Below are 53,584 nucleotides of genomic sequence, written 5' to 3'. Positions count from 1 at the left end.
GCTACAGCCGATACGAATCATCCCTGCCGGGCGCGTTTTGAGTTGCGTGACGTCATCGACCAGATGCTGATAGCCCGCAAGAATAGCCTGCGCATGTTCATAACAACGTTGACCACTCTCCGTGAGTGTCACGCCGCGCGCGGAGCGGCTTAGCAGCGTCGTCCCCAGCGTGGACTCAAGGATCTGAATGCGTTTCGTCACAAACGCGGGCGTTTGTCCGAGCGCCGCGGCGGCGGCACTGAAGCTGCCGCTATGAACAATTTCAACCAGGACCTGCAGGTCTTTCGCGAGGGGATACGTGTTCAGCATGATCGGTATATCCGTAAAGTTGTTAACCGCAGTGTAATTCCCTCATGCGTATTAAACCCTGCCTTTGCGCAATTTTTATTGCTTATCTGAACATCATTCACGATCTGTTAATTGGATATTCACAGTGGCAAATAATATAAAACCACATTTTTAGTGATAGTTTGTGGCGGAGAATTTATTTCCAGATAAATAAAAGAACTGGAGTTAGCAAGATGAGCAATCAAAATAACCAAAATGCGATAACTACGCTGACAAACATTGTCGCCGATTTTACCGCCATGATTTCTACCCGCATGCCTGACGACGTCGTAGATAAATTAAAACAGCTGCGTGAAGGCGAAACTTCGCCGATGGGTAAAATCATCTACCACACCATGTTTGACAACATGCAGAAAGCTATCGACCTGAACCGTCCGGCCTGTCAGGACACCGGCGAGATTATGTTCTTTGTGAAGGTCGGCTCCCGTTTTCCGCTGCTGGGCGAACTGCAAAGCATCCTGAAACAGGCCGTTGAAGACGCCACGGTAAAAGCGCCGCTGCGCCATAACGCGGTCGAGATTTTTGACGAAGTGAATACCGGCAAAAATACCGGTACCGGTGTGCCGTGGGTCACCTGGGACATCATCCCTGATAACGACGACGCGGAAATCGAAGTCTACATGGCAGGCGGCGGTTGTACGCTGCCGGGACGTTCAAAAGTGTTAATGCCTTCTGAAGGCTACGAGGGCGTGGTGAAATTTGTCTTCGAAAATATCTCCACGTTGGCAGTCAACGCTTGCCCGCCGGTGCTGGTGGGCGTAGGTATTGCCACCTCCGTGGAAACCGCCGCCGTCCTTTCTCGTAAAGCGGTGCTACGTCCTATCGGATCACGTCATCCGAATCCAAAAGCGGCCGAACTGGAACTGCGTCTTGAAGAAGGGCTGAACCGTCTGGGCATTGGCCCGCAAGGGTTGACCGGGAATAGCTCGGTGATGGGCGTGCATATCGAATCCGCCGCACGCCATCCGTCGACTATCGGCGTTGCCGTTTCTACCGGCTGCTGGGCACACCGTCGCGGCACGCTGTTGGTTCATGCTGACCTCTCCTTCGAAAACCTGTCTCACACCCGGAGCGCGTTATGAAAAAGATCCTCACAACCCCGATCAAAGCCGAAGATCTGGCCGACATTCGCGTTGGCGATGTCATCTACCTGACCGGTACGCTGGTGACCTGTCGTGACGTGTGTCACCGCCGCCTGATCGAACTGAAGCGCCCGATTCCTTATGACCTGAACGGCAAAGCCATTTTCCACGCGGGGCCCATCGTACGTAAGAACGGTGAAAAATGGGAGATGGTCTCCGTTGGCCCAACCACCAGCATGCGTATGGAAGCGTTTGAGAAAGACTTTATCGAGCAGACGGGCGTCAAACTGGTGGTCGGCAAGGGCGGCATGGGACCGCTAACGGAAGCAGGCTGCAAACAGTTTAAAGCGCTGCACGTAATCTTCCCGGCAGGTTGTGCGGTCGTGGCGGCAACCCAGGTTGAAGAGATCGAAGAGGTACACTGGACCGAACTTGGCATGCCGGAGTCCCTGTGGGTATGTCGGGTTAAAGAGTTCGGCCCGCTGATCGTTTCCATCGACACCCACGGCAATAACCTGATCGCCGAAAACAAAAAGCTGTTCGCTGAACGTCGCGATCCTATCGTCGATGAAATCTGCGAGCACGTGCACTACATCAAATAACCCTCCCGGAGAGGCGCTGCGCCTCTCCCTTTTCGTAGGGATACAACAATGGCACCTTTAGCTGGTTGGTGGCGATACCTGGCTCCGCTGGTGGTCATCGCCATTATTGCTGTACTGCCCGTCCCCAACGGTCTTGAGAACCACACCTGGCTCTATTTTGCCGTCTTTACCGGTGTGATTGTGGGCCTTATTCTGGAACCTGTACCGGGCGCGGTGGTAGCGATGATTGGCATTTCGATCATCGCCGTCCTTTCACCGTGGCTGCTGTTCAGCCCGGAGCAACTCGCGCAGGACGGTTTTAAATTTACCGCCAAATCGCTGTCATGGGCGGTATCAGGTTTTTCAAACTCGGTAATCTGGCTTATCTTCGCGGCCTTTATGTTTGGTACCGGCTATGAGAAAACCGGGCTCGGTCGACGTATCGCGCTGATGCTGGTGAAAAAGATGGGGCACCGGACGCTGTTTCTCGGCTATGCGGTGATGTTCTCTGAACTTATCCTCGCTCCCGTCACGCCGTCCAACTCCGCGCGCGGGGCCGGAATAATCTACCCGATTATCCGCAACCTGCCGCCGCTGTATAACTCGCAGCCCAATAGCGCCAGTTCTCGCTCCATTGGCTCGTACATTATGTGGATGGGCATTGTCGCCGACTGCGTCACCAGCGCCATTTTCTTAACGGCGATGGCGCCGAACCTGCTGTTAATCGGCCTGATGAAAGGCGCGTCCCACACGGCGCTGAGCTGGGGCGACTGGTTCTTAGGCATGCTGCCGCTGAGTATTTTACTGGTGCTGATTGTGCCCTGGCTGGCGTACGTGTTGTATCCACCGGTACTGAAATCCGGCGATCAGGTTCCGCGCTGGGCGGATACAGAGCTAAAAGCAATGGGACCGCTCTGCGCACGCGAGAAAAAGATGTTGGTGCTGATGGTCGGCGCACTGGTGCTGTGGATTTTCGGCGGCGATTACATTGACGCCGCGATGGTCGGATACAGCGTAGTGGCGTTGATGCTGGTACTGCGCATCATTAGCTGGGATGACATCGTCAGTAATAAAGCCGCGTGGAACGTCTTTTTCTGGCTGGCCTCGCTGATAACGCTGGCGACCGGGCTCAATAACACCGGTTTTATTACCTGGTTCGGCAAGCTGCTGGCAAACGGGTTGAGCGGCTATTCGCCGATGATGGTGATGGTGGCGCTCATTGTGGTGTTCTATTTGCTGCGCTACTTCTTTGCCAGCGCCACGGCGTATACCTCCGCCCTGGCACCGATGATGATTGCCGCCGCACTGGCAATGCCGGAAATCCCACTCCCGGTCTTCTGCCTGATGGTCGGCGCAGCCATTGGTCTCGGCAGCATTCTGACTCCGTATGCCACCGGTCCTAGCCCTATCTACTACGGCAGCGGCTATTTGCCGACGGTGGATTACTGGCGACTCGGTGCTATTTTTGGCCTGATTTTCCTTGTGCTGCTGGTGATTACCGGTCTGGTCTGGATGCCCCTCGTTTTACTGTAAAACCCCATTGGGGCGGCATATTGTCGCCCCTTCATCCATAAGCTTCTCATATGATCGATTTCCCGATGCGCTGAGGCATACTTTTTTGTATGCAAACACCCTCATGCTGATAAGGGAAACGCTCTGGACACGGTTGCGCACGAGACACTCACACGGGGCTGGCAGGCCGAACTGGATCTGCATTTCACCCGCACTGGGCACAACACGGTGCTCGCCTCGGCGCGTCATCAGGGTCCATTGACGGTTCAGCGCCCGTTTTACCCGGAAGAGGACGTCTGCCACCTCTATTTGCTTCATCCACCCGCGGGGATCGTCGGCGGGGATGAACTACACATTGCCGTAACTCTCAACGAAAACAGCCATGCGTTAATCACCCAGCCCGGCGCGGGAAAGTTTTATCGCAGCGGTGGGCCGCAGGCGTTGCTGCGCCAACATTTCACGCTCGCCCCGCACGCCACGCTGGAGTGGCTCCCCCAGGATACGATCCTCTTTCTCGGTGCCAACGCCACTATCCAGTCCGTCTTTCACATCGCGTCGGAGAGTCGACTGCTGGCCTGGGATCTGCTGTGCCTCGGGCGACCGGTTATGCAGGAGTCCTTCAGCCACGGCACGCTGCAAAACCGTCTGGAAGTGTGGCGAAATGGGCAGCCGCTGCTGATAGAGCGCTTGCAGTTACAGAAGGGGGAGCTGAGCGGCGTCGCGCACCATCCCTGGGTCGGCACGTTGCTGTGTTATCCGGCCACTGAAAACATGCTGGAAGGCACGCGCGAGCGGCTGACGCCGCTTGGCGATTACGCCGGGGCAACGCTTAACGACTCACTGCTGACGATCCGCTTTCTTGCCAACGACAACCTGATTGTTCAGCGCGTTATGCGTGACATCTGGCAATTTCTGCGCCCGCTTTTGACACACAAACCGCCCGTACTACCGCGAATCTGGCAAACCTAAGAGACCCCGTATGGAACTGACCCCCAGAGAAAAAGACAAGCTGTTGCTGTTTACCGCCGCGCTGGTGGCAGAACGTCGCCTGGCCCGCGGGCTGAAGCTGAACTATCCGGAATCGGTGGCGCTAATTAGCGCTTTCATCATGGAAGGGGCACGCGATGGTCAAACCGTGGCCTCGCTGATGGAAGACGGGCGTCACGTCCTGCGCCGCGATCAGGTGATGGAAGGCGTTCCGGAGATGATCCCAGATATTCAGGTTGAAGCGACGTTTCCGGACGGATCAAAGCTGGTCACCGTCCACAACCCGATCGTTTAAGGAGCGGCAATGATCCCAGGTGAATATCAGATAGCCAAAGGCAATATCGCGCTCAATCAGGGGCGGGAAACCTGTACGATCGTGGTGGAAAATCATGGCGACAGACCCATCCAGGTGGGATCGCACTATCACTTTTCCGAGGTGAACCCGGCGCTGCGCTTTGACAGGCGGGCTGCACGCGGCTTTCGTCTAAACATTCCTGCGGGCACGGCGGTACGTTTTGAGCCGGGACAAAAACGCGAAGTCGAACTGGTGCGCGTCGCTGGCGCACAAAGGATCGTGGGTTTTCGCAGCGAAGTGATGGGCGCGCTGGAGGCAAATGATGAGTGAAATTTCACGGCAGGCGTACGCCGACATGTTTGGCCCAACCACCGGCGATAAGGTACGTCTGGCGGATACCGACCTGTGGATTGAGGTGGAAAAAGACTTCACCACCTACGGCGAAGAGGTCAAATTCGGCGGCGGGAAAGTGATCCGCGACGGCATGGGTCAGGGACAAATGCGCGCGCAAGCGTGTGTGGATCTGGTGATAACCAACGCCCTGATCGTCGATCACTGGGGGATCGTGAAAGCGGATATCGGCATCAAGGACGCCAGGATCTTCGCCATCGGCAAAGCGGGTAATCCTGATATTCAGCCCGACGTCACGATCCCGATAGGTGTGGGAACTGAAGTCATCGCCGGGGAAGGCAAGATCGTCACCGCGGGCGGTGTGGATACGCATATTCACTGGATCTGCCCACAGCAGGCACAGGAGGCGCTGGTTTCCGGCGTAACGACGATGATCGGCGGCGGCACCGGCCCGGCAGCAGGAACTAACGCCACCACCTGCACGCCGGGTCCGTGGTACATCGCGCGCATGCTGCAGGCGGCAGACGCCTTGCCGGTTAACATCGGTTTGCTCGGCAAAGGCAACGGCTCAAACCCTGACGCCCTGCGCGAGCAAATCACCGCGGGCGCCATTGGCCTGAAAATCCATGAAGATTGGGGCGCTACGCCAGCCGCCATCAACTGTTCCCTGGAAGTAGCAGAGGAGATGGATATCCAGGTGGCGCTGCACAGCGATACGCTCAATGAGTCCGGTTTCGTTGAAGATACGCTGGCGGCGATTGGCGATCGCACCATTCATACTTTCCACACCGAAGGCGCGGGCGGCGGCCATGCGCCAGATATCATCACCGCCTGCGCGCATCCGAATATTCTGCCCTCCTCCACTAACCCGACGCTGCCCTATACCGTCAACACCATCGACGAGCATCTCGACATGCTGATGGTTTGCCACCACCTCGATCCGGATATCGCCGAAGACGTGGCTTTTGCCGAATCACGCATTCGCCGGGAAACGATCGCTGCCGAAGATGTGCTGCATGACATTGGCGCGTTTTCCCTGACCTCGTCCGATTCACAGGCGATGGGGCGCGTGGGCGAAGTGATCCTGCGCACCTGGCAGGTGGCGCACCGCATGAAGGTTCAGCGTGGTCCGCTGGCAGAAGAAACAGGAGACAACGACAACCAGCGCGTTAAACGCTACGTCGCCAAATACACCATCAACCCGGCGCTAACCCACGGCATCGCCCACGAAGTTGGCTCCGTTGAGCCTGGCAAACTGGCCGATCTGGTGCTGTGGTCCCCAGCCTTTTTTGGCGTAAAACCAGCGACGATCGTAAAGGGCGGGATGATCGCCTGTGCGCCGATGGGCGATATCAACGCCTCGATCCCCACCCCGCAGCCGGTGCATTACCGCATGATGTTCGGCGCACTTGGCGCGGCGCGGCATCGTACTCGGCTGACCTTTATTTCGCAGGCCGCTAACGCGCAAAACATCCCGCAGCAGCTCAATTTGCAAAGCGCCATCGCCGTCGTCAAAGGCTGTCGGACGGTGAAAAAGGCCGACATGATCCACAACGGCCTGCAACCCAATATCACCGTCGATGCTCAGACTTATGAGGTGCGCATTGATGGCGAACTTATCACCAGCGAACCGGCAGACGTTTTGCCGATGGCGCAACGCTATTTCCTGTTTTGAGGAGTGACGATGATCTACCTGACCCAACGCCTTGACCACGCCCACCGCGTCACCACAAGCGTCACGCTACCCATTGATATTCGAGTAAAAAGCCGTGCCAGAGTGACGTTGAACGACGGTCGCGAAGCCGGGCTAATGCTTCCGCGCGGTTTGCTGTTACGCAGTGGTGATCTGCTGACCACCGAAGATGGTAGCGAGGTTATCGAAGTGATCGCCGCGCCGGAGTCGGTTTCCGTGGTGCGCTGCGCCGATCCTTTCCTGCTCGCCAAAGCCTGTTATCACCTCGGCAATCGCCACGTTCCGCTGCAAATTCTGCCGGATGAGTTGCGCTACCATCACGATCATGTGCTGGACGCCATGTTGCGCCAGTTCAGCCTGGAGGTGACGTTCGCTCAACTACCGTTTGAACCGGAAGCAGGCGCTTATGCCAGTGAATCACACGGGCATCATCACGCCCATGCGCACTGATGCATAACATCCAACAGCTGCGTCTGATGCAGCTCGCCAGCAGCGCTCTCCCGGTGGGGTCGTTTACCTGGTCCCAGGGTCTGGAGTGGGCGGTTGAAATCGGCTGGGTGAAAAGCGCCGATGACTTCTCTGACTGGCAAATCCAGCAGATGGAGCAGAACTTCTTTACCGTCGACCTACCGCTACTGGCGAGACTGTATCGCGCCTGCGAGCAGGACGATCTGGCTGCAGCACGCCGCTGGAGCGCTTACCTGTTGGCCTGTCGGGAAACCCGCGAACTACGGGATGAAGAACGCAGTCGGGGCGCGGCGTTTACGCGGCTGGTCACCGACTGGGAAGCGGATTGCTCGCGGGAGTGGCGCGCGCTCTTTGTCGACAGCCAACTCTGCGGTATGGCCTGGCTGGGCGTGCGCTGGAAAATCCCCCTGACGGAGCTGGCGTTAAGCCTCGGCTACGGCTGGATTGAGAGCGCAGTGATGGCTGGCGTCAAACTGGTTCCATTTGGGCAGCAGGCGGCCCAGCGTTTGATCATTGCGCTCTGCAATCGGTATGCGCAAGGTCTGGCACAGGCGCTGGCGTGTCCTGACGCCAGCCTCGGCTCCGCAACGCCGTTGGCGGCCATCGCATCTGCCCGGCATGAAACCCAATATTCCCGATTATTCCGCTCCTGAGGAGAAAAAATGAGTAACAACAAGCATCCCCTGCGCGTGGGCGTTGGCGGCCCGGTTGGCTCCGGCAAAACGGCGCTGCTGGAAGCGTTATGCAAAGCCATGCGCAGCAGCTATCAACTGGCGGTGGTAACCAACGATATCTATACCAAAGAAGATCAGCGCATTCTCACCGAGGCTGGCGCACTGGAGCCAGACAGGATCGTCGGCGTGGAAACCGGCGGTTGCCCGCACACCGCTATCCGTGAAGATGCGTCGATGAATCTGGCCGCCGTAGAGGCGCTGAGCGAGAAATTCGGCAATCTGGATCTGATTTTTGTGGAAAGCGGCGGCGATAACCTGAGCGCCACCTTCAGCCCGGAATTAGCGGATCTGACGATCTATGTGATCGACGTTGCCGAAGGTGAGAAGATCCCGCGTAAAGGTGGCCCGGGGATCACCAAATCTGATTTTCTGGTGATCAATAAAACCGATCTGGCCCCTTACGTGGGCGCCTCGCTGGAGGTGATGGAGCGCGATACCCTACGCATGCGCGGCGAGCGTCCGTGGACGTTTAGTAATTTAAAATCCGGAGAGGGTCTGGAAAAAATTATCGCGTTTCTGGAAGAGAAAGGGATGCTGCGGGAGTAGAGTATTGCCCGGTGGCGCTACGCTTACCGGGCCTACAATATTATGTGCTTATGCCGCCGGTAATTCCGCCAGCGGCCAGCGAGGACGCACGGTCACGCCAAGATCCGCCGTTGCACCCGCTTTAAAACGCACCATGCCCGCGTAGGCGATCATCGCCCCGTTATCGGTGCAAAATTCCGGACGCGCGTAAAACACTTCGCCACGACGCTTTTGCATCATCTCGGCCAGTTTTGCGCGCAGCGTACGGTTAGCGCTCACGCCCCCCGCCATCACCAGACGTTTAAAACCGGTTTGATCCAGCGCGCGTTTACACTTGATCATCAGCGTATCAACCACAGCATCTTCAAACGCACGAGCGATATCTGCACGCGTCTGATCGTCATTTTCGTTATTACGAATGGTATTCGCGGCGAAGGTTTTCAGGCCGGAGAAACTGAAATCCAGACCCGGACGGTCGGTCATCGGGCGCGGGAAGACAAAGCGTTTTTCAACGCCTTGCGATGCAAGCTTTGACAGCATTGGGCCGCCAGGATAATCCAGCCCCAGCAGCTTGGCCGTTTTATCGAACGCTTCACCAGCGGCATCATCTATCGATTCACCCAGCAATTCATACTGCCCAATACCGGTGACGCTAATCAGCTGCGTGTGACCGCCGGAAACCAGCAGCGCAACGAATGGGAAAGCAGGGGGATTATCTTCCAGCATCGGCGCCAGCAGATGCCCTTCCATATGGTGCACAGGAATTGCCGGTACGCCCCAGGCGAACGCCAGCGAACGTCCTACGGTTGCGCCGACCAGCAGCGCGCCAACCAGACCAGGACCTGCGGTATACGCCACCGCATCAATCTCTTTTGCCGTCAGTCCCGCTTCTTTCAGCGCGGCCTGGATCAGCGGTACGGTTTTACGTACGTGATCGCGCGAGGCCAGTTCTGGCACTACGCCGCCGTAGTCAGCGTGTAATTTCACCTGACTATACAATTGGTTGGCTAAAAGACCTTTTTCATCGTCGTAAATGGCGATGCCGGTTTCATCGCAGGATGTTTCAATACCCAGTACACGCATGACTTGTTTTACCTCGCTCTATTACCGCGCAGTGTAGGACCAATGCGGGTTGATGTAAAACTTTGTTCGCCCCAGGAGTTCCGCTCGTGTATACTCCTTATCCTTATAAAAGTCCCTTTCAAAATCGCGTCGGTGCTTTACAAAGCAGCAGCAATTGCAGTAAAATTCCGCACCATTTTGAAATAAGCTGGCGTTGATGCCAGCGGCAAACCGAATTTATAAAGGTGAGAGTTACATGCCGGTAATTAAAGTACGTGAAAACGAGCCGTTCGACGTAGCACTGCGTCGCTTCAAGCGTTCATGCGAAAAAGCAGGTGTTCTGGCGGAAGTTCGTCGTCGTGAGTTCTATGAAAAACCGACTACTGAACGTAAGCGCGCTAAAGCTTCTGCTGTGAAACGTCACGCGAAGAAACTGGCTCGCGAAAACGCACGCCGTACTCGTCTGTACTAATCCATTGAGAGCCAAGGCTCTCAATTCAGACAGAGTTGTAGTTGTAAGGCCGTGCTTCCGGAAGGAATGCGCGGCTTGTTTTCGTTTATACGCGTCATCATTCAAGCTGCCTCTGCGTTGGCTGCAGTCGTTCCCTCCAGTCACGTACTGATGTACGCTCCTGAGGATTCGCTCCCTTGCCGTCTTGAAGCATCTTGAATGATTTTGTGTATATAAGTCATAAAAAATAAACGGGGCATATGGCTGGACGAATTCCACGCGTATTTATAAATGACCTGCTGGCAAGAACCGACATTGTCGATCTCATCGACGCGCGGGTAAAGCTGAAGAAGCAGGGCAAAAATTATCACGCGTGCTGTCCGTTCCATAACGAAAAAACCCCCTCTTTCACCGTAAACGGTGAGAAACAGTTTTATCACTGCTTTGGGTGTGGCGCACATGGCAACGCCGTCGACTTTCTCATGAACTACGACAAGCTCGAGTTTGTGGAAACCGTCGAAGAACTGGCCGCAATGCACAACCTTGAAGTGCCCTATGAAGCAGGCAGTGGCCCTAGTCAGATAGAGCGCCATCAACGGCAAAGCCTTTATCAATTGATGGACGGCCTGAACACTTTTTATCAACAGTCTTTGATGCAACCCGCCGCTACCCCCGCGCGCCAGTACCTGGAAAAGCGAGGATTAAGTAGCGACGTTATCACCCGTTTTGCTATTGGTTTTGCGCCCCCCGGCTGGGACAACGTCCTGAAACGGTTTGGCGGCAATGCTGAGAATCGTAAATCGCTGGTCGATGCGGGAATGTTGGTCACCAACGATCAGGGACGCAGTTACGATCGCTTCCGCGAACGGGTGATGTTCCCCATCCGCGACAAACGTGGTCGAGTCATTGGTTTTGGTGGACGCGTGCTGGGCGATGCCCTGCCGAAGTATCTCAACTCCCCGGAAACCGATATTTTCCATAAAGGTCGCCAGCTGTATGGCCTTTATGAAGCCCAGCAGGATAACGCCGATCCGCAGCGCCTGTTAGTGGTAGAAGGCTATATGGATGTGGTGGCGCTGGCGCAATACGGCATTAACTACGCTGTGGCATCCCTTGGGACGTCAACCACCGCCGATCACATCCAGTTGTTGTTCCGCGCGACGAACAACGTAATTTGCTGTTACGACGGTGACCGTGCCGGACGCGACGCAGCATGGCGCGCGCTGGAAACCGCACTGCCCTATATGACAGACGGACGCCAGCTACGCTTTATGTTTTTACCTGACGGCGAAGACCCCGATACGCTGGTGCGTAAAGAAGGGAAAGAGGCCTTTGAAGCCCGGATGGAGCAGGCGCTGCCACTCTCCGCGTTTTTATTTAACAGCCTGATGCCACAGGTGGATTTGAGTACCCCAGACGGACGCGCACAGCTCAGCACGCTGGCATTACCGCTGATTACTCAGGTACCAGGCGAAACGTTGCGCATTTATCTGCGACAGGAGTTGGGAAACAAGCTCGGCATTCTCGATGACAGCCAGCTTGAACGTTTAATGCCAAAACTGGCAGAAAATGGGGCTTCCCGCCCTGTTCCACAGCTAAAACGTACGACCATGCGTATACTTATAGGGTTGCTGGTACAGAACCCGGGGCTCGCCCCGCTGGTTCCACCGTTAGGCGCACTGGATAGCGATAAGCTGCCTGGACTTGGCTTATTCAGAGAACTGGTCAACACTTGTCTGGCTCAGCCAGGTCTGACCACCGGACAACTTTTAGAACACTATCGTGGCACAAATGATGCTGCGACCCTTGAAAAACTGTCGATGTGGGACGATATAGCAGATAAAGATATCGCAGAAAAAACCTTCACCGACTCACTCAACCATATGTTTGATTCGATGCTTGAGCTGCGCCAGGAAGAGTTGATAGCTCGTGAGCGCACACACGGTTTAAGCAGCGAAGAACGCCGGGAACTCTGGACGCTGAACCAGGAACTGGCCAAGAAATAACAGAAAGACAAAAGTATTTAACGGCTTAACTGCCGAATATCGCTCGGGAAGCCCCCGACAGCCGCACGGAGAGGCAGCGGCAAAATATAAGTATGCCCTCGTTTTGCCGTTGGCGGTTTTACCGCCCAACACCAATCAAACGAATTAAGTGTGGATACCGTCTTATGGAGCAAAACCCGCAGTCACAGCTGAAGCTACTTGTCCAACGTGGTAAGGAGCAAGGCTATCTGACCTATGCCGAGGTCAATGACCATCTGCCGGAAGATATCGTCGATTCAGATCAAATCGAAGACATCATCCAAATGATCAATGACATGGGTATTCAGGTGATGGAAGAAGCACCTGATGCCGATGATCTGCTGCTTGCTGAAACCTCCAACAGCACCGATGAAGACGCGGAAGAAGCGGCTGCCCAGGTTCTGTCCAGCGTTGAGTCCGAAATCGGCCGTACAACTGACCCGGTCCGCATGTACATGCGTGAAATGGGTACCGTTGAACTGTTAACCCGTGAAGGCGAAATCGACATCGCTAAACGCATCGAAGACGGGATTAACCAGGTTCAATGCTCCGTTGCCGAATACCCGGAAGCCATCACCTACTTGCTTGAGCAATACGATCGTGTAGAAGCTGAAGAAGCGCGTCTTTCCGATCTGATCACCGGCTTTGTCGATCCGAACGCGGAAGAAGACATGGCGCCAACGGCGACACACGTCGGTTCTGAGCTCTCTCAGGAAGAGATGGATGACGATGCAGACGAAGACGAAGAAGATGACGACGACAGCAGCGATGACGACAACAGCATCGACCCTGAATTAGCGCGTGAAAAATTCGGTGAACTGCGTACTCAGTACGAAATAACTCGCGACACCATCAAAGCGAAAGGCCGCAGCCATGCTGCCGCGCAGGAAGAAATTCAGAAGCTGTCTGAAGTGTTCAAACAGTTCCGCCTGGTGCCGAAGCAGTTCGACTACCTGGTAAACAGCATGCGCGTCATGATGGACCGCGTGCGTACTCAGGAACGTCTGATCATGAAGCTCTGCGTTGAGCAGTGCAAAATGCCGAAGAAAAACTTCATCACCCTGTTCACTGGCAACGAAACCAGCGAAACCTGGTTCAACGCGGCAATCGCGATGAACAAACCGTGGTCTGAAAAACTGCACGACGTGGCAGATGATGTTCACCGCGGACTACAGAAACTGCAGCAGATTGAAGAAGAAACCGGCCTGACCATCGAGCAGGTTAAAGACATCAACCGTCGCATGTCCATCGGTGAAGCGAAAGCCCGCCGTGCGAAAAAAGAGATGGTTGAAGCGAACTTACGTCTGGTTATCTCTATCGCCAAGAAATACACCAACCGTGGTCTGCAGTTCCTGGATTTGATTCAGGAAGGTAACATCGGTCTGATGAAAGCGGTTGATAAGTTTGAATACCGTCGTGGTTACAAGTTCTCTACCTATGCAACCTGGTGGATCCGTCAGGCGATCACCCGCTCGATCGCGGATCAGGCACGTACCATCCGTATCCCGGTACATATGATTGAGACCATCAACAAGCTCAACCGTATCTCCCGTCAGATGCTGCAAGAGATGGGCCGCGAGCCGACGCCGGAAGAGCTGGCTGAACGCATGCTGATGCCGGAAGACAAGATCCGTAAAGTGCTGAAGATCGCTAAAGAGCCTATCTCCATGGAAACGCCGATCGGCGACGATGAAGATTCGCATCTGGGTGATTTCATCGAGGATACCACCCTCGAGCTGCCGCTGGATTCTGCTACCACCGAGAGCCTGCGTGCCGCAACGCACGACGTTCTGGCTGGCCTGACCGCCCGTGAAGCGAAAGTTCTGCGTATGCGTTTCGGTATCGATATGAATACCGACCACACGCTGGAAGAAGTCGGTAAACAGTTCGACGTTACCCGCGAACGTATCCGTCAGATCGAAGCGAAAGCGCTGCGTAAACTGCGCCACCCGAGCCGCTCTGAAGTGCTGCGTAGCTTCCTCGACGATTAATCTCGCCGCATAAGCATAAACGCCACCGCAAGGTGGCGTTTTTCTTTATAGTCCCCGCCTGGCCAGGGCGTCATTCACTTCCCGATACGCCTCCACCAGTTTATCCAACGTAATCCGGCTTAACCCGCTGGGATTCGGCAAAACCCATATTTGCGTCGCGCCAATAGTCAGCGTTTGTTTTCCCCACTGCGCCCCACGCTGGCTGAGGCCCTGCTCAAATGCCTGCTTCCCAAGGATTGCGAGTCCGGCGGGCTGATACTCTTCTATTTTCTCAATGAGCTTAAGACCGCCGTTGCGCATCTCCTGTAACTTCACTTCATTGGCTTGCACCGTCGGTCTGTCGACAAATTTAGTCACGCCGCAACGGAAGTCCAGCAAGTGTTGTGCCTCTTCGGGTTTGAGCTGGCGATCGGTAAATCCCGCCTGATGGATGACCTTCCAGAAGCGATTAGCGGGATGTGCAAAGGGGAATCCTGTACCTGCGGAAGACAACCCCGGATTGATGCCGCAAAACACCACCCGCAGCCCCGGCGCCAGTATGTCCTTAACCATAATTACTCCCATCAATACATCAGAGGAACAAGTATAACGGACTGAAAATACATTGTTTATAAAAACAGCATCCGTACGCTTATGTCTGGATTGCAACGCGGAGTTACTTTATAATCTACCGCCACGGCCCCTTAGCTCAGTGGTTAGAGCAGGCGACTCATAATCGCTTGGTCGCTGGTTCAAGTCCAGCAGGGGCCACCAAATTTTAGCTTTAAAATCATATAATTAAGCCACTCGAAAGAGTGGCTTTTTTATTTAATAGAACCTCATTGGCAGCAAAATGGCAGCAGAATTTTTACTGCCTCCAATAAAAAACCCGCCGAGGCGGGTTTCTTGTTAGAAATTCATGTGGCCTTGACCACTGTTTAATGGGTGTGGCGGAGCGTGATCGATTAGTCCAGGGGTGACAATAAAGCGCACCACTGTTTCATGTGTGACAAAGGTGGTGCCACAATTAATATTCTGGCACTGGCAGTAACGCTCCTTAGTGTTATCAGATACCCGAAAGCTGCTACGAGTATGCGCCGCATGTCCACATTTCGGACAATTCATCATATCCGTTTCCCCCACCAATTCCTGCAATCACATAATGATACACTACACATCCATTTTGTGAACAAATTCATTCCATTTCTAAATCATCAATCTTTACTTCAAGCTCTATGCTGGTCGTAAATCCATTATCCGGGCTGACAGAATGCGTCAGGGTGGTAATGGTCCATTCTGCATCATCGATTGGCTGCTTAAACCCTGTAACCTTCACCGGCATTTCCGTATAGAGATCAGCCCGCCCCTCAGCGAGCTGCAGGGAAAATGAAGCAACCCCACGCTGCAGACGTTCCCACTGCATTTTTGCTGCGCGCTCTGCATTGCTCCGGTTGGCGTAGGTACGATTAAGAACCAGCACATTTTCATCCGTTCCCACCAGATAATCGCCCTGTTTTGCTTCCGGCTCTTTGGGTGTGGTGGTTTTCTTTCGACGACGCTTAACACTGGTTGTCTCTTTTTTCCTGGGTTCACGCGTATGCAACCAGCTGGCAATAACACCGGTATAGGCACCACGATCAGCAAGGGTGAACCGATGACCGTCACCGGCTTTGCGCGTTATGGTGATAACCGGCAGCGGCTTGCCGCTCGCCGTTCTTCCCTGTCCCTGCCGGATAAACAGCAGATTCCCGTCCTTAACGGAAGCAATCGCCCCATACTGTCTCGCCAGTTTCATCAGAAAACTTGCATCGCTTTCATTGGTCTGGTCCAGATGATCCAGCGCCTTATCCGTCAGGTCTTTACCCAGCGCCACTTTGAGGTTATGCCGGGCGGCGATTTCCTTTACCACCTCCCCCACCGTTGTCTGATGCCATGATTTTTCGCGCCGTGTATTGAGGGTTTCACGGAAATCTGCGCTACGCGCCCGGATGGTCAGCCGGTCAGGGGCTCCGCTGTGTTCAATTTCATCCACGGTAAAAGCCCCTTTAGGGAAAAGCGGCTGGCCTTTCCAGCCCAGCGCCAGCTGAATCACTGCCCCACGTCGCGGCAGAGCAATCAGACCGTCGGCGTCGTCCAGCTCCAGATCAAGCTGGTCCGCTTCAAAGCCCCGGTTATCCGTCAGCGTCAGACTCATCAGGCGGGTATCCAACACGGTCGTCACGTCCTTACCTTCAATGACGACACTGAATGCCGGGCTTTTACTGTTCAGATTCAGGAGATCAGAATTAACGTTCACTGCAGCAATCCTCCAACCGTGTTTTTAATCCCCTCAATAGCAGAAGCTGCAGAGTCCTGCAGGTTGCTGAGCTGGTCACTCAGACTCCCGAACATGTCAGACAGCGACTCATCAACCCGTTTGAGGGTGATCGTAAACTCAATGCGCCTGGGCATTCCGCTTGCAAAAAACTCCGTCTTTGTCTGGCTCAGACTTTCAATAACAAACATGCCGTAAATGGTTCCGCTGCCTTCAATCAAAGGCCAGGCTTTGCCCTGCTCTGCCATCAACTCCAGCGCCAGCAATGACAACCTGCCTCCGGTCACTTCCGGCAGCAGAACCCCGGACAGTGTCAGTGAATCATTATCCGGGCCAAGAAACTGCGTTGACGGGCGGCGATTCACCCGGCTGTTGGCTGCATGTCGCCAGCTACGCTGATACTGAAGCTCCTGATAAGGGACAGTGCGCAACATAAATACATATAAACCCAGCACCATCATCATGATTCATACCCCCCCTGATCGCTGAAATTGCTCCGCGCTTTTACCCTGGCCCTACGTTCCCGCTCATCAAGCTGGCGTGCCACTTCACGGGCAATATCCTGCGCACTCTGTCCCGGCTGCGCGACAATATGAATAGGCGCATTTATCTCATAACGAATAACTGACGGCGGGCTGTCATCCTTAACTGGCTGCGTCTGGTATGCCCTAGCAGGCAGACTGAACGGATGAAGCGGAGCCGCTTCTGCAGGTGTAGCAGCTACCCCCATCACGCCTGCAACGACAGAGGCCAGCGCAGCAGTACGCCGCCTGCTGGTGACATTTGCCGGTCCGTTCACAATTTCAGGGCCATTTTCTCCAACAATGCCAAACTGCCCGCGTGGAATGCTCCCGCCCGTGTCGTACATCCCCGCGTAAGCCGGGAACCCGCCGGGCGGTAACATCACGCTGCCGTTACCGCCTACCGTGGCAGGCGTCTGATTTGGCAACCGGGCGCTGGCTGCCTCCTTATTGACCAGGCCCAGCTTTTCAAGCAACCAGACCACGCCGGATTTCAGAGACTCCAGCGGATGCAGCGCCATGTCCAGCCCTTCTGCCAGCATCTCCCCGAACAACCGCCCCATTGATGCCGCATTCTGCAGCTCTGCCGCCGTCGATTTGACCGGCGTCAGCAGATTAGTGAACCACCCCCATAGCTCCCGGACCTTATCCCCTACCCATTGAAAGATGGGCATTAATGGTGCAAATGCTGTCAGAATTGGCGCAGCTGCCGCTTTAAACCCTTCCACCACGCCACCCAGAAAGGCGCTGATAGGCTGCCAGTATTTCCAGACCACCAGTGCCACCCCAGCCAGCGCCGCCACAACCAGGCCGATCGGACTCAGCAGCGCCCCAAGCAAACTCCCCACTGTGAACAGCGCCACACGGAGTAACGCCAGCGGGCCAGAAACCAGTAAACGCAGCACGCCGCCGGTGCGGGTCGTCGCTGCAGCGGCAGAAGGTAACGCCTTAACCGCCAGCATCGACAACGCGAACCGAATCACCGCAATCGGCCCCAGCACTGCAGCCACCGCCACCGCAAGCGTGCCCAGCCCAACAGTTATCGCTGCCGTGGCTGCAACCACTTTCATCAGCGTGCCAGCCAGCACAGGATTCTGTTCAACCCAGCGCCGCAGCGCCCCGGTCACGTTCTTAACCATGGACATAATGTCCATCAGTGGCTGCCGCAGGGTTTCCCCCAGGCTACTGAAAGCATTCTGTGCGCCCGTCTTAACCAGCAACCACTGCGCGGACAATGAATCCTTGTTGATGTCGGATTCTTTCTGCATGGAGCCATTAGCACCACTGCCTGATGTGAGTTCAAGCTGGCGCTGCAGCTCCGGCAGGTTGTTAGCCAGCTTTGCCGCATCATCCCCAAACTCCTTACCAAAAATCATCGTCATTGCAGACAGCCGTTTGTCTTTCGGCAGGCTGTTAACCTTCTGCAGCACATGCTGAATAGTGCCCATGGCATCTTTGGTCATCTGCTTTTCAATCACTTCCGGATCGAGTTTCAGCAGGTCCATACCTTCAAAGAAGCGCTTACTTTGCATGGTGGCAATGGACAGTTCGCGCACCATGGCATTGGAAGCGCTGGCGGCAATTTCAGGCGCAGCGCCCAGAGAAAGGAAGGTTGAACCCAGCGCCGCCGCTTTGCGGAAGTCGAGGCGGTCAGCTACGCCCCCCATGCGCTGCAGGACGTTGATAATGTCGCCGCCCTTTGACATGGCGTTATCGTCCAGGTAGTTCAGCGCATCGCCCAGCTGCTCAATATTGCGCGTCGGCACTTTATACAACTGCGCAATTTTCCCCAGCCCCTCCGCCAGTTCATCGGCGGGCAGTTCAAAAGCGGTTGCCGCTTTCGCTGCCGTTGAGGCAAAGGCCAGTAAATCGCGCTTCTGGTCCTCAAACGGATCATCCTGATTGGTCACGCCCATGCGGGCGCCACCCTCAACCAGTGCTGCGTAGTCAATCGCGCCATTCTCCATCGGCAACTGTTCACTGGCAGCTTTGATGGCGTCCTGCATTTCATAAAACTGCTTTGTGCGGTTGCCGTTGTCGTCCCGCAGGCCATTGACCTGTTTTGCCACGCCTTTCATGGCATCTTCCATGCTGGCATAGCTCCTGACCGCCGCCACAACCGGCGCACCCATCGCAGCACCGGCGGCTGCCGTGGTCGCCCCAGCGCCCGCAATGCGATCACGAACCTCAAGACGGCGGGAATACTGCTCACGGACAGCATTCATTTTCGCCTGCTGTTCGCCCAGACGTTTCAGGGATTTCTGCTGACGCTCCAGAGCCTGCCTTGTTTCATCTGCATTTTTCCGCAGCTCCCGCTGTGCGCTACTTAACTGTTTAGTATCGATCCCAGATTCTTTCAGCGCCTGCCGCTGTCTTTGTACCGAACCCAACAGACCGTTGTATGTCTGCTGCAGTTCCTGTACGCGGGTTTTCGCCTGGCTAAATAACTTGGCCTGCGCAGCGGTTGGGCGGTTTGTTGCAGCAAACTGAGTAGCAAGTTTTGCGGCTTCTTCGCGTGCGGCGTTGAGATTTTTTGCAGTAATAGCAAGCTGAGACCTGGTTTTACGGAATTCATCAATACGCCCGGCCTGTTTATTCAGTTCTTTCAGGCTGTTCCGGGTGGTTTGAAGCACAGCAGCCAGCTCCCTTGAGCTGGCCTGCGCGGATCGAAATGGGCGGGTGAGCTTGTCAACCGCATTCAGAATCACCTGCAGACGCAGGTTATTGTCACTCATCGCTGGCCCCGCTTCTCTGAATCGCTTTGTGCCGCCACTCCAGCACCTCAGTCAGCGGCATAACGTCAGTGATGGACGGCGACCAGTGAAAGATGGTGGCGATATCCGCCACCAGGTCATCAACCGTCAGGCTGTCGGTAAACCGGCAAGTACCGACTTCTTCAACAAAAAAGTGACCACCTCTACCGACAGCGAGGTGAGATCGGCGGGGTCCAGTTCTGCCATTTCCTGTGCGGTCAGCGTCGGGGTGGAGATACGCGGGATCACTGTCATCATAGCCCCCACGTCCATATCCATAATGGCCTGCAGACGGGTGCCACGCAGTGCGCCGGACTGCGGCTTGCGTAGCACAATTTCGGTAATTTCAGTTTTACCGCGCATGATGGGGGTATCCAGTTTTACGGTCTTTTCAGTCAGTTTGTCGCTCATGTTCGTTTCCTGTTAATAAACTACTGGCGCGGCTGCCCGCGCCGTTAAGTTAAATCAGAGGCCAAGGGCGTTACGGTGTGCTTCCATCAGGTCCACGCCGTCAACGATTTCAATCATGTTGACCAGATCAACCTCATAGAGCACTTCGCCGTTAATGGTCAGCTTCGCGTAACTGTTGGTGCTGCTGACTTTGGTGGTGCTGCTCTCGCCGGTTTTCCACTCGCCGGAATCCACTTCTTTATGACGCCCGCGCACAACCAGCTCAATGGCCTGCACTTCGCCGGTATCATCACGCTGAATAGAGCCGGTGAAACGCAGTTGGATGCCGTCAACGGTTGCCTTGCCCATCTGCTTGAATAACAACAGTTCGGTGCCGCCGATTGAAAATTCCGTGTCCAGTGCGCCGTCATCCAGCCCCATATCCACATCCACCGCGCCCGGCATACCGCCGCCGCGATACTTCTCAAACTTGCGGGTGAATTTCGGCAGAGTCAGGGACTCAACGATCCCCTGCCAGTTGTTCCCGTCGTTGAACAGGTTCAGGTGTTTTAACTTGCGTGGTAATGCCATGTATCCCCCTTATGCGCTGACGCGGCTGGCAAAATCGACCAGGTAGCGATCGGTGATGCGCTGGCGCAGCATCAGATTTTCAAGCGGCGGCACAGGCGTGTAGTCGTAGTCGATGGTGAGCTTCCCGGCTTTCAGGGAGTCTTTATCGTTCACTGACTCATCCAGCCAGCAGTCAGCCCCGATGAGGTATCCCTGATTTACCAGGCTGCGTAATTTGGCGCGAATACCTTCGATAATGTCGCGGGCCAGTGACGGATTCAGTGGCTTATCCACCGCCCACATATGCCCCTCTGCAATCGTGTCAGCCAGCACCTGCGCCGTGCGGGTGTAGTTCTCAAACGCAAACAAGGGATCGTCACTGAGGCAGCGGGAACCCCAGAAGCGGAAGCCGTCTTTGCAGATCAACGTGGTGACGTCGTTCTGGTTCAGCAGTCCCGCGTCCGTTGCTGGGTCCTGCAGATCCCAGAACACATCAGCGGAAATGCCGGTAACGCCGTTCACACCCACGTTGGACAGGGTTTTGTGCCATCCGGTCTGTTCGTCGATTTTGGCGCGCAAACCGAGCGCACGGGCGGAGGCGTAAGCCGTCGCATCGGCTTTCAGAACGGTGTCAAAGTTGATGAAATCAGGCCATATCAGCATCCCCTCTCGCTGGCTGAAATTGTCCCGGTAAGCAATGGCTTCCTCCACCGTCTTACAACCATAGGCGGACAGGTAAGCAAACCCGCGCAGGCTCTGCGCCACACTCATCAGCTCAGTCGCAACCGCCTGCGTGTCGTGCCCAGGCACGCCGAGAATACGCGGCTTAACTTTCAGCTGCGACTGCGCAGAAAGCAGCGCTTTCATACCCGTTTTTTTACCGTCAGACGTGACACCACCGATAATATTGGAGGTGGTTTCCGCTTCGGTTTCGCCCTGCGCCACGCGCACAACAACGGTCACGGGTTTAGCCTGGTCTGCAATCGCATCCAGCGAACGGGCCAGCGTGCCGGACTCACCCGCTTTGCCGCTGGCGGTCAGCACATCGGTCAGAAGAACCGGCTTATTGAGAGGAAACACGGACGCATCAGCATCATCGCCGGTGCAGACCATGCCCACGATAGCGGTGCTCACCGTGGTGATAGATCGGGTGCCCTCGTTGACTTCAACAACGCGCACCCCGTGGTGGTAATCCTGAGCCATAAGGCATTATCTCCGGTTGACAGGGATGCCTTATGTTCTGGTTGATACGCACACGGCGCACGTGTTTCTGCCTGTACCATCACTGACACAATAACAGGGTTTTCAGCCTGGTTGGCTGGCGGGAAATTTCTTATACAGCGTGGAAATACCCACATCGAAAAGCAGAGCCACGCGCTGACGTGTTTCACCTGCAGCCAGTAGCCGCCCTGCCTGCGCCCATTGTTCCGGCGACAACTTTGGACGGCGCCCACCGATTCTCCCCTGCGCCCTTGCTGCAGCCAATCCCGCACGGGTTCTTTCCACAATCAGTTCACGTTCCATTTCAGCCAGGGCGCCCATGATGTGGAAAAAAAATCGCCCCATGGGTGTCGAGGTATCAATGCTATCCGTCAAACTGCGGAAATTAACAGCCCGCTGCCGCAGCTCCTCAACGAGAACCACCAGATGCCGCATACTGCGCCCAAGTCGATCAAGCTTCCAGACAACCAGCGTGTCCCCCGGCGACAGGGTTTTAAGCAGCTTTTTTAACCCTGGACGTTCTGACGTTTTACCGCTCATTTTATCTTCAAAAATCAGCTCACATCCTGACCGTTCCAGCGCGTCACGCTGCAGCGCCGTGTTTTGCTCATTTGTTGATACACGCACATACCCAACCAGCATTCACTTTCCCTAATGCAAAAGCCCAAATGATGCCAGTCAGACTGTAAAACTGCATTTTCTTAAACGTTCAATTGGGAGAAGCGGCAAAACGGGATGTGGGGACCGGGGAAAACCAGATACCTGATATGTCTTCTTTCGTCTTCTCTGTATCCGGTGGGGTCAATATTTACCGATTCCCGAACAGGATGTGTATCCAATGGGGGAACAGCAATACCGATGCAAATGGCGGTGCCATTGTCTCTCTTCCCGTCGCAATGTCAGCGTATGTCCCTGTGGTGATTGAAGGGCTATCGGGAAACTGGGCGGGGAATGGAGGGGTGTATGACTTCTTCACGGTATATGGTGCACAAGTTTCCACAGCGTCTTCATTTCTCGCTAAATCATCTTCATATCGTGGCAGTGACGGTAAATTTGTCGCTCAGTCTACTAACTTTAACTGGGTTGTGGTGGGGACTATCTGATGCACACTTTCGTTTATAGCTCAGAACAGAACGCATTCTGGTTCGCTGATAGCACGTCAGCACCTGCTGATGTGGTTTCTGTTGAGAAATCTGTTTTTGAAGAGTTTTGTGTTACGCCTCTGGATGGAAAGCGTCGGGTTGCCGGTGATGATGGCCTCCCGTCCTGGGAAGAGATTCCACCACCAACGGCAGAAGAAATTAAAGCCTCGGCAATTGCAGCGGCTGAGCAACAAAAATCCCAGCTTCTCGCTGAAGCATCAGAAGTTACCCGGGGATGGCAGACTGACCTGCTGCTTGGCACCATTAGTGATGTAGACAAGGCAAAACTCATTGAGTGGCGAGCTTATGTTAAAAAACTGGAGGCGGTGGATACCTCCAGCGCGCCAGAGATTAACTGGCCTGTTCCCCCGGAGGTGTAGGCCATTCGATACCGGGTGCGGCGCTGGTATCTATTGCTGTCACCGCATCGATATAGTCCATCCAGGCGTTAAGGCTGGCGGATTCATCATCCGTTAGCTTACGCCCCATCAGTAGCTTGGTTTGCCAGACGGTAATCTTCTGCCTGGACTCCTCCAGCAAGAATTGTTTATGCGCCTCAGCCTGAGCAATATATTGTTCTCTCGTCGGTTCTGGCACAGGAATGACAGAAACAATTCCGGAGTCATCGACTGAAAATGTGGAGCCGGGTGCGCGGCCCATTGCTTTTCTGTACTCATCCTCTGATACGTCTATCGCGCCAGTAGGTATTGACTCATAGCTGCCATCTTCAGGATAAAACAGCCCTTCAAAATATTTATATTTCATTTTAGTTCACCTTATTAGCAGCCAATTGCCCACCAAAAACAGTTCTCCGGTACACCACCTGGTGCATAGTTCTGTATTCTTATTTGTTGAGTGCCCTCCGGGCTCACCCCCATTCCGGCATTTGAGCCTGGAGCGCCCCGGCCGCCACTGGCCCACAAAATTTCATTTGGAAACGCTTCATTGACGTTATATGCAGCATTACTGCCCGGAGCAGTAGCAGTTATGCCCCACTGAAATACCAGTTTCTGTTTGCCTCCCCCGACACCGATAACATCTATCTTAAAAACCCCGTTGGGTAGCACAGTAGCCCGAAAGCTGGCCATGTCCGGAATGCCATTAATTAGCCCTGCATCAACATTCCGTTTTGCCGCTGTTCCCAAACCAAGGTTTTTGAGAAACTCTGAAACATCAGCAATGTCTTTTCCATTGGCTGCCTTGTCCATCTTTCCGGCAAGCGCATTTGTCATGGTGGTGGCAAAATTAGGATCGTTTCCCAGCGCCGCCGCCAGTTCGTTAAGCGTATCGAGTGCAGCTGGAGAAGATGCCACCAGTGCAGCAATTGCCGCCTGCACAAAAGCCGTGTTAGCAAGTTGCATGGAATTATTGCCTGCCGCTGCCGTCGGTGCTTTTGGCGTACCAATGAATGTCGGACTGGCTTTTGGCGCATATTGCGTATGCGGATCTGCAGCAGCAAGATGTTTTGCCATCAGATCATCCACATACACCTTAAGCTCCAGCACCTTGTCATCCACATATTTGCGGGTTGCCAGAACCACAGCAGGGTCAATTTTCAGGATGATGTTATCTGTGCTGCTGGTAATCAGCACCATGCGTACGGTCTGCGTGCGTCCGCTGCCCTCAACGAGCTGCGGCTTATAGCTTTCCGGGCAATTCCCGACGGCAATCAGTGCGCCGTTTTCATCAAACAGGCCGACTTCACGAATCCACCACCCGCCCTCATTTTCCGGGATCACCTGCTCAGCAATAATCTGGCTGCTGTTCTGTGGGTCGATATACAGCATATTCAGCGCTGCGCGGCGTTCCTCAGCCACTAACGCGGTCTGTTGCGCGTTGGGTGTGGGCAGCACACCGCCACCGCTGCCCACCGCCATATGGGTAATTTTTAGTGGGACACCGAGCGCGGCGGCGCTTGCCAGTTTCGCCGCGCCGATATCCGTCAGCAGGGTATAAAATTTTGCGCTCATGGGTTCACTCTCATTGTGTCGATAACATGGACGGCGCCGCCCTCGTAGGCAGTGCCACCGGAAATGATGGTTTCGTTGATATACGGGTAGATCGTGATTTCTTCGCCGGTATAAGTGGCTGCACCCACAAAATACGGGCCGCCTGTCTGCAGGTTGATGGACATGCCAACCAGATGACGGCTGCACGGTTTGGCATCACCGATCAGACGCTCCAGCTCCAGATAGGTTTCTTCTGTTATGCCCTGGTCCTGCACGCCAATATCCAGACGGAACGTCCCCGGCGTTTCGCCAGTCTGCCACCACTCAATGATGCGGATCAGAAAGCCGAACGGCTCCACCACGCGCCGCACGGCGCTGGTTGTCCCCTTGTGCTGATGGATATAAAACGCGTCCTGCACAACGCGGCGCTTGACGCTTTCTGTCCAGCTTTCATCCCAGCGGTCAACAGAAAACGCCCAGGCCAGATAGGGCAGGAATCTGATCGGACAGGTTGCCGGATTCCACAAATCACGCAGCGATACCTGCAGATCGGAAATCCCGCTGCAGGTCTGCGCCAGTCGGCGCTCAAGCGGCGACGAACCCGGCGGCAACAGACTATTCATCCGTGCCCCCGTTGGTAACGCTCCATTCGGTACAGGATGCCGCCTGCGTCTTATCCAGCACCACATCCTCCAGAGGGGACGCCAGTTCCACACGCTGGACACCCTCCACGTGCAACGCGGCATAAATGGCGCTGCGGCGGATATCACGTCCCAGCCGTGTCTGACTGGCGATGTATTTCTGCAGGCTGGCTTTTGCCTCTGCCATCACCGGCTCAGCCTCCGGCCCCGGATAAAGGAATATCGTCGCATCCACGTTGTACGGAATAATTTCAGCGCTGCGCACCGTCAGGCGGTCTGCCACCGGACGCACCTTTTCACTGTTAAGCGCCTGCTCAACCACCGCCAGCAGGTCAGCCCCTGCCGTACCGTCACCCTCACGGCTCAGCACGGTAAGCACCACCTCTGCCGGTGCCGGACTGGTTGCGCTGGCATCAGCCACCCGCCCGTCGGCACTTCTGGCGTGGAACTCATAGGCTCCCGTCGGCCCTGCAACGGACAGCCCCTCAAATGCTGCAGGAATGCGCTGGCGTAATGCTTCATCACTTTCCATCACTGCGGCGACCGGCGGCACCGCGTCATTATCTGCAGGGACTACCGTCAGGCGCTTCACGTTGCAGTTGCCTGCCAGTTGTTCAAGGTCATTTCCCATGGAATAGGCCACCATGACCGCCTGCGCAGCCTCATTAATTCGCTGACGCAGCAGGATTTCGCGGTAAGTATTTTCCTGCAGCAATTTGGTGACAGGTTCTGACTCCAGCGCTAACGTGCGCATAACAGCCTCCTGTTCATCAGCCGGATGGAGGGCCACAAAGGCGGCCTTGCGTTCTGCCAGCAATGCCTCAAAGTCCGGCACGTCCACAATCTGCGGCGGCGGTAGCCGGGAAAGGTCAATGACTGCCATTGTCTGCTCCTGTTGATACGGAAAGGGAAACCGGTGCGCCGTTATTGCCGTGTCCGGTAAGTTCAACCACCATAGAGCCGTCAAAATTGCCGTTGATGGTGATGGAGTCCAGCGTAAGTCGCGGCTCCCAACGGTTCAGCGCCACATAGACCGCAGACATAATCTGCAGGCGCAGCGCCGGGTTCTGCGGCTGGTCAATCAGGGCAGACAGCAGGGAGCCATATTCCCGGCGTGCAAGACGGCTGCCCTGCGGCGTCAGCAGAATATCCCGCACCGACTGGCGCAGATGGTCTGTATCTGCAATGGTCTGCCCGTCATTCCTGCTCATACCGATATACAACGTCATACCGGCCCCCCCGTGTTGTCGCCACCTTTCAGAACGCCAGTATGCTCATGGTCATCAACTACGATCCCGTTAGAACTCATTGCGCCGCCGCCCTGAGTGACGCCGCCGTTGATCACCACCTCGCTGTTAATGCGCGTGGTGTCAGCCTCCACCACAAACTCACCGGTTTTGTAGGTGACACTGTCTGATGCCTCGATCACCATGGATTTGATGCCCCTGACATGCCACCGTCCGGTGGCGGGTTCATACTCAAACCATCCCCCGTCCGGGTACTCCGTCACGCAGCCGTCCACGGAATCCGACGGTGGCGGAAACTGATTGGAGTAGATAGCGGGCAGCACAAAAGCGGTTTCCAGATTGCCGCCCATGCTCAGCACCACCACCTGCTCATCCGGCGACGGACACCACCATGTACGGGCACCACCGGCGCGCAGCGTCAGCCAGTTAATCCAGTTAGTTTCAAGCTCGCCCACTTTCACCCGACACAGCCACTTTTTCCGGTCCACTTCGGTCACAGTGCCGGTGCGGATCAGATTGGTGATAAGGCGCATAATTTCGGTCAGTTGTGCATTCATAACGAAAGGTTGCCATCAGAGGGAAAAGGGAGGCAGCGCTGGCGCTTGTACCAGCGGTGGCACAAAGATCACCCCGCCAGCCAGCGCAGCAGGGTGTCACGGGTGACGGTTTCCACTTCTTCATTCACGCCCAGCAGGCGGCGCTCTGCGTAGCGGACCTCCGGGCCTTTTCGGCTGACGCGATCCCGCAGGCCGTAATGGTGAACACGGGCAATGCGCTGCACCTTGCCATCAAACTGCACGCTGGCGGAGTCCGCACTGGCGGTGGTTTTCAGGTATTTTGTGGTGCGAAGCTTTGCAAACATCTGGCGTTTGATGCGTCCCTTCTTGCTGCGGGCAGTCACCCGGCGCGGCTCATAGCCGCTACCGTCAGGATTACGCTGCAGCCTGATGTTCTGCTGCTGCGTCCGGCGCAGCTGTTGCGCCAGTTGCCGCATCATACGGCTGCGCGCGGCAGGCTCCAGATTCGCCAGTAGCGCCGTCAGCCAGTCATCCACCCTCTGCAGTTCATCCACGTTTCACCGTCCACATTTCTTCGGGTTCGTCCGGCTCCGGCACCGCTTCAACGCTTGACACGCTGCCGTTAGTGCTGACCAGCACGCGCTCCGTCAGTTGCAGGTTCAGGCTGATATCGCACACATCGTTGCGCAGAATATCCACTTCAAAGGTGAACAGTTTTTCGCGCAGCTCCGGGTTATTGATAGCATCCGGCTGGTTGTCACTTAGCCACAGCAGCACAGGAGCCATCAGCAGATTCTGGTCGCCGCTGAAATCCTCGATCACCACGTTCAGGGTGTAGCGGTATTCCCATGACATGGAGCTGGCACCGGTTGCCACCATTGAGCCGTTATCAACGAAAAGGTGCAGCTTGTCCGGGTTGTCGCGGACATAAGCAACCGCTTTATTCAGGGCGCTGCGTAAGGACTGCGGTTTGTTCACTGTCTCGCTCCTGACACGCAATAATCGTGTCCACTTTGTCAGCACAGACCGCCCAGGCGGCCTCGGTTTCATCCAGCACCGCGTTCAGATCGCCGTTACTGCGCGGCGCTGACCTTTCCAGACGGCACTGCGTCACTCTGGGACAGCCACTCACGGTAAGCTGCACCTCCGGCGAGGGCCGGACGCTCCCGCAGCCGGATAATGTCAGCAGGCAAAGGAGTATCAGCCCAGCGGCGCAAATCCTCATTTTCACGTTTCAGTTCCTCGATCCGGTGCTGGCGGCTGCGCAGAAGTGCGGTGGTCTGTTCCGCTGCCGCATAAAGCCGCGCCTGCTCCCGGCTGTTGGTTTCGGCCAGAATGGACAGGCCGATCAGCTGGCTGTTTTTCTTCGTCAGCTCCTGCGTTTTGCTTTTCAGCACCGCGCCCTGCGTCTCGATGGTGTGGCTGGCATTGTTAAGCCGCCACGACTGCCAGCCCAGCGCCGCAAGTGCCAGCGCCAGAACCACTGCCAGTAAACGATTCATTCCCGCAATGCCTTTAGCTCATCTTTAATTGCTAAGCTCATGGCAACTGTAAAAACACAAACCATCCCCGTGAGCTTCCATCCGGCAAGCAACATGACAAAGGCAAGAACGAGGCGCTGATACCAGGCGAGAGGCACTTTTTCCATTAGCCCCAGCACCCTGCTCAGCAACTGACGGACGCGTAGCCGGTCACTCCCTGTCAGCGTGCAGGAGTACAACCCAGCAAAACAGACCAGTGAAAATGCGGCATACTCAAACCACATAATCAGCGCCAGTGGAAAAAGCGCATGAGATGTGGGGAAATTCACATCAACCATTACAAGAAGCGCCAGAACCGAAAGCGGCAGCCAGTAACTTTTTAACCATTTCATTTCGCTATACTCCTTTTAAGCACCAGGCCATTTCCCGCGCGCGGCGGTTGTCCAGCCCCTGATTAAACACACCTTTGACATACACCCAGCGCGGCAGCTGATGGCAGGCATCTGCCCAGCGCCGCTGGTTCAGCAACTTAACCAGCGTGGAGCTGCAGGCGTTGCCGGTGCCCACGTTGAAAGTAAACGACACCACCGCGTCATAGACCTTTTGCGGCATCGGCTGCACCACACATTTATCCAGCGCCCTCTCTACACGCAGCACATTGGTGATAAGTCCCTGCGCCGCCTGCCGTTCCGTGATGGTTTTTCCCGGCACCACACCGGACGTATTGCCGATCCCGTCAGTCCACACGCCCGCGCTGCACTGATAAGGCTGCAGGCGGCATCCCTCGTAGTCGGCTATCAGTTTCAGCCCCTCAACGGAGGTATGAAGCGACTGGAAACCGGGCAGCGTGGCGGCGATAGCCAGCACCGCCCCAACAAGGCAGCGCTTAACGATTGAAGGATTCATATTCCCCCCGCGAAATTTTGCCGCCACGTAACAATTTGAAAGACTGGTGTTTGTAGTACCAGTTGATAGCCAGCATCAGCACACCAATCAGTACGCCACCAACCGTTGACGCATCCTTGAGCGACAGATCGCCCAGCCATGCCAGCAGCACGGCGATGCAGTAAGTGATAAAGGCGCTGATTCGTTCAAGCGTCATAATTCAGTCCCATAGCTGGACGGTCTGCGCCGTGGTTGACGCCGTAATGTCCGGCAGCTCCACCTGCAGCCCGTGCGGTAAAAATGGGCCGTACTCAGCCAGCCCCGGATTTGCCTGCAGAACCTGCTCAGTGACACCCTGCGTGCGCCCGTAATGACGCCAGCAAAGCGCGTCCACCGTGTCATACTGATGCGCACGCACTTTCATCAGATAAGCTCCACCGTACAGTGCGGCGCATCCTGCACCCGGCTGATAGCCCAGCGGGCATCACGCCACAGATCGCCGCTAGCCTCCGCCAGCTCCTCCCCTCGCTTCACGCCTGACGCCGTGGCGTCATAGTCCTGATAACGCTCATTGAGCACAGCACGCGCCCAGCAAAAAACGGCGTTGTGGTAGTGCCGGATACGCTCGCTTTTGCCGTCCAGCATATCCGCCGGAACCTCAGCCAGTGCCCGGTAGCCCAGCAACTGCTGGCGGTTGCGGAAGTCGTACAGCTCAGCGTTAACCTCAGAAATAGCCGTCAGCACAACCTGCTTTAAACGCGGCTGCGTCACCGTGCCGTCAGTTCGCATCACACTGCGAAATTCCGACAGGTCCACATCAGGCCAGAACGGCGTATTTTTGATGACCTCCGCCTGTTCCGGCACCTGTTCGGGCGCAACAAACTTCATGCGGCTTTCTCCTGAATAAGTGGGCGGTGGACGGAATTTTGATGTGGCAGTGCCTTTCGCCATCCCGTGCCGCCCGTGCGCGGGGCACGTTCTTTAGCGGCTGTCATTGCGCAGTCTGCGCTCCAGCTGCTGCTTTTCTTTTTTCACACCGCAGCGGGGATCAAGCTGCAGCGCATGGGTAAGGTGATTCAGGGCAGACGCCGGGTTGCTTTCGCTCAGTACAGCGCCGATGGCTTTATGCAGGCGCGCCCGCGACTGGTCCGGCATATCCAGATCGGTTGTCAGGTCCAGCGTCTGCAGAAGCAGACCGGCATCAAAACCGGCAGCAGCAAGCAGAGCGCTTTGCGCCGCGTCTGCCATTTCTTCTGCCAGCACGGTCTGCACGTTACGGTTGCCCAGCGGCATAACCCAGCCATGGCGCAGCGCATGACGCCCGATTTCCAGCGCACCGGCATAATCACCGGCGTCGATACGCCACAGCATCACGTACATCAGCACGTCATCCTGCTGCGCGCCTTCGGCAGCCAGCACGCCCTCTGCCCAGGCAGAATATTTCGGCAGCAGCTCCACCTTGATTTCCGCCTTTTTCACCGTGGACTGGATGCCTTTAAGCCTGCGGCGATCTTCTGCCAGCTGCAGCAGCATCAGGTCATAACCCGACGCATGGCGAACACTGCCGCCCTCACGGGCGGCCTGTTCGGCCTGAATGCGCAGGCGGTGCTGCCGTGCGGGACTCAGGCTCATGCGTTACTCTCCGTTTCCTGTTTCTGCTGCAGGCGGGGTGAAATCACCGATTTCGATGTTTTCCACCAGTGCCGCGCAGCGGTAGTCCTCGACCACATACGCCTCGTTGACGGATTCAAAGTTTTCAATCCGGTCGCGTTTCGGGTTGTCGATAACTGAACGGCGGCGGGTGTCTTCCTGCCAGTAGATGGACAGGTTATCCAGACGGGTGATCAGCAGGGCATTTGCCGGGAAGAAAGGCGCGCGCACAGCCTGCAGGCCGCCCATGCGTTTCTGGCTGATGATCAGATCGGCGGCGATTTTCTCGCTGTTGTCCTGCTCTTTGTTGACCAGCGGGAAATACTTGTCAGACAGCAGTTCACGTCCGCAGACAACAACCAGTTCGTCATCATCCTGATACTCCACATCGATCAGCTCGTTGACGGTATCCATCACCACCGCGTCAAGATTTACATACTTACCACCCGGACCTACTTTTACCGGTTCTGCAGTAGTGGTGCCGTCTTCTGCGGTTTTGCTGCCCATGACGTGATCCGGCGCGTCTTCGCGGATTTTCTGCAGCCAGCCTTTATTGACGTCCTGCAGCAGCGGGTTTTCAGCACGGTTGGAGGTTTTGGCGCGCTTCACGCCGTTAAAACCGATCATGATGCGGTCCAGCGCCTGACGCTTGACGATGGCGTTGCGAATACGCACCTGGAAGTCCTGGAATTTCGCCCACAGGTCCAGTTTTGCGTAGGTCAGCACCGTATCAAAGTTGGTCTGCTCGCATTTGTATTCCACGTCTTCCATCAGCGTCGGATCGGTAGGCTCACGCTCTTTGGTGGTGGTATCGGTGGTTCCGGCAATGGTGCTGCCCACGCCCAGCCCCAGCAACTGTCCTGACTGCTCAGTGACCGGCGTGATGTTAATCAGCGTCAGGAAAGCGGCGGACTGCTGGATCTGGTCTTCCAGCGTCTGCTGCACGGACGGCTCCACGGTAAACTTGCTGGACAGTTCTTCAACTTCCACACCGTTCAGGCGCGCCAGTTGCTGCAGGTAAGCGTTAAAGGCAAAGCGGGTTTTCTTTTTCATCGGGTTTTATGCTCCATCAGCAATTGGTCAGGGTGCCTGCCGGTGCGTCACCGCCCGGCGCGCGCTGGCGGTAATCTTTGCGGCTGTCTTCACGGCTCAGCTGCTGCTGTAACTCGGCAAAGGCGGTCTGCTGCTCCTGCAGGGAGGACTCCAGCTCAGAAAGGCGCTGGTCCTGATCGGACAGGGATTTATCAGTGCGCTCGCTCAGGATCTGCTGCTCAGTAGCGACCAGCTCCACGGCTTTATGCACATCAGAGAATCGCGCATCGTCGGTCTGCTCTTTTTTGGTGAACAGCGCGGTGACGCGGGCAAAGAGGGACGGCTTTTCGTCCAGGGCTTCTTCCAGTTCAATCAGCGTTTCAACCGCTTCCGAAAACAGGTTTTCAGGGTTCAGCTTACGGTTTGCCAGCGGGTTATGTGCTGCACTGGCGCTGAAAGCCAGCATTTCGGTGCCCAGGCTCGCAGGATCGTCCGTCGCACCCAGCCCCACAAGATAGGCTTTGCCAGTGTCGGCAAACTTCGTGCTGACCTCCATGGAGGTGAAAAGCTTCTGGCCTTTCTTCACCAGTTCCACCAGGGCGTCCGTGGGTTCGATATCGGCATAAAGCGCCATCTTGCCCGCCAGCGGGCCGTCCTTGATTTCTTCTGCAACCAGCCCCGTCACCCTGCCGTAGCGGTTAAAGGTGCTCTCCGGCAGATAAGACTTGATGTGCTCAAGGTTAATCAGCGCGGTATAGACCGTCGGGTTGTAGCTGGCAGCCATCTGTACCAGCCATTCACGCTGGATCTCGCGCCCGTCAGTGGTGGCACCTTCCACCCCGATACGGAAACGCTTTGCTTTCACTGTCATGAGCCGTGCTCCGTTAGAAATAACTTACTGGAGCCTTATGTTTGCGGTGATGGGGGGAGTGAGACAACGCGCTGTATTTGTACGGTAAACCACACAAACCGCAGCCGGGGAAAGCCTCCATCCAAGGCCGTATGTTTGGGCCATGAACACGACACTGACCCCCGCAGACCTCGATCCCCGTCGGCAGGCCATGCTGCTGTACTTTCAGGGATACCGCGTAGCCCGCATTGCTGAAATGCTGGGCGAGAAAGTTGCAACCGTTCACAGCTGGAAGAAGCGCGACAAGTGGGGCGACTATGGGCCGCTGGATCAGATGCAGCTCACCACCGCCGCACGTTACTGCCAGCTCATTATGAAGGAGCAGAAAGAAGGGAAAGACTTCAAGGAAATTGACCTGCTGGCGCGCCAGTCAGAGCGCCACGCCCGGATCGGTAAATTTAACGATGGCGGCAACGAAGCAGACTTAAACCCGAAAGTTGCCAACCGTAACAAAGGGCCGCGCCGCCAGCCCGAAAAGAATGTTTTCACCGATGAACAGACCGAAAAGCTGGAAGAAATCTTCCGCAACGGCATGTTTGAATATCAGCGCCACTGGTGGCAGGCAGGCGTAAAACACCGCATTCGCAACCTGCTTAAATCACGTCAGATTGGGGCAACATACTTTTTTGCCCGCGAAGCGCTGATTGATGCCATCACCACCGGGCGCAACCAGATCTTCCTCTCAGCCAGTAAGGCGCAGGCGCACGTCTTTAAGCAGTACATCATCGACTTTGCAAAAGAGGTGGATGTTGAGCTGAAAGGCGACCCGATGACGCTCAGCAACGGCGCGTGCCTGTACTTCCTCGGCACCAACGCCCGCACGGCGCAGAGCTACCACGGCAATCTGTACCTTGATGAATATTTCTGGATACCGAAATTCCAGGAGCTGCGCAAGGTTGCCTCCGGTATGGCCATTCACAAGAAATGGCGACAAACCTACTTCTCCACGCCGTCCAGCCTGACCCACAGTGCCTATCCGTTCTGGTCCGGCGCGCTGTTTAACCGGGGCCGTGCCAAAGCGGACAAAGTGGATATTGACCTGACCCACAGCAACCTTGCGCGCGGCCTGCTCTGCCCTGACGGACAGTACCGCCAGATCGTCACCGTGGAGGATGCGGTGCGCGGCGGCTGTAACCTGTTCGACCTCGACCAGCTGCGCATGGAGTACAGCCCGGACGAATACCAGAACCTGCTGATGTGTGAATTTATTGACGATCTGGCGTCAGTATTCCCGCTCAGCGAACTGCAGGCGTGCATGGTGGACAGCTGGGAAGTCTGGACCGATTTTCAGGCGCTGGCGCTGCGCCCGTTTGGCTGGCGCGAAGTCTGGATCGGATACGACCCGGCGAAAGGCACGCAGAACGGTGACAGCGCCGGGTGCGTGGTGGTGGCACCGCCAACCGTGCCGGGCGGCAAGTTCCGCATTCTGGAGCGACACCAGTGGCGCGGGATGGACTTCCGCGCCCAGGCTGACGCCATTAAAAAACTGACGCAGCAGTACAACGTGACCTATATCGGCATCGACTCGACCGGCGTCGGTCACGGTGTCTACGAGAACGTGAAAGCGTTCTTTCCTGCCGTGCGGGAGTTTGTCTACAACCCCAACGTCAAAAACGCCCTGGTGCTCAAGGCCTACGACATCATCAGCCACCGCCGTCTGGAGTTTGATGCCGGACACACTGACATTGCGCAGTCCTTTATGGCTATCCGCCGGGCCACCACCGCCAGCGGCAACCGCCCTACCTACGAAGCCAGCCGCAGCGAAGAAGCCAGCCACGCAGATTTGGCCTGGGCAACGATGCACGCACTGTTTAACGAACCGCTGCAGGGCGAATCCGCCAATACCAGCAATATTGTGGAGATTTTTTGATGAGTGAACCCGAAGCCTTAACCAGCTCAACGCCAACAGAAGCTACGGCGCCTAAAAACGCAGGCGTAACTGCCGAGGCTTTCAGCTTTGGCGATCCGATCCCGGTGCTGGACCGCCGCGAGCTGCTGGATTATGTGGAATGCGTACAGATGGACAGATGGTATGAGCCGCCAGTAAGCTTTGACGGGCTGGCGCGAACCTACCGCGCCGCTGTGCATCACAGCTCACCGATAGCGGTTAAACGTGACATTCTCAGCAGTACGTACATCCCGCACCGCCTGCTCAGCCAGCAGGCTTTTGCCCGTTTCGTCCAGGATTATCTGGTATTCGGTAACGCCTATCTGGAAAAGCGCACCAACCGGCTCGGCGGCGTTCTCTCACTGGAGCCAGCACTGGCGAAGTACACACGCCGTGGCGTGGACCTCGACACCTACTGGTTTGTGCAGTACGGCCTGACCACGCAGCCCTATGAATTTACTCAGGGCAACATTTTTCACCTTATGGAGCCGGATATTAACCAGGAGATTTACGGGCTGCCCGGCTATCTCTCCGCCATTCCGTCAACCTTGCTCAACGAGTCCGCAACGCTGTTCCGCCGGAAATATTACATCAACGGCAGCCACGCGGGTTTCATCATGTACATGACCGACGCAGCACAGAACCAGGAGGATGTGAACAATATCCGCCAGGCAATGAAAAGCGCCAAAGGACCGGGTAACTTCCGCAACCTGTTTATGTATTCACCCAACGGTAAAAAGGACGGCATCCAGATCATCCCGTTATCGGAGGTTGCTGCAAAGGATGAGTTTCTTAACATCAAGAACGTTAGCCGCGATGACATGATGGCAGCGCACCGCGTGCCACCGCAGATGATGGGAATTATGCCGAGCAACGTTGGTGGGTTTGGAGACGTGGAAAAAGCTAGTCGAGTATTCGTTCGTAATGAATTGATTCCACTTCAAAAAAGATTAATGGAATTAAATGAATGGCTTAATGACGAAATTATTCGTTTTGACGAATATAAATTAGGCGATGCTTGATTAAAGCCTGTTTAAACTGGCTGTCGAAACAGTCAGTTTAAACACCGGCACCAATGAAATCGCCATATGAATCTTCTTCAAGGCTGATGTATTCCACCCTCCATTGATCCATCCGCCTCAATGCATACAGGGAGAAATGAGTATCGGCAACAGCAATGCACGTATTCAATTCTATAAGCTCTGAATGTCCCAAGATTGGATCACCATAAAACTTATAAAACAATGCCTTTAGATCAGAACAGGTTTGTTCAGCCGCCCCTCTGGCATCGGGGCCACCTTCAGTTGCATCATAAACAACATTGATAGAAAGCTCATATGGTATGCCTTCCTCAAGATCGTTAAATCTTTCTTCGCCCAAATCGAAAAAAACTCCGATCAAATGCTCTGCGTTTGTGGCGATAATGTCCGCAACTTCTTTTTCGAAAATAAATTTTTTATCCTCGTCGTAAGCCCGCAAGCGCTCTTCAAACGAGTTAGGAAACGCAGGACGACCATACTTAGCTGCTAACCATTGCTTAAGAGCTTGTTTCTCTTCTGTACTAATGGTGAATGCCGGATCGTTTTCCTCACAATGGAAAGCTTCTTTAGGAATGATGGCTTTTCTTTCATGCCGAAGCTCTACTGCGTTCTTCTTAGCACTTTCTGGGTTTTCAAAACATAGATCGAGGATTCTCGGATGCTTAGCTCTTTTCATCTTGCTTGACCCCTTTTTCAAGGGGCCAAACATAAGTTCCACGTTTTTTTCTGAATTACTCTGTAAATCACAATCATGCGTTATAACTACAACTTTATGGTTCGTTTCATCAGGCTTCAGAAGTCCAAGTGAAACGGCATCATCATGTTTAAGAACATGCCCCTGACGCCATGATGTTCCTCGTACCAACATAAATGTGATTTATTCCTCTACTGTTCCAGGAATTGAAATAGATGACTTCCAATCATCTGTCGGTTTCGCCTTGCTTGCTAAGTAATTGGCCGATTCAGCTGCTGCATTCATCGCTTTAGCTTCATCAATCAATACCTGAACTGGCTTGTTCCAAGACTCACCTTCTTTTACCAAGTCCATCAACGACTTACCATTGAATGCTTTCATTTTCACCAATAGCTTCGCATCATTGAGTCCAGCTTTGGAAAAAGAGTCAGCAACATTACTGAGGTTGGTAATGAATTGCACTTTTGAAGCATCATCAGGCTGGTTCTCCCCTGACAACCATTTATAGAGAGCCTGCCGAGTTATCCCCAAATCCTTAGCCAGTTCTGACATTGATGGAGACAGCACTTCTCGAATATTAGCCAAATGTTGGGCAACATTCCTGACATCAACCTCAGGAGAAATTGCAGGCGTGTACGTTGACTCTGTAGAATCAAATGCAAACTGAACCCTTGGCTGAACATACTGACGCCATTGCTTATAAGCATTTACAGGGTATGAAGCCCCCGTACCAACTAATAGTAAAGATGCGGCGACAGCAACAACACCTGATACACATGAGCTTGACTGCGAATCTGGAGTATACCGATCTACAGAGCCTATGCTTCCGGTAGGAATTGCATACATTTTAGTCACCTCCGTTGTTTCAGTGCCATTTAGCACGGGCAAAATCTGAAACCATGCCTTCAAATGCTTCTTTAACTTTACTATGCAACGAAAGAATCTGTTTTTCAATTAACTGCAAATCAGTTGACATGTTGCCTTCAACATAATGATCTGTATCAATTATTGCGTGCATACGAAACTCTGTGTTACTAAATCTCGGCAGCGGCAGTAAACCATTAGGAATCATATCTGGCGGAAAACCTAGCTGACCATTCATCTTATGTATGCGTGAAACCATAAATCCATTAGAGATCAATGGCTCAACACATGTCTGATATACAGACTCTTGTATGGACTGTATTGGCGTCCATCCGAAATCAACACCATGAAGTTCCTTTACAAGATACTGCTCAATTGTTTCGCTTTTCTCAGGAAACACAGCATCCAAATATCGAAGCCCAATCCGGCTTACCAACGATGGCTTAGCAAATTCAAGAACTTTGCTCAGACCAAGTATCAATGATGAAATGAAAGGTACATGGTTATCATAATCTGTTGTATGGAACGTAATGAAATCGTTGCCTAAAACAAAACCAGACTTTCTATCCGCATCAATCATCAACCAACTTGTCACAGGTTCAAATGAATGTACCGGTGGCTCATTGGGGTTTTTAATTTCAAATTTCAGCTGAGTTGTATTGGAAACTTCAAATAAAGGAAATCCTTCAACTCTTAGCGCATCTTGTATGTCTGGAACATACTTACTCATTGCAGCTACTGGAGTAAACTTTACTTGCACCAATGCGTAGTAAACGGGCGCATTGGACATACGTTCGCTGTTAGTACTCATGCCGCCCTCCTTGAAGTTGTTTCATCTCATATCTCTCTATCTCACTAACTGTAGTTTACACATAGGTTGACACTTTCTCCATCATTAAGTTCACTATGACATCAATAGCCAAAACTGTTACATAATCGCTTCGGCGCGCGCTCGTATCCCCGCCACGCCTGCCCGCTTTATGTAGTGGTTTTCATGCACCTGCATGAGACAGGCAAAAGCCCGCCAGTTCTGGCGGGCCTCAGCATAAACGATCCTTAAACGATCATGCGTTTTCATGCGGCATAGTCATGCACTACGATGAAATCAGTCAAACAGAGAATAATTTGCATCAAATTCATGACTTGTGGCTTCGACTTTCGTAATAACTATCAAGTAACCAAGTCCATCAGATAAAGACACCGGATACTCCAGCTCAAGCCAGAAACAGTCATCATAAGTTCTTCCCATCCAGTATCCGCCGCCGCACTCTTTTGGGCGTTGAAAGAAAACCCACTGACCGGGAATGATTGTTTCCAGCGTTTGACCGCGATATACAATTTGATACTTGTTGTCTTTAGACCCCATAGCTAACGCCTCGCATAGCTCGTTGTTCAACCTTGCGAGCGCCAGAACTACGTTCTGCCTCTCACAACGTTATCTAATGTAACCAACTGTCGTCCTCCCAGACCTGCTGCATAATTTCCATCACTCGCTTTTTGTCTTCATCCAGTTTTAACCCGCTCAGTTCAACACCATTGGCACTACCCTTACGGATACGAATTGCTGTTTTGGGATACAGAGGGCGCAAATTACGGTAAAGCTCGGATTCAAGGGCTTCCAGTGTGGCCTGGCTAATCTTCTGCTCTTTATCGATCATTATTTCAATGCGCATACAGATTCCCTTTAACTGGTAACGTCCATTGACCGGCTGTATTCATGGCTGCGAATTTTCGCCATCAACTCGTCTGTCAGTTCGGACACCCACTGGATAGCCAGCCGCTTTTCTTCGTCGCTGCACTCACTAGCCGCTACAAGCTTGATAAAAAAATCAATACGCTGGAGCTTTAATGACTCCAAAAGATAGTCCTGCATCTTCCCTCCTATCATTACACGGATACACAACAACTGTATATATACCCACTGTTTATATAAACAGTATAGTAGGAAAGAAAAAATGTAAAACTCTTTTTTGTCAGTTAATTGGATGTACTGATGTCGGTCAATAAAGCACGAAATGTTAAACAGCAGCCTTAGTACCATTGACGCCATTTGTCATCTTCCTGCAGCCTCTGGTTACGGTAAAAAATACGTAAACCGGCACCGGATGGAATGCTGCCGCCACGCAGAAGCAAATCAATCTCAGATGCACTACCTTCAAACCCTCTGGCAGTCAGTTCTGCCTCAAGCTGCAGGCGCTGCTGCTCCGAAATACTCTGTATGTATGCTTTTTTTCGCTTCGGTTTTACCAGTCTCAACCTGGCTGTCAGCTCCCGCCGTTCCTTCTGGCCCATGTTGTGGAGATATTCCTGCAGCTCCTTCTCATCCATGGTTTTAATATCGGGTAAATCACCCCCTGATTTGTTCAGATTTTCAACAGGGGGACAGTTATTGCCACGAGTCCAAGGGGCGCAAGCGCCCTGGTCGGCTGCCGCCTCCTGAACGTCAACGGCCTTACGAACCTTTTTCCACTTCACCGCGTGCGTGCAAATCTTGCCTTCTGCAATCGGGGACCAAATGCCATAGATACGGATACCGTGATCGCCGTAGGCGCTCGGCTCGTCGTTATGCTCATATGCCGTGCGGACAAGGTGATGTTTGCGGGGAACCAGCACACCGCCCTGCTTCATGATGTAGGTGGCAAAGCAGCCCGCATCAGCCGCCGCCAGTACCGCATCCAGACGCGGGTTATCCAGTACCGGCGCGCCCGCTTTGCGTCCACCCTGCACTCTCGCCGCCTGACCAGCCAGCAGGCGCAGTTCGCGGTATGCCTGACGCCCCGGAATACCAAAGAAACGGAACTGCTGGACACGATGCAGTGACGCCCAGGCGCTGACATGCTCGGCGCTGTCACGCAGTGATCTGCCGGTTTCTTTGCTGATTTCTTTAGCCAGCCCACGCCCGTCGATGTTCTTGCTGATGTATTTGGCGATGTAGCTGGTCGGCGTGCCCTTGCGCGGGTTGATTAGCTCGGACTTGAAGCGCGGCCCGGTGTTGATGCCCAGCTCCTCGCGGTCTTCACGGATGGCAAACTTGCGCAGCAGCGCGGTGATGGAGCGACGGTCTTTTTTGCGCATAAAACACAGAAGATGCCAGTGCACGGTGCCGTCATGGTGCGGCTCTGCAACGCGGACGCCGTACCAGCGCAGCCCGGCCTTGTGCATGGCCTTGCGGAAAGCGGCGAATGTATCAACCAGATAGTCACTGCTCTGCCGGACCGTGGCACTGGTCCATTTCGGATTTGGCCTGCCGTTGTTGAGGGTTGCGTGGAAGCGTGACGGGCAGGTGATGGTATAGAACACGGCGCAGTCTCCGCGCATTTCCGCGATCAGTTCCAGCCCTTTAACACAGGCCATCATTTCATTACGGCGGTGTGCCGGGTTGCTGTTGCTGGCGTTCACCACATCTTCCATGTCCAGCGTGTCACCGTCTTCGTTGACCAGCTCATGCGAGCGGAAGAACTCCAGCGATTTGCGGCGCTGCTCGCGTTTGTGGATCACCGCTTCATAGCTGACATACGGGGACGCTTTTTTGTTGACCAGGCAGACGGCGCGCAACTGTTCCTCCCGCCACTCGCAGCGTATCTGCCACAGTTTGCGATACCACCAGTCCGCACACAGCATGCGCGCCAGCGACGGTGGGATCAGTTCATAAGGCACCGGCTTACGTCGGCGCTTTTTGCGGCGTAACTGCTCAAACGCAGGCGGGATGACCTCAAGGCGCATGGCCTCTGCAGCAACCCTTTCCCATGCCTGACGAATTTCTTCTGGTTTAACATCGTCACAGACAAACAGATCACCGCAGGCCGCATCAAGACACATGCTCATATGAGCCGCAACCAGCGTGGAAAGACGCTTGACCTGATCCTGATTCATTTCAGGCAGTACCAGCAGCCCCTCCAGCCCGTCATGGCTCGCCATGAAGCGGAAAGATGCAGACACCTGGCTGTCACGCACGCGCTCCAGCCGCTCAAGACACGGCCTGATTGTTTCGCGCAGATAGCGGGAATAAGCTTTATCCCTGCCCAGGCTATGGAAGTATTTAATCCGCTCCAGCAGAGGCTTGCTGATATGGGCAGGCATGGCGCTTACATCTGCAATAATCACCAAATCGGGATTAACGCGCTGCTGTTCGCGGGCCATTCTGGCATGGCTAATCAGCCGATCCTGCTCTATTTCACGCTGGACAGGATCACGGGATTCATTGAAGAAATAACGTTCCCAAACCTGATCACTCAGCGCTTCACGGCGCAGATGCTCCTGCTCGTTATCCGCAGCGTACAGAGTGATCAGGTTTGAAAGCGCAGACGTAGTGGCCTGTGTATCTGTATTCAGATAGGGGTTAACTGCTTTCTTTTCGGCGTTCCAGAAATGGCGGTAATTGCTCATGCGATCTCCAGTTCGAGCTGGAAAGGCTGCAATCCTTTAGACACCCATTCAGAAATAGATGGAGGCTCTACGGCCTCAATAGCTCCTTTAAGAATGGCGCACCTGTTTTTTAAAATGGTTGCCTTAAGTTCCTTTGCGGAAAGCCCACGAGAATATTCCGCTTCACGGATCGCCCGGGTTAGTTCTGGATATTTGGAATTGAATTTCGGAACGTTACAGGCAAGATTTGTACTGTCGGCAGTGGCAAGTGGATAATTACCCAGCACACGCCCGTCTAACATGCGCAGGCCATGAATGCTGGTCTGGAAGTTATATTTACAATAGATAGTTTCAAAAGCATCCTGCATACGACGATGCCAGCGCGCTGTTCGAATTACAGCAAACTCACCGGATGAACCGAAACAGACTCTGGGCCATTCCCGGCAAAGCTCAACAAGTCGATCCAATGACTCATGTAGGTGCCAGACAGGCACCGCTTTATCATGAAACATTCTGGGAACAAGGCGGATCAGAGCGTCATTATCGCTTTCGCCCCCTTCCACTACGTCAGGGATAACAAAGAATGCTACTTTGGGATGGTGATAATAGTTAATTAGCCATTTATAAAAATTACGCCAGTCAATAACCAGTCCCCGCATCCAGGCAGAGAATGCTCCATTATCAATCCCTACCGCACTGGCATATTTGATTGATGCAGCAATTTGGTCTGGCCTTACATATGAGACGAAAGCGCCAGCACCGTTCACCGCTATGCGATGAACGTCACCAGCACTTCCCCAGACAGGTGTGCCATGAAAATGATGCACGCCGGGCTGCAACTTCGTCACGCCCGTACCTCATGCTTAACGCAGAAGCCAGGACCGCCTGCAGGGTCAAAACCAATCCAGTGATGGGGTTTAGAAGTAGCGATGATTTCTACTGCAGTTTTACTATCACCGGCAGCCACGCCCATGCTGCGCTTAGCGGTTATACGATGGCGAGTAAAATCACGATAAAGCGAACGGGTCAGAGACGTATCGCTGTTGGACACGATAACCGGATGACCTTCTGATGACCGGCGTTCAAGAATAGACGCCAGATGGTACTGATCATCCTCTGTAAAACCAGCTGTGTGATATCCGTTAAACGTGCCGTCATATGGTGGATCGCAATAGACAATATCACCCGTTTGCAGCAGTGCCAGTGTCTCGTCATAGCTGGCGCAGATAAACGTTGCGCGTTTTGCTTTTTCTGCAAATGCGCGTATTTCGTTTTCAGGGAAGTGCGGTTTTTTATAATTACCGTAAGGAACATTAAAATAGCCGTTCAAGTTATAGCGACACAGTCCGCGATAACCATAGCGATTTAAATATAAGAAATACAATGCGCGTTCAATTGCGCCACCATGGCGCAAGTTAAACTCCTGTCTCGTCTTATAATATGCCTCTGAATCATTACGGGCTTCAAAAAGATATCGGCCCTCTTCGATGAAGTATTCAACATCATTCTTAATCACCTGATAAAGATTAATCAGGTCTGGATTAATATCCGCGACAAGATAATGAGGATAGTCTGTCTCCATCATCACAGCGCACGACCCCGCGAAAGGCTCAACCAGTCGCGGGCCTGCTGGAAGGTGTTTTTTCAGTTCTGCCATGATGGAGGTTTTATTACCCGCCCATTTCAGGATAGTGCTCATACAGCCCCCCCTACGTAATGTTTGCCTTTCAGCTCTGCTATTTCCTGACAAGTGACGCAGCACTGCACGCCCGGAATGGCGCGGCGGCGAGCTGGCGAGATCGGCGCATCGCAATCAATGCAGAGCACACGGGAAACGCCCGGCGCTTTATTGCAGGCAGTGTGGATGTGCCGCTGGCGTTCTTCTTCAACGCGCTGCTGTACGAGGTCCATTGAATCAGCCATCAGTGGATCTCCTGCGCTTCGTTCTGAATCTTCACAGCTTCCTGACGCAGCAGCTCAGCCGCTTCCGTGTGGTTAAGCTGACGTGACACGATACGAGCAGCTAAAGAATCCAGACGCGCAGCCATCACATCTGCGCGTCCACGGCGTTCTTCTTTGCGTGCCTCAGTCAGCAGCAGGTTGAGCCCAGCATCATCTGGTCCGGTTTTAGTGGTACGGGTTTCAATATTTCGCATCGTTGTTTCTCCTGAATTTGGGTAATAAGAAGCCCGGCGGGTTTACGCCATTAATTTCTGTTGTGGATTAATTCGGCATGGTTAGCCGTTTGGGAAATAAGCTCACCACTGCACGAAAATGATTCATTGCTTTCACCAGTTCCCGCTTTTCGTCAGTAGTCAGATCACTAATATTGACGCCGTGACGTTCTGCCGGAATTTTTGCCATAAAAAAAATGGCTGCCAGTGCCCGCTCATTCTGTTTATTATTTACGTCGCGTGGGTCGCGCATATCTTTAATAAACCTTTCAAGCTCCGGCTCAATATTCAGACCAAACACTTTAGCCCTCAATTCCGCAATATGGTTCAGGCCATCCAGGCGTTCACCGGGGCTTAATGGAACAGTCGCCGTAGCGCCTTCAATAGCCATGATTTCCCCTGTTTGGTTGTGGACAGGTCAGCCAGCAGTTCATCCTGAGAGCGGCACGGGTGCCAGCGCTTGCCATCTTTCCCCATGATCCAGCCATGACCGTAGTGCATTGCCGGGCTTTGCTTTATGAGAAGTGACGCGAAAGATGGTTCTTTAGTCAGCATAACCACCTCAGATCAGACCGAACGAAGCACCGAGGCCCGTCACGGTATCCACCGCGCTTGCCATCGCCGGGTTAGCCTGCAAACGCGCCTGCATCGAAACGGCAGCCAGTGCCATCAGACGAGTAACAGAGTTAATGCTGCTGATAACATCGCGGCGGCCTGCGGTGGTTTTCACATCACCCGATACGGCACCGGCAGCAACACGTCCGATTTCAGCAGTAGCGCTCATGACGTAATGCGGCAGCTTCTCTTTTGCCACTTCGTTCATCGGTACGCATGGCAGGCAGTGAATCTGCGCCAGAAAACCGTCAACCAGCGTGGAGTCCTCAGTAAGATCGGTAAGCAGCCAGATTTCCGATGGAGTGAGCTGATGCGGTTGCTCCGGGTTCAGCTTGTTACGCAGCGTCTGGACGTTCATTCCCGCGCGTTCTGCCAGCTTCGCCATGTTGTGACGCAGCGCAAAAGCCCGGCAGGCTTCGTCAAAATGCGGATGTTTGGAAACACGATAATCAAACATGATGTAAATCCTTTTCTATCCCAAAATGGAACTATCAGGCTTGCATTGCGACTTCGCAGCCTTGGGCCGCTTCCATCGTCAACGCGAACATGTTGATTTCGATAAGGCTGTTAACTCCGGCTTTTTTCCTGATGGGCAGGCGGTTTTCCCGGATCATTTGACGGGCATAACTAGGCTTGTAACCAGTACGGCGACAGAACTCATCCAGTGTGATGAATGGCTCAGATACCACAAGGTTGATGCTGGGGCGCATTGAAAAATTGCTTTTCATGATGCACTATTCCTCAGTTTGTGTTTAAAAACTTCACTATTCGGAACTATTCGCAATCATTCCGAACACCACAAAACCGATGATAGGATCGCATTTTAAATATGTCAAACACAAAAGAGACCCCTCTCGCGATCTCAGAATACAATTTCCCATCTCAAAGTGGTGGGAAGGAAGCGATAACTCGTATTCTCCAGGCCTATGGATTCAGTACCAGACAGGCTTTGTGCGATCACCTTGGGGTATCCCAGAGCACTATGGCAAACCGTTGGATGCGCGATACTTTTCCGCATGACTGGCTCATTGCCTGCCATCTTGATACAGGTGCATCCATGCTTTGGTTAACTACAGGACAAGGCACTCCCACCACAAAAATAATCAATGACAATGGATTTCTTTTGCAATTAAAAGAAATCTCAAACGGGATTTACTCATCATCTGAACAGGTCCGTTATGACTCCTGCCTTATCCCCCCAGATACAACAGCTCCGTTCTTGGTGAAGTTTGAAAAGGCTTTCTATCTTGTGGATGAGTTCAGGGGAGAAATCAACGATGGAATCTGGTTGATTAAATTAGATGGTTTTCTGAGCATCAGGCAAGTTTATCGCCTTCCTGGCGGACGCTTACGTGTAGAGAATGGTCCCGCATCCTTTGAATGCACCCCATCGGATATTGAGGTTAACGGTAGGGTGATCAGCAAAACAGCATTTACAGAATGAGCGAATTCGACTTTATACGGAAATAAGTTAAGGCTACTAGCATGAAAAAATTAATGGCAATCGTTACGTTAGGTTTAGTGTTTTTGGCAACACAGCCATCATATGCACGCAATTACCCATGCTCTGGGAAAAAAGGTGGCGTCTCACACTGCACATCTGATGGCAAATTTGTTTGCAATGACGGCACTATCAGTAAATCAAAGCGAATTTGCTCTAAAAACTGATTATGGCTGTCTCAAAGTTAGCTAATGGTAAGTGGCAGGCTCAGGTCTTCCCCAACGGTAGGGATGGGCGGCGCATCCGTCGCCAATTCGCCACCAAGGGCGAAGCCATGGCCTTTGAGCGTCACATTAAGGATCAAGCGCAGGACAAGCCTTGGTTAGGAGAAAAAGCAGATAAGCGGCGAGTTACTGATCTTGTTGAAACCTGGTTCAACGCACATGGCGTTACACTCTCTGATGGCCTCAAGCGTAAAGGTGCAATGGAATTTGCCTGCTTTGCTATGGGAAACCCTCTCGCCACTGAATTTAACGCCAAACTTTTTGCAACCTACCGTGAACAGCGTTTAAGCGGGAAAATTACACGTTCAGATCGGGTAAAAGCAGTGACTCCCCGTACTGTCAATCTTGAGCTGGCGTATTTCCGCGCCATGTTCAACGAACTGAAAAGACTGGATGACTGGAGCGCGCCTAATCCGCTCGAAAACGTCCGGGAATTTAAAATAGACGAGGCAGAGCTGGCTTGGCTAACAGTCGAAGAAGTCAAGCAACTGCTGGCAGAGTGTGAGAAAAGCAAAGCGGTAGATTTAGTAACCATCGTAAAAATATGCCTTGCAACCGGAGCACGATGGGGCGAGGCGGAGTCACTGACAGGCAAGCAAATAAGCCCCGGCAAAATCACTTATATCAAAACCAAGGGCAAGAAAAACCGCGCCGTTCCAATAAGTGATGAGCTTTACGAAATACTCCCAAAAGTAAGAACATCAAAACCAGTCTTTACGGGGTGCTATTCTGCGTTTCGTGGGGCAATTAAGCGAGCGGGGATTGAGCTACCTGACGGGCAGCTGTCACACGTTCTACGGCACACATTTGCAAGCCACTTTATGATGCGCGGGGGTAACATTCTTGTACTGCAGCGTATCCTTGGACACACTGATATTAAGGTGACGATGCGCTATGCTCATTTCGCCCCAGACCATCTGACAGAAGCAGTGGAGTACAACCCCTTAAATCTGATTTGATGGCAGCAAAATGGCAGCAAACCTATTCACTATGCTTTCATATTCCCCACTATTCGACGGCGCAAGGCGTTGAAATCAAAGTAACTTATTGTTTTATAAGCTTTAAGTTTGGGACTCATAATCGCTTGGTCGTTGGTTCAAACCCAACAGGGGCCACCAAATAAAACAAGGAGTTAGATGATAAATCGTCTGACTCCTTTTTCTTTGGATGCAATTTGGGTCAGGTAATGGGTCAGGTAAGGAATTGCTACCCGGCCCTCTTCATCTCGTTGCAAGCCCTCCCGGATAGTGATGAAAGTCAGTAGCACGGCCTGTAATATTCACCGTACCGAATTTTTACGGCTTTGCCGCAACAAGCCAGTTACCTGCCGCGCTCGCAGAATATCGACAGCCCGAAGGTAAGGGGATTGTTCCTGCCAGCTAAATCCCTTCCTGTCGATACGCACCAGTTCGTATTTTTCCACCAGAAAATTCACGGCATCAGCCAGCGAGATCCCAGTGTCGATATGTTCCTGTATAACACGTTCCTCACTGAACGGTGTGTCGTTGAGGGTGAGACCATAGTGCTGTTCCAGCAGGCGTGTCAGTAACATTTGCCAGACAGCCACGGGTGACAGGCAGGGCTTCACCGCCCGCTGAGTTGTTGCAGGTAAAGTTTTCATATTTGCTCTCGTGAAATTCGTTAGCGTTGAGTGGGATAGACGGCGATGTATACATAGCCGCAACTGCCAAGGGTGTCGGCTTCGCAGGTGAAATCATTGTGGTACAGGGTGACACAGTGGGCATGGCGAGGATTCATTTCACCAGTAGTCAGCATCGATTCCATCTGGCTGATAAAATGCGGGAATACCACATCCAACTTAAGACATTCTGCTTCGCTGAACTTACCGGTGATACTGGCCCGGTCAGCTAAATAATGCAGCCGGTTCCCCTCCTGTACCAGACGGGCTCCCAGGCGTGGCGTGATATCCCGCTGCAGGCCCAATGTGATGTTGCTCATTGATAACCTCCTTTATTGTCAGTTCAGGGTAATACTCATCAGGCAGGCATACGGCCCGTAGCGGTCCTGGCGGCGTTCGGCGTATACCGCCAGCACACCGGGAACATCCGGGATGTCTTTACCGAAGTAATGACGAATGCTGCCATGCCACTGGTATTTGCCGGTGCAGTAACGAAAGATTCGGGACTGTGGATGCTGGTGGTGAAGTCGCATGGCATCAGATTTACTGATTATTTTCATGAGGCTTCCTCACAGCAGACCGTGTTCTGCGAACGAATAGATTTGCCTGCCACCAATAATCAGATGGTCAGGGACGCGGATATCCACCAGCTGAAGCACCTGCACCAGTCGCTGCGTGAGGGCTTTATCGGCCTGGCTGGGTGTCGTCTCGCCGGAAGGATGGTTATGGGCCAGTATCACTGCTGCCGCGTTAAAGTACAGGGCACGTTTAACCACCTCCCGGGGATGCACCTCGGTGCGGTTAATCGTGCCGGTAAAGAGCGTCTCATGGGCAATCAGCTGATTCTGGTTGTCCAGATACAACACCCGGAACTCTTCCCGCTCAAGCGCGGCCATATGCAGTCGCAGCCATTCACGGACGGCGTGTGTGGAGGTGAAGGCCACCCCGGGCTCATGCAGATGTCTGTCCAGAACCCTGAGTGCCCGCTGGATGAGACGCCGGTCCTGTGGCGTTATCTCGCCGGGTAAAAAGGAAAGCTGTTTCATTCGTTGTTCCTCCGGTCAGTCAATGATGCGCAGAATGGCGTGGGCTTCTGGATGCTGCAGGGCGTAGTCCCGCAGACGGTAATAGTGCGCGGTCATCGCGTCACACTCTGTACGGCAGGCGTGATGGCTGTATTCAATCAGGCAGACGGCAATACCTGCGGCTTCTGCGCTCATTTCCACGCCATTACCGTTCAAATTATTGAACAGACTCCATGTCTCATTGCGGTCAGCATCGGGTGCCATAAAGGCCCCGCCGTTGCTCAGCGTGTAAAACTGCCAGATGCCACCGCTGTAATCCGCGCAGAAGCGGTTCATCCAGGCGAAGATGCGGGGCTCCAGGGTTATCCACTGCGGAATAGTGCCGAAGTGCTGCGGCCAGAAGCTGATACGCATTCCATCAGGCATCACAGTGGCATGAAGTAATTTATCTCCGGTCGGCTCTTTCTGGCTGTGATTATGATGATCATTGTGTTTTGACGTTGTGTCGTTATACATAGTGATTTTCCTTTCGGTTATTACAGTCGCAGATATGCCGCAGGCGGGTTTCCTGTCAGGGCTTACAATGCGGTATATGAGAAATTCCCGCGAACGGGATATGGATTTGGAGAGAATGGAGAGCGTAAAGTCAGGCTATCTGGCCCCAAGTACCGGTGTGTTTTTTTGCCTGCAGCTGACTGAACAGAACGAGCATGTTCTCCGTCATCAACCACAGTGCACTATTGAGCTTCACATCCCCGTCGATACGCCAGCGTGACGTTACGATAAAGTGTTTATCCACCGATAAGGGGCGATCATCGGCTCGTACTGCTTAGGGTGTGAGGTATCGAAGTCAGCAATTGCTCAAAGGCCTGAGAGCAGCCAGATTTTTGCATACGGAGATCTCTGCGTGAAAAATAAAAAACCTCGCAACCAATAATGGATGCGAGGGATTCACAGAGATAATATCTATATGAAATAATTTATAATTCAAGCAGATAACTTAAAGCTGTAGTTGCGTCAATTATAAATTTCAGATCGTGGGTGACTGGCAGCCATGTGCCAGAAGCGGACACTGTTCACAATATCGAGTTAATCATTGGATATGTTGATCGCTCCCATTGAAAAATTTCACATTATCCAATATATCAATGTTGAGGCTTCCCTCTTACACCTCTAAAGGATAACTATCATGGGTCTTAAACCTGGTCCAAAACCAATTGCTAAATCGACAGGAAAACCGGATCAACGTCGACGTGATAATAAAGATACTCCTGGTAATACCCCGGGACTAAAGCCTAGTAAATCTACAGGGAAATAAAAAATTCAGGGTATATATGTCTTATTTATACCCTGATTACATATCCAGATTACTAAAGATGTTTCTGCAACCAGATGCGCGTACCTTCTGTTTCATACGCCTTTGCACCATAACCTTTCGCAAGAAGGGACTCTGGTAAATACTCGTCATATTTATCTAAGTACTTTTCTGGAACATCTGTGGCAAGATCAAATGCAGATGGCAAGCCTGACAACAGCATTTCTTTGAGCGCGTGCTGAACGGAAGCTACACTGGAGTTATCGATTTCTATAACGCCAGCAAATGAATTTGCTTTAAAACCACAACGTATGAGCAAGGCTGTAATCGTATTGACAACTTTATCCCCCATCCAGGGTATTACGTAACAGTGTTGTCCACTCGTAATAAAACACTCATTTTGAAGTTTAAAACGCTGAAAGTTACTACAGCCTTCCGCAAATAGGTTTCTGGCGGCAGTATCGGCATAATCTACTTTCTTGCTACCTATTGCTATGCGGTAATCACCTTCCCTATAGATAGCGAGCATTTCCTGACGAACGGCATCATGAACAGACATACCTCCCCCACTAAATTGTGGTGGCTGACCGCCTTTGGTTGCCTCTACATAGATAACTTTTTTCTCTGTCTCGATCTCTGTCACTTTCCAGCGCCGCCCACCGAAGATGATGTGTTGGTCTGGTAGCAGTGGGGAGTCCACAGGCACTGTTCCAAGGATTCTGTTTCCGGTGATAATGCGGAACTCTTCTGGTGTATTGAACACGGCATAAAAAGTATAATGGTTAGTCAGTTTCTCCCCCTCTGCCCCAACAACCATTTCGCCGCTAGCAAGTTGAGTGAGTAGGCCACATGCTCCCATATGTTTAAGCAGGCTTTTGAAATCGTTTAAATCTACATTTCTGAACGGCCCTGTCTGGCATAGTTGTGACCAGAGCTGGTCGGCACGAACTCCACCCCATTGTGCGGTAATTGCAAGAATCTGGTGTAGCAGCGTGGAGTAATGCATCTGCCGGGAATCGGCAGGCTCAAACCATTGTTTAGAGATCATCAACCTGATCATTGCCATCGACTGCACCAACTGGAGTCGTAGGTGATCAACGATACTGCTACTCACAGTAAGCTCATTTTCTGTAATTAGCATTCTGAGTACTGACGGGGAATCGCGTCGCCCAGAACGCCCCATTCGCTGGCGCAAACTGGAAACAGAATGCGGAGGCGTAACTTGGATAACCGACTTAACCTTACCGATATCAATTCCCAACTCAAGCGTCATTGTACAAACAGCTGTTGTGGGCAAATTTCCTTTCTGAAGACGAGATTCAAGCACCTCACGTAATTCCTTGGCAAGGGAACCATGGTGGGGGAAAAATTCATTCGGAACAATTTGTTCCTCACACATGTCGCTCAGCGTTGCCGCAATGCTTTCAGTGCGTTTTCGGCTGTTTGCAAAGACCAAATGAGAATCGCCACGGCAAAGTCTAAAAATGTCAGCGCAAACGTCATGTTCAGCTGAACTCTGAAGTTCTTCCTCATTTTGGATCACTCGCTCCAGGTACCCTTTGACCTGTACCTGAAGAGTGGCCATGCTATTACTATCTGTAACAGTTACGCAGGGGAGTCGTTTGTCCGGGCGCAACATTTCGGGCACTTTCTCCAGTTCCCCCAGCGTGGCACTCAACGCAACGCGGGGAATTGGATTTACCTGGCATCCTAGCACATGGTCAATTCTATTGAGCAGAGAAAGCAGCTGTACACCACGCTCTGAACCAATAAAAGCATGAAACTCATCAATAACGATGTATGCGACTGAAGAAAACGCCTGTTTGAGCCAGCCCATTGAATTTATGAGCAAAGACTCAAGTGACTCAGGTGTAATCAGTAAAATGCCAGCAGGGTTCGTCCGAGCCTTCTTCTTTTTGCTTTGTGGTACATCCCCGTGCCAGGGAGTCACTGGCATTTCCAATGCATCTCCAAGGCTCCCAAGACGACGGTACTGATCGTTAATCAATGCCTTCAACGGACTGATATAGACGATGCCAAATCCATTCGTGAGATCTGCAACTGCCGAACAGGCAGGAAGAAAGAAAGCCTCTGTTTTACCCGCTGCTGTACCTGCACTGATTAGCACGTCTCGATCACGGGCTAAAATTGCCGGGATAGAACTCTCCTGCAAGGGCCTTAATGTCGACCACCCCTGCTTGTAAACCCACTTACGGACGCGGGGATCGAGGCTATCGTAGGCACTGCTCATAGTTTGAAGTTCGCCAGTCCGTCGTCGTCATCGCTTTCCTCCGTAGTGGTGTCATCCATATCGCTGGGCCGGTCCTCTTCAATCGCCACACCCTCGATTAGTGTTTGCCAGTTCATCGTTCTGTTTTGTTCCAGCACGGCCAGCATGTCCAGGAAACCTTTTATGGTATTACGGGGGGTACGGAAGTAAGCGTCTCCAATGGTTTTACTACAGTGATGCAGGAATCCAGTCAGTGCCTCATCTGGTACCAGATAATTCTCTGGATCTCCACCGGCATAAACATGACGAAGATTTCTCAGCAAAATATACAGTTCCTCAGGGGTGAGGCTGGCAAGATGCAAAGTGGGGGATGAGTAGTCAATCACTCCTGCTTTTTGCGCGAACCGGTTTTCCGCCAGACGCGACTGGAGCGCCTCATAGCTGTAAAGACCTTTACGCGGATCGAAAAGAAACTCTGGCGTACCCCCGAGGATAAAACCAATGTTCTCGGCTGAGCCTTGCAGGCAGTCATTCAGGATCCGCAAAATCTGTTCGTAGTTCGCTGTTCTTGCTTGCGTATTATTCAGCTTAAAGAGGTTCACCATTTCGTCGAGGCTGACCAAAAGACCGGCATAGCCTGCCTGGCGGACAAAAAGGCTCATCAGCTTCAAAGAATCATAGAATGATGCGTCTGAGATAATAG

General features: G+C 53.4%; 71 protein-coding genes, 1 tRNA gene and 2 pseudogenes (2 of these 74 only partly in view). 21 read left to right on the top strand and 53 right to left on the bottom strand.

Annotation, left to right across the window (positions count from 1 at the left end; translation table 11 throughout):
- Window positions 1-309, bottom strand: partial view of a LysR family transcriptional regulator gene (locus tag HV345_RS03755; RefSeq protein ID WP_016154537.1) — the beginning only. The gene continues 633 nt to the left of window position 1, outside the view; only the first 309 of its 942 coding nucleotides appear in the window; it begins with the start codon at window positions 307-309; its stop codon lies off the left edge, out of view.
- Between the two features lie 212 nt (window positions 310-521).
- On the opposite strand from HV345_RS03755, the gene ttdA reads away from it, so the two are divergent.
- The 10 genes from ttdA (at window position 522) to ureG (ending at window position 8,597) form a co-directional block, all read left to right on the top strand.
- Window positions 522-1,430: a L(+)-tartrate dehydratase subunit alpha gene (gene ttdA / locus HV345_RS03750; protein ID WP_016154538.1), complete on the top strand. Its 909-nt coding sequence runs from the start codon at window positions 522-524 to the stop codon at window positions 1,428-1,430.
- Window positions 1,427-2,032: a L(+)-tartrate dehydratase subunit beta gene (gene ttdB / locus HV345_RS03745; protein ID WP_016154539.1), complete on the top strand. Its 606-nt coding sequence runs from the start codon at window positions 1,427-1,429 to the stop codon at window positions 2,030-2,032. Before ttdA ends, ttdB begins: the two co-directional genes overlap by 4 nt.
- Before the next feature lie 48 nt (window positions 2,033-2,080).
- The gene (locus HV345_RS03740) at window positions 2,081-3,544 is read left to right on the top strand and encodes an anion permease (protein ID WP_046276256.1); all 1,464 of its coding nucleotides are present in this window, start codon (window positions 2,081-2,083) and stop codon (window positions 3,542-3,544) included.
- Between the two features lie 123 nt (window positions 3,545-3,667).
- A complete protein-coding gene (locus HV345_RS03735; RefSeq protein ID WP_220132120.1) occupies window positions 3,668-4,492 on the top strand; it encodes an urease accessory protein UreD in 825 nt (274 codons plus the stop codon).
- Between the two features lie 10 nt (window positions 4,493-4,502).
- Complete coding sequence (locus HV345_RS03730) at window positions 4,503-4,805, top strand: urease subunit gamma (RefSeq protein WP_016154542.1); 303 nt, start codon at window positions 4,503-4,505, stop codon at window positions 4,803-4,805.
- 9 nt (window positions 4,806-4,814) lie between these two features.
- On the top strand, window positions 4,815-5,135 hold the full coding sequence (locus HV345_RS03725; RefSeq protein WP_016154543.1) for an urease subunit beta: 321 nt from the start codon (window positions 4,815-4,817) through the stop codon (window positions 5,133-5,135).
- On the top strand, window positions 5,128-6,831 hold the full coding sequence (gene ureC, locus HV345_RS03720; protein WP_019077710.1) for an urease subunit alpha: 1,704 nt from the start codon (window positions 5,128-5,130) through the stop codon (window positions 6,829-6,831). The genes HV345_RS03725 and ureC overlap by 8 nt, the downstream gene beginning before the upstream one ends.
- 9 nt (window positions 6,832-6,840) lie before the next feature.
- Window positions 6,841-7,299: an urease accessory protein UreE gene (gene ureE / locus HV345_RS03715; protein ID WP_181636261.1), complete on the top strand. Its 459-nt coding sequence runs from the start codon at window positions 6,841-6,843 to the stop codon at window positions 7,297-7,299.
- Window positions 7,299-7,970, top strand: coding sequence for an urease accessory protein UreF (locus HV345_RS03710; protein ID WP_137351805.1), 672 nt, complete (start codon window positions 7,299-7,301; stop codon window positions 7,968-7,970). The genes ureE and HV345_RS03710 overlap by 1 nt, the downstream gene beginning before the upstream one ends.
- A gap of 9 nt (window positions 7,971-7,979) precedes the next feature.
- A complete protein-coding gene (ureG, locus tag HV345_RS03705) occupies window positions 7,980-8,597 on the top strand; it encodes an urease accessory protein UreG (protein WP_016157503.1) in 618 nt (205 codons plus the stop codon).
- 48 nt (window positions 8,598-8,645) lie between these two features.
- Here the strand turns inward: ureG and tsaD are convergent, their stop codons facing one another.
- Complete coding sequence (gene tsaD / locus HV345_RS03700) at window positions 8,646-9,659, bottom strand: tRNA (adenosine(37)-N6)-threonylcarbamoyltransferase complex transferase subunit TsaD (protein ID WP_003024694.1); 1,014 nt, start codon at window positions 9,657-9,659, stop codon at window positions 8,646-8,648.
- Between the two features lie 235 nt (window positions 9,660-9,894).
- On the opposite strand from tsaD, the gene rpsU reads away from it, so the two are divergent.
- The 3 genes from rpsU to rpoD all read left to right on the top strand — a co-directional run bounded on the left by rpsU (window position 9,895) and on the right by rpoD (window position 14,104).
- A complete protein-coding gene (rpsU, locus tag HV345_RS03695; RefSeq protein WP_001144069.1) occupies window positions 9,895-10,110 on the top strand; it encodes a 30S ribosomal protein S21 in 216 nt (71 codons plus the stop codon).
- A gap of 239 nt (window positions 10,111-10,349) precedes the next feature.
- Window positions 10,350-12,095 (top strand): DNA primase, encoded by a 1,746-nt coding sequence (dnaG, locus tag HV345_RS03690; protein WP_181636260.1) that lies wholly within the window; start codon window positions 10,350-10,352, stop codon window positions 12,093-12,095.
- Window positions 12,096-12,259: 164 nt separating this feature from the next.
- The gene (gene rpoD, locus HV345_RS03685) at window positions 12,260-14,104 is read left to right on the top strand and encodes an RNA polymerase sigma factor RpoD (protein WP_016154549.1); all 1,845 of its coding nucleotides are present in this window, start codon (window positions 12,260-12,262) and stop codon (window positions 14,102-14,104) included.
- 45 nt (window positions 14,105-14,149) lie between these two features.
- On the opposite strand, the gene mug is transcribed toward rpoD, so the two are convergent.
- A complete protein-coding gene (mug, locus tag HV345_RS03680) occupies window positions 14,150-14,656 on the bottom strand; it encodes a G/U mismatch-specific DNA glycosylase (RefSeq protein ID WP_181636259.1) in 507 nt (168 codons plus the stop codon).
- Between the two features lie 125 nt (window positions 14,657-14,781).
- On the opposite strand from mug, the gene HV345_RS03675 reads away from it, so the two are divergent.
- Window positions 14,782-14,857, top strand: a tRNA-Ile gene (locus tag HV345_RS03675).
- Window positions 14,858-14,992: 135 nt separating this feature from the next.
- Here the strand turns inward: HV345_RS03675 and HV345_RS03670 are convergent.
- From HV345_RS03670 to HV345_RS03630, 9 genes are all read right to left on the bottom strand, one after another.
- Window positions 14,993-15,211: an ogr/Delta-like zinc finger family protein gene (locus HV345_RS03670; protein WP_058215518.1), complete on the bottom strand. Its 219-nt coding sequence runs from the start codon at window positions 15,209-15,211 to the stop codon at window positions 14,993-14,995.
- A 67-nt stretch (window positions 15,212-15,278) separates the two neighbouring features.
- A complete protein-coding gene (locus tag HV345_RS03665) occupies window positions 15,279-16,379 on the bottom strand; it encodes a phage late control D family protein (protein WP_181636258.1) in 1,101 nt (366 codons plus the stop codon).
- A complete protein-coding gene (locus HV345_RS03660) occupies window positions 16,376-16,861 on the bottom strand; it encodes a phage tail protein (RefSeq protein ID WP_119922112.1) in 486 nt (161 codons plus the stop codon). The genes HV345_RS03665 and HV345_RS03660 overlap by 4 nt, the downstream gene beginning before the upstream one ends.
- Window positions 16,858-19,653 (bottom strand): phage tail tape measure protein, encoded by a 2,796-nt coding sequence (locus tag HV345_RS03655; RefSeq protein ID WP_181636257.1) that lies wholly within the window; start codon window positions 19,651-19,653, stop codon window positions 16,858-16,860. Before HV345_RS03655 ends, HV345_RS03660 begins: the two co-directional genes overlap by 4 nt.
- Window positions 19,646-19,765: a GpE family phage tail protein gene (locus tag HV345_RS03650; protein ID WP_001397628.1), complete on the bottom strand. Its 120-nt coding sequence runs from the start codon at window positions 19,763-19,765 to the stop codon at window positions 19,646-19,648. The genes HV345_RS03655 and HV345_RS03650 overlap by 8 nt, the downstream gene beginning before the upstream one ends.
- Before the next feature lie 14 nt (window positions 19,766-19,779).
- Complete coding sequence (locus tag HV345_RS03645) at window positions 19,780-20,082, bottom strand: phage tail assembly protein (RefSeq protein ID WP_119922114.1); 303 nt, start codon at window positions 20,080-20,082, stop codon at window positions 19,780-19,782.
- Window positions 20,083-20,136: 54 nt separating this feature from the next.
- A complete protein-coding gene (locus HV345_RS03640) occupies window positions 20,137-20,652 on the bottom strand; it encodes a phage major tail tube protein (RefSeq protein ID WP_016150797.1) in 516 nt (171 codons plus the stop codon).
- A gap of 9 nt (window positions 20,653-20,661) precedes the next feature.
- A complete protein-coding gene (locus HV345_RS03635) occupies window positions 20,662-21,834 on the bottom strand; it encodes a phage tail sheath protein (RefSeq protein ID WP_181498501.1) in 1,173 nt (390 codons plus the stop codon).
- Window positions 21,835-21,936: 102 nt separating this feature from the next.
- On the bottom strand, window positions 21,937-22,494 hold the full coding sequence (locus tag HV345_RS03630; protein WP_040234046.1) for a recombinase family protein: 558 nt from the start codon (window positions 22,492-22,494) through the stop codon (window positions 21,937-21,939).
- A 53-nt stretch (window positions 22,495-22,547) separates the two neighbouring features.
- On the opposite strand from HV345_RS03630, the pseudogene HV345_RS03625 reads away from it, so the two are divergent.
- The 3 genes and pseudogenes from HV345_RS03625 to HV345_RS03615 all read left to right on the top strand — a co-directional run.
- Window positions 22,548-22,631 (top strand): annotated as a pseudogene (locus HV345_RS03625) (phage tail protein); the annotation flags it as partial.
- A complete protein-coding gene (locus HV345_RS03620) occupies window positions 22,620-22,955 on the top strand; it encodes a hypothetical protein (RefSeq protein WP_181636256.1) in 336 nt (111 codons plus the stop codon). The pseudogene HV345_RS03625 and the gene HV345_RS03620, both read left to right, overlap by 12 nt.
- Window positions 22,955-23,374 (top strand): tail fiber assembly protein, encoded by a 420-nt coding sequence (locus HV345_RS03615; protein ID WP_181636255.1) that lies wholly within the window; start codon window positions 22,955-22,957, stop codon window positions 23,372-23,374. Before HV345_RS03620 ends, HV345_RS03615 begins: the two co-directional genes overlap by 1 nt.
- On the opposite strand, the gene HV345_RS03610 is transcribed toward HV345_RS03615, so the two are convergent.
- The 18 genes and pseudogenes from HV345_RS03610 to HV345_RS03530 all read right to left on the bottom strand — a co-directional run bounded on the left by HV345_RS03610 (window position 23,346) and on the right by HV345_RS03530 (window position 33,268).
- A complete protein-coding gene (locus HV345_RS03610) occupies window positions 23,346-23,759 on the bottom strand; it encodes a tail fiber assembly protein (protein WP_181636254.1) in 414 nt (137 codons plus the stop codon). The two genes, HV345_RS03615 and HV345_RS03610, sit on opposite strands and share 29 nt — an antisense overlap.
- A 361-nt stretch (window positions 23,760-24,120) precedes the next feature.
- A pseudogene (locus tag HV345_RS26340) lies at window positions 24,121-24,964 on the bottom strand (phage tail protein); the annotation flags it as partial.
- The gene (locus tag HV345_RS03600) at window positions 24,961-25,566 is read right to left on the bottom strand and encodes a phage tail protein I (RefSeq protein ID WP_001397640.1); all 606 of its coding nucleotides are present in this window, start codon (window positions 25,564-25,566) and stop codon (window positions 24,961-24,963) included. The pseudogene HV345_RS26340 and the gene HV345_RS03600, both read right to left, overlap by 4 nt.
- Window positions 25,559-26,467 (bottom strand): baseplate assembly protein, encoded by a 909-nt coding sequence (locus tag HV345_RS03595; protein ID WP_086550362.1) that lies wholly within the window; start codon window positions 26,465-26,467, stop codon window positions 25,559-25,561. The genes HV345_RS03600 and HV345_RS03595 overlap by 8 nt, the downstream gene beginning before the upstream one ends.
- The gene (locus HV345_RS03590; RefSeq protein ID WP_181636253.1) at window positions 26,454-26,813 is read right to left on the bottom strand and encodes a GPW/gp25 family protein; all 360 of its coding nucleotides are present in this window, start codon (window positions 26,811-26,813) and stop codon (window positions 26,454-26,456) included. The genes HV345_RS03595 and HV345_RS03590 overlap by 14 nt, the downstream gene beginning before the upstream one ends.
- Window positions 26,810-27,388 carry a phage baseplate assembly protein V gene (locus tag HV345_RS03585; protein WP_046669933.1) on the bottom strand — a complete coding sequence of 193 codons (579 nt, stop codon included), beginning with the start codon at window positions 27,386-27,388 and terminating at the stop codon, window positions 26,810-26,812. The genes HV345_RS03590 and HV345_RS03585 overlap by 4 nt, the downstream gene beginning before the upstream one ends.
- Before the next feature lie 68 nt (window positions 27,389-27,456).
- Window positions 27,457-27,903, bottom strand: coding sequence for a phage virion morphogenesis protein (locus tag HV345_RS03580; RefSeq protein WP_016150805.1), 447 nt, complete (start codon window positions 27,901-27,903; stop codon window positions 27,457-27,459).
- On the bottom strand, window positions 27,896-28,327 hold the full coding sequence (locus HV345_RS03575) for a phage tail protein (RefSeq protein ID WP_001039964.1): 432 nt from the start codon (window positions 28,325-28,327) through the stop codon (window positions 27,896-27,898). Before HV345_RS03575 ends, HV345_RS03580 begins: the two co-directional genes overlap by 8 nt.
- On the bottom strand, window positions 28,290-28,535 hold the full coding sequence (gene lysC, locus HV345_RS26195) for an Rz1-like lysis system protein LysC (RefSeq protein WP_072600794.1): 246 nt from the start codon (window positions 28,533-28,535) through the stop codon (window positions 28,290-28,292). The genes HV345_RS03575 and lysC overlap by 38 nt, the downstream gene beginning before the upstream one ends.
- The gene (lysB, locus tag HV345_RS26335) at window positions 28,423-28,851 is read right to left on the bottom strand and encodes an Rz-like lysis system protein LysB (protein ID WP_181636252.1); all 429 of its coding nucleotides are present in this window, start codon (window positions 28,849-28,851) and stop codon (window positions 28,423-28,425) included. Before lysB ends, lysC begins: the two co-directional genes overlap by 113 nt.
- A complete protein-coding gene (locus tag HV345_RS03565) occupies window positions 28,848-29,222 on the bottom strand; it encodes a DNZ54_00345 family protein (RefSeq protein WP_181636251.1) in 375 nt (124 codons plus the stop codon). The genes lysB and HV345_RS03565 overlap by 4 nt, the downstream gene beginning before the upstream one ends.
- 4 nt (window positions 29,223-29,226) lie before the next feature.
- Window positions 29,227-29,736, bottom strand: a complete 510-nt coding sequence (locus HV345_RS03560; protein WP_181636250.1) for a lysozyme — start codon at window positions 29,734-29,736, stop codon at window positions 29,227-29,229.
- A complete protein-coding gene (locus tag HV345_RS03555; protein ID WP_000171565.1) occupies window positions 29,717-29,932 on the bottom strand; it encodes an HP1 family phage holin in 216 nt (71 codons plus the stop codon). The genes HV345_RS03560 and HV345_RS03555 overlap by 20 nt, the downstream gene beginning before the upstream one ends.
- A gap of 3 nt (window positions 29,933-29,935) precedes the next feature.
- Window positions 29,936-30,139, bottom strand: a complete 204-nt coding sequence (locus HV345_RS03550) for a tail protein X (protein WP_000868184.1) — start codon at window positions 30,137-30,139, stop codon at window positions 29,936-29,938.
- Window positions 30,139-30,603: a head completion/stabilization protein gene (locus HV345_RS03545; RefSeq protein WP_000673541.1), complete on the bottom strand. Its 465-nt coding sequence runs from the start codon at window positions 30,601-30,603 to the stop codon at window positions 30,139-30,141. The genes HV345_RS03550 and HV345_RS03545 overlap by 1 nt, the downstream gene beginning before the upstream one ends.
- 93 nt (window positions 30,604-30,696) lie before the next feature.
- Entirely contained in the window at window positions 30,697-31,347 is a 651-nt protein-coding gene (gene gpM, locus HV345_RS03540) for a phage terminase small subunit (protein WP_076009147.1), read from the bottom strand.
- A 3-nt stretch (window positions 31,348-31,350) separates the two neighbouring features.
- On the bottom strand, window positions 31,351-32,418 hold the full coding sequence (locus tag HV345_RS03535; RefSeq protein WP_000730754.1) for a phage major capsid protein, P2 family: 1,068 nt from the start codon (window positions 32,416-32,418) through the stop codon (window positions 31,351-31,353).
- A 16-nt stretch (window positions 32,419-32,434) separates the two neighbouring features.
- Complete coding sequence (locus tag HV345_RS03530; RefSeq protein ID WP_181636249.1) at window positions 32,435-33,268, bottom strand: GPO family capsid scaffolding protein; 834 nt, start codon at window positions 33,266-33,268, stop codon at window positions 32,435-32,437.
- A gap of 142 nt (window positions 33,269-33,410) precedes the next feature.
- Here HV345_RS03530 and HV345_RS03525 point away from each other — a divergent pair, with 142 nt between their 5' ends.
- Window positions 33,411-35,177 carry a terminase ATPase subunit family protein gene (locus tag HV345_RS03525; RefSeq protein ID WP_001528644.1) on the top strand — a complete coding sequence of 589 codons (1,767 nt, stop codon included), beginning with the start codon at window positions 33,411-33,413 and terminating at the stop codon, window positions 35,175-35,177.
- Window positions 35,177-36,217, top strand: coding sequence for a phage portal protein (locus HV345_RS03520; RefSeq protein ID WP_181636248.1), 1,041 nt, complete (start codon window positions 35,177-35,179; stop codon window positions 36,215-36,217). Before HV345_RS03525 ends, HV345_RS03520 begins: the two co-directional genes overlap by 1 nt.
- A 37-nt stretch (window positions 36,218-36,254) precedes the next feature.
- Here the strand turns inward: HV345_RS03520 and HV345_RS03515 are convergent, their stop codons facing one another.
- The 16 genes from HV345_RS03515 to HV345_RS03440 form a co-directional block, all read right to left on the bottom strand.
- Complete coding sequence (locus HV345_RS03515) at window positions 36,255-37,103, bottom strand: hypothetical protein (protein WP_119922129.1); 849 nt, start codon at window positions 37,101-37,103, stop codon at window positions 36,255-36,257.
- A 9-nt stretch (window positions 37,104-37,112) separates the two neighbouring features.
- A complete protein-coding gene (locus tag HV345_RS03510) occupies window positions 37,113-37,775 on the bottom strand; it encodes an XRE family transcriptional regulator (protein ID WP_181636247.1) in 663 nt (220 codons plus the stop codon).
- A gap of 19 nt (window positions 37,776-37,794) precedes the next feature.
- Window positions 37,795-38,604: a TIGR04255 family protein gene (locus tag HV345_RS03505; protein ID WP_079939224.1), complete on the bottom strand. Its 810-nt coding sequence runs from the start codon at window positions 38,602-38,604 to the stop codon at window positions 37,795-37,797.
- Between the two features lie 117 nt (window positions 38,605-38,721).
- Window positions 38,722-38,871, bottom strand: a complete 150-nt coding sequence (locus HV345_RS03500; protein WP_181636246.1) for a hypothetical protein — start codon at window positions 38,869-38,871, stop codon at window positions 38,722-38,724.
- Between the two features lie 27 nt (window positions 38,872-38,898).
- Window positions 38,899-39,159: a hypothetical protein gene (locus HV345_RS03495; RefSeq protein WP_019077493.1), complete on the bottom strand. Its 261-nt coding sequence runs from the start codon at window positions 39,157-39,159 to the stop codon at window positions 38,899-38,901.
- Between the two features lie 73 nt (window positions 39,160-39,232).
- Window positions 39,233-39,466: a DinI family protein gene (locus tag HV345_RS03490; RefSeq protein WP_019077494.1), complete on the bottom strand. Its 234-nt coding sequence runs from the start codon at window positions 39,464-39,466 to the stop codon at window positions 39,233-39,235.
- An 11-nt stretch (window positions 39,467-39,477) separates the two neighbouring features.
- On the bottom strand, window positions 39,478-39,666 hold the full coding sequence (locus HV345_RS03485; protein WP_001154444.1) for a hypothetical protein: 189 nt from the start codon (window positions 39,664-39,666) through the stop codon (window positions 39,478-39,480).
- Between the two features lie 158 nt (window positions 39,667-39,824).
- Window positions 39,825-42,179, bottom strand: coding sequence for a replication endonuclease (locus HV345_RS03480; protein WP_181636245.1), 2,355 nt, complete (start codon window positions 42,177-42,179; stop codon window positions 39,825-39,827).
- Window positions 42,176-43,006 carry a hypothetical protein gene (locus HV345_RS03475; RefSeq protein WP_000164042.1) on the bottom strand — a complete coding sequence of 277 codons (831 nt, stop codon included), beginning with the start codon at window positions 43,004-43,006 and terminating at the stop codon, window positions 42,176-42,178. Before HV345_RS03475 ends, HV345_RS03480 begins: the two co-directional genes overlap by 4 nt.
- Window positions 43,003-43,857: a DNA adenine methylase gene (locus HV345_RS03470; RefSeq protein ID WP_181636244.1), complete on the bottom strand. Its 855-nt coding sequence runs from the start codon at window positions 43,855-43,857 to the stop codon at window positions 43,003-43,005. Before HV345_RS03470 ends, HV345_RS03475 begins: the two co-directional genes overlap by 4 nt.
- Window positions 43,854-44,081 (bottom strand): TraR/DksA family transcriptional regulator, encoded by a 228-nt coding sequence (locus tag HV345_RS03465; RefSeq protein WP_181636243.1) that lies wholly within the window; start codon window positions 44,079-44,081, stop codon window positions 43,854-43,856. Before HV345_RS03465 ends, HV345_RS03470 begins: the two co-directional genes overlap by 4 nt.
- Complete coding sequence (locus HV345_RS03460; protein WP_001744223.1) at window positions 44,081-44,314, bottom strand: DUF2732 family protein; 234 nt, start codon at window positions 44,312-44,314, stop codon at window positions 44,081-44,083. Before HV345_RS03460 ends, HV345_RS03465 begins: the two co-directional genes overlap by 1 nt.
- Before the next feature lie 67 nt (window positions 44,315-44,381).
- Entirely contained in the window at window positions 44,382-44,723 is a 342-nt protein-coding gene (locus HV345_RS03455; RefSeq protein WP_181636242.1) for a DUF5347 domain-containing protein, read from the bottom strand.
- Window positions 44,687-44,887: a phage filamentation protein Fil family protein gene (locus HV345_RS03450; protein WP_015386352.1), complete on the bottom strand. Its 201-nt coding sequence runs from the start codon at window positions 44,885-44,887 to the stop codon at window positions 44,687-44,689. The genes HV345_RS03455 and HV345_RS03450 overlap by 37 nt, the downstream gene beginning before the upstream one ends.
- Window positions 44,888-44,894: 7 nt before the next feature.
- Window positions 44,895-45,404, bottom strand: coding sequence for a phage regulatory CII family protein (locus HV345_RS03445; protein WP_015386351.1), 510 nt, complete (start codon window positions 45,402-45,404; stop codon window positions 44,895-44,897).
- Window positions 45,405-45,438: 34 nt separating this feature from the next.
- On the bottom strand, window positions 45,439-45,675 hold the full coding sequence (locus HV345_RS03440) for a hypothetical protein (RefSeq protein WP_015386350.1): 237 nt from the start codon (window positions 45,673-45,675) through the stop codon (window positions 45,439-45,441).
- A 101-nt stretch (window positions 45,676-45,776) separates the two neighbouring features.
- Here HV345_RS03440 and HV345_RS03435 point away from each other — a divergent pair, with 101 nt between their 5' ends.
- Window positions 45,777-46,391: a phage repressor protein CI gene (locus HV345_RS03435; RefSeq protein ID WP_181636241.1), complete on the top strand. Its 615-nt coding sequence runs from the start codon at window positions 45,777-45,779 to the stop codon at window positions 46,389-46,391.
- Window positions 46,392-46,617: 226 nt separating this feature from the next.
- Window positions 46,618-47,631 (top strand): tyrosine-type recombinase/integrase, encoded by a 1,014-nt coding sequence (locus HV345_RS03430; RefSeq protein WP_015386347.1) that lies wholly within the window; start codon window positions 46,618-46,620, stop codon window positions 47,629-47,631.
- A gap of 320 nt (window positions 47,632-47,951) precedes the next feature.
- On the opposite strand, the gene HV345_RS03425 is transcribed toward HV345_RS03430, so the two are convergent.
- The 7 genes from HV345_RS03425 to HV345_RS03395 all read right to left on the bottom strand — a co-directional run.
- Window positions 47,952-48,293 (bottom strand): TA system toxin CbtA family protein, encoded by a 342-nt coding sequence (locus tag HV345_RS03425; protein ID WP_015063033.1) that lies wholly within the window; start codon window positions 48,291-48,293, stop codon window positions 47,952-47,954.
- A 20-nt stretch (window positions 48,294-48,313) separates the two neighbouring features.
- Window positions 48,314-48,631 carry a type IV toxin-antitoxin system YeeU family antitoxin gene (locus HV345_RS03420; protein ID WP_035893676.1) on the bottom strand — a complete coding sequence of 106 codons (318 nt, stop codon included), beginning with the start codon at window positions 48,629-48,631 and terminating at the stop codon, window positions 48,314-48,316.
- Window positions 48,632-48,649: 18 nt separating this feature from the next.
- On the bottom strand, window positions 48,650-48,871 hold the full coding sequence (locus HV345_RS03415) for a DUF987 domain-containing protein (RefSeq protein WP_015063035.1): 222 nt from the start codon (window positions 48,869-48,871) through the stop codon (window positions 48,650-48,652).
- Window positions 48,872-48,880: 9 nt separating this feature from the next.
- On the bottom strand, window positions 48,881-49,357 hold the full coding sequence (locus HV345_RS03410; RefSeq protein ID WP_015063036.1) for a RadC family protein: 477 nt from the start codon (window positions 49,355-49,357) through the stop codon (window positions 48,881-48,883).
- Between the two features lie 15 nt (window positions 49,358-49,372).
- Window positions 49,373-49,852: an antirestriction protein gene (locus HV345_RS03405; RefSeq protein ID WP_015063037.1), complete on the bottom strand. Its 480-nt coding sequence runs from the start codon at window positions 49,850-49,852 to the stop codon at window positions 49,373-49,375.
- Between the two features lie 854 nt (window positions 49,853-50,706).
- Window positions 50,707-52,902 carry a DEAD/DEAH box helicase gene (locus HV345_RS03400; protein WP_035893672.1) on the bottom strand — a complete coding sequence of 732 codons (2,196 nt, stop codon included), beginning with the start codon at window positions 52,900-52,902 and terminating at the stop codon, window positions 50,707-50,709.
- Window positions 52,899-53,584: the 3' portion of an ATP-binding protein gene (locus HV345_RS03395; protein WP_015063045.1), read on the bottom strand. It continues 631 nt past the right edge of the window; the window shows 686 of its 1,317 coding nt (coding positions 632-1,317); the start codon falls outside the window, past its right edge — the gene reads right to left on this strand; the stop codon is at window positions 52,899-52,901. The genes HV345_RS03400 and HV345_RS03395 overlap by 4 nt, the downstream gene beginning before the upstream one ends.

This window comes from Citrobacter sp. RHBSTW-00986 (genome assembly GCF_013783065.1).
Lineage (GTDB): Bacteria > Pseudomonadota > Gammaproteobacteria > Enterobacterales > Enterobacteriaceae > Citrobacter > Citrobacter braakii.
Note: the sequence above shows the minus strand (reverse complement) of the source record. Positions and strands in the feature narration are given on the sequence as shown.

Excerpts from the sequence above, each read along its gene's own strand:
- ttdA (WP_016154538.1), top strand. The coding sequence starts at position 522 with ATGAGCAATCAAAATAACCAAAATGCGATAACTACGCTGACAAACATT.
- ttdB (WP_016154539.1), top strand. The coding sequence starts at position 1,427 with ATGAAAAAGATCCTCACAACCCCGATCAAAGCCGAAGATCTGGCCGAC.
- HV345_RS03740 (WP_046276256.1), top strand. The coding sequence starts at position 2,081 with ATGGCACCTTTAGCTGGTTGGTGGCGATACCTGGCTCCGCTGGTGGTC.
- HV345_RS03730 (WP_016154542.1), top strand. The coding sequence starts at position 4,503 with ATGGAACTGACCCCCAGAGAAAAAGACAAGCTGTTGCTGTTTACCGCC.
- HV345_RS03725 (WP_016154543.1), top strand. The coding sequence starts at position 4,815 with ATGATCCCAGGTGAATATCAGATAGCCAAAGGCAATATCGCGCTCAAT.
- ureC (WP_019077710.1), top strand. The coding sequence starts at position 5,128 with ATGAGTGAAATTTCACGGCAGGCGTACGCCGACATGTTTGGCCCAACC.
- ureE (WP_181636261.1), top strand. The coding sequence starts at position 6,841 with ATGATCTACCTGACCCAACGCCTTGACCACGCCCACCGCGTCACCACA.
- HV345_RS03710 (WP_137351805.1), top strand. The coding sequence starts at position 7,299 with ATGCATAACATCCAACAGCTGCGTCTGATGCAGCTCGCCAGCAGCGCT.
- ureG (WP_016157503.1), top strand. The coding sequence starts at position 7,980 with ATGAGTAACAACAAGCATCCCCTGCGCGTGGGCGTTGGCGGCCCGGTT.
- tsaD (WP_003024694.1), bottom strand. The coding sequence starts at position 9,659 with ATGCGTGTACTGGGTATTGAAACATCCTGCGATGAAACCGGCATCGCC.
- rpsU (WP_001144069.1), top strand. The coding sequence starts at position 9,895 with ATGCCGGTAATTAAAGTACGTGAAAACGAGCCGTTCGACGTAGCACTG.
- dnaG (WP_181636260.1), top strand. The coding sequence starts at position 10,350 with ATGGCTGGACGAATTCCACGCGTATTTATAAATGACCTGCTGGCAAGA.
- rpoD (WP_016154549.1), top strand. The coding sequence starts at position 12,260 with ATGGAGCAAAACCCGCAGTCACAGCTGAAGCTACTTGTCCAACGTGGT.
- mug (WP_181636259.1), bottom strand. The coding sequence starts at position 14,656 with ATGGTTAAGGACATACTGGCGCCGGGGCTGCGGGTGGTGTTTTGCGGC.
- HV345_RS03670 (WP_058215518.1), bottom strand. The coding sequence starts at position 15,211 with ATGATGAATTGTCCGAAATGTGGACATGCGGCGCATACTCGTAGCAGC.
- HV345_RS03660 (WP_119922112.1), bottom strand. The coding sequence starts at position 16,861 with ATGATGATGGTGCTGGGTTTATATGTATTTATGTTGCGCACTGTCCCT.
- HV345_RS03655 (WP_181636257.1), bottom strand. The coding sequence starts at position 19,653 with ATGAGTGACAATAACCTGCGTCTGCAGGTGATTCTGAATGCGGTTGAC.
- HV345_RS03645 (WP_119922114.1), bottom strand. The coding sequence starts at position 20,082 with ATGAGCGACAAACTGACTGAAAAGACCGTAAAACTGGATACCCCCATC.
- HV345_RS03640 (WP_016150797.1), bottom strand. The coding sequence starts at position 20,652 with ATGGCATTACCACGCAAGTTAAAACACCTGAACCTGTTCAACGACGGG.
- HV345_RS03635 (WP_181498501.1), bottom strand. The coding sequence starts at position 21,834 with ATGGCTCAGGATTACCACCACGGGGTGCGCGTTGTTGAAGTCAACGAG.
- HV345_RS03630 (WP_040234046.1), bottom strand. The coding sequence starts at position 22,494 with ATGCTGGTTGGGTATGTGCGTGTATCAACAAATGAGCAAAACACGGCG.
- HV345_RS03620 (WP_181636256.1), top strand. The coding sequence starts at position 22,620 with ATGTCTTCTTTCGTCTTCTCTGTATCCGGTGGGGTCAATATTTACCGA.
- HV345_RS03615 (WP_181636255.1), top strand. The coding sequence starts at position 22,955 with ATGCACACTTTCGTTTATAGCTCAGAACAGAACGCATTCTGGTTCGCT.
- HV345_RS03610 (WP_181636254.1), bottom strand. The coding sequence starts at position 23,759 with ATGAAATATAAATATTTTGAAGGGCTGTTTTATCCTGAAGATGGCAGC.
- HV345_RS03600 (WP_001397640.1), bottom strand. The coding sequence starts at position 25,566 with ATGAATAGTCTGTTGCCGCCGGGTTCGTCGCCGCTTGAGCGCCGACTG.
- HV345_RS03595 (WP_086550362.1), bottom strand. The coding sequence starts at position 26,467 with ATGGCAGTCATTGACCTTTCCCGGCTACCGCCGCCGCAGATTGTGGAC.
- HV345_RS03590 (WP_181636253.1), bottom strand. The coding sequence starts at position 26,813 with ATGACGTTGTATATCGGTATGAGCAGGAATGACGGGCAGACCATTGCA.
- HV345_RS03585 (WP_046669933.1), bottom strand. The coding sequence starts at position 27,388 with ATGAATGCACAACTGACCGAAATTATGCGCCTTATCACCAATCTGATC.
- lysB (WP_181636252.1), bottom strand. The coding sequence starts at position 28,851 with ATGAATCGTTTACTGGCAGTGGTTCTGGCGCTGGCACTTGCGGCGCTG.
- HV345_RS03565 (WP_181636251.1), bottom strand. The coding sequence starts at position 29,222 with ATGAAATGGTTAAAAAGTTACTGGCTGCCGCTTTCGGTTCTGGCGCTT.
- HV345_RS03560 (WP_181636250.1), bottom strand. The coding sequence starts at position 29,736 with ATGAATCCTTCAATCGTTAAGCGCTGCCTTGTTGGGGCGGTGCTGGCT.
- HV345_RS03555 (WP_000171565.1), bottom strand. The coding sequence starts at position 29,932 with ATGACGCTTGAACGAATCAGCGCCTTTATCACTTACTGCATCGCCGTG.
- HV345_RS03550 (WP_000868184.1), bottom strand. The coding sequence starts at position 30,139 with ATGAAAGTGCGTGCGCATCAGTATGACACGGTGGACGCGCTTTGCTGG.
- HV345_RS03545 (WP_000673541.1), bottom strand. The coding sequence starts at position 30,603 with ATGAAGTTTGTTGCGCCCGAACAGGTGCCGGAACAGGCGGAGGTCATC.
- gpM (WP_076009147.1), bottom strand. The coding sequence starts at position 31,347 with ATGAGCCTGAGTCCCGCACGGCAGCACCGCCTGCGCATTCAGGCCGAA.
- HV345_RS03535 (WP_000730754.1), bottom strand. The coding sequence starts at position 32,418 with ATGAAAAAGAAAACCCGCTTTGCCTTTAACGCTTACCTGCAGCAACTG.
- HV345_RS03530 (WP_181636249.1), bottom strand. The coding sequence starts at position 33,268 with ATGACAGTGAAAGCAAAGCGTTTCCGTATCGGGGTGGAAGGTGCCACC.
- HV345_RS03525 (WP_001528644.1), top strand. The coding sequence starts at position 33,411 with ATGAACACGACACTGACCCCCGCAGACCTCGATCCCCGTCGGCAGGCC.
- HV345_RS03520 (WP_181636248.1), top strand. The coding sequence starts at position 35,177 with ATGAGTGAACCCGAAGCCTTAACCAGCTCAACGCCAACAGAAGCTACG.
- HV345_RS03515 (WP_119922129.1), bottom strand. The coding sequence starts at position 37,103 with ATGTTGGTACGAGGAACATCATGGCGTCAGGGGCATGTTCTTAAACAT.
- HV345_RS03510 (WP_181636247.1), bottom strand. The coding sequence starts at position 37,775 with ATGTATGCAATTCCTACCGGAAGCATAGGCTCTGTAGATCGGTATACT.
- HV345_RS03505 (WP_079939224.1), bottom strand. The coding sequence starts at position 38,604 with ATGAGTACTAACAGCGAACGTATGTCCAATGCGCCCGTTTACTACGCA.
- HV345_RS03500 (WP_181636246.1), bottom strand. The coding sequence starts at position 38,871 with ATGAAAACGCATGATCGTTTAAGGATCGTTTATGCTGAGGCCCGCCAG.
- HV345_RS03495 (WP_019077493.1), bottom strand. The coding sequence starts at position 39,159 with ATGGGGTCTAAAGACAACAAGTATCAAATTGTATATCGCGGTCAAACG.
- HV345_RS03490 (WP_019077494.1), bottom strand. The coding sequence starts at position 39,466 with ATGCGCATTGAAATAATGATCGATAAAGAGCAGAAGATTAGCCAGGCC.
- HV345_RS03485 (WP_001154444.1), bottom strand. The coding sequence starts at position 39,666 with ATGCAGGACTATCTTTTGGAGTCATTAAAGCTCCAGCGTATTGATTTT.
- HV345_RS03480 (WP_181636245.1), bottom strand. The coding sequence starts at position 42,179 with ATGAGCAATTACCGCCATTTCTGGAACGCCGAAAAGAAAGCAGTTAAC.
- HV345_RS03470 (WP_181636244.1), bottom strand. The coding sequence starts at position 43,857 with ATGAGCACTATCCTGAAATGGGCGGGTAATAAAACCTCCATCATGGCA.
- HV345_RS03465 (WP_181636243.1), bottom strand. The coding sequence starts at position 44,081 with ATGGCTGATTCAATGGACCTCGTACAGCAGCGCGTTGAAGAAGAACGC.
- HV345_RS03460 (WP_001744223.1), bottom strand. The coding sequence starts at position 44,314 with ATGCGAAATATTGAAACCCGTACCACTAAAACCGGACCAGATGATGCT.
- HV345_RS03455 (WP_181636242.1), bottom strand. The coding sequence starts at position 44,723 with ATGGCTATTGAAGGCGCTACGGCGACTGTTCCATTAAGCCCCGGTGAA.
- HV345_RS03450 (WP_015386352.1), bottom strand. The coding sequence starts at position 44,887 with ATGCTGACTAAAGAACCATCTTTCGCGTCACTTCTCATAAAGCAAAGC.
- HV345_RS03445 (WP_015386351.1), bottom strand. The coding sequence starts at position 45,404 with ATGTTTGATTATCGTGTTTCCAAACATCCGCATTTTGACGAAGCCTGC.
- HV345_RS03440 (WP_015386350.1), bottom strand. The coding sequence starts at position 45,675 with ATGAAAAGCAATTTTTCAATGCGCCCCAGCATCAACCTTGTGGTATCT.
- HV345_RS03435 (WP_181636241.1), top strand. The coding sequence starts at position 45,777 with ATGTCAAACACAAAAGAGACCCCTCTCGCGATCTCAGAATACAATTTC.
- HV345_RS03430 (WP_015386347.1), top strand. The coding sequence starts at position 46,618 with ATGGCTGTCTCAAAGTTAGCTAATGGTAAGTGGCAGGCTCAGGTCTTC.
- HV345_RS03425 (WP_015063033.1), bottom strand. The coding sequence starts at position 48,293 with ATGAAAACTTTACCTGCAACAACTCAGCGGGCGGTGAAGCCCTGCCTG.
- HV345_RS03420 (WP_035893676.1), bottom strand. The coding sequence starts at position 48,631 with ATGAGCAACATCACATTGGGCCTGCAGCGGGATATCACGCCACGCCTG.
- HV345_RS03415 (WP_015063035.1), bottom strand. The coding sequence starts at position 48,871 with ATGAAAATAATCAGTAAATCTGATGCCATGCGACTTCACCACCAGCAT.
- HV345_RS03410 (WP_015063036.1), bottom strand. The coding sequence starts at position 49,357 with ATGAAACAGCTTTCCTTTTTACCCGGCGAGATAACGCCACAGGACCGG.
- HV345_RS03405 (WP_015063037.1), bottom strand. The coding sequence starts at position 49,852 with ATGTATAACGACACAACGTCAAAACACAATGATCATCATAATCACAGC.
- HV345_RS03400 (WP_035893672.1), bottom strand. The coding sequence starts at position 52,902 with ATGAGCAGTGCCTACGATAGCCTCGATCCCCGCGTCCGTAAGTGGGTT.